The organism is Streptomyces sp. NRRL F-2580, from assembly GCF_000720115.1.
In the GTDB taxonomy this organism is placed as follows: Bacteria; Actinomycetota; Actinomycetes; order Streptomycetales; family Streptomycetaceae; genus Streptomyces.
Map to the genome: position 1 here is coordinate 1 of NZ_JOIR01000040.1, position 56,163 is coordinate 56,163.

48 protein-coding genes and 9 pseudogenes (1 of these 57 only partly in view) are annotated in these 56,163 nt (G+C 70.9%); 25 read left to right on the top strand and 32 right to left on the bottom strand.

From position 1 onward, the window contains the following. Positions 1–187: pseudogene (locus IF88_RS41175) on the top strand (PRC-barrel domain containing protein); the annotation flags it as partial. A 67-nt stretch (positions 188–254) separates the two neighbouring features. Here the strand turns inward: IF88_RS41175 and IF88_RS0132605 are convergent. The 4 genes and pseudogenes from IF88_RS0132605 to IF88_RS0132620 all read right to left on the bottom strand — a co-directional run bounded on the left by IF88_RS0132605 (position 255) and on the right by IF88_RS0132620 (position 5,771). Next, positions 255–1,535, bottom strand: a complete 1,281-nt coding sequence (locus IF88_RS0132605; RefSeq protein ID WP_030720760.1) for a peptide ligase PGM1-related protein — start codon at positions 1,533–1,535, stop codon at positions 255–257. A 661-nt stretch (positions 1,536–2,196) separates the two neighbouring features. Then, positions 2,197–3,243, bottom strand: a complete 1,047-nt coding sequence (locus IF88_RS0132610) for a fatty acid desaturase family protein (protein ID WP_030720769.1) — start codon at positions 3,241–3,243, stop codon at positions 2,197–2,199. Between the two features lie 939 nt (positions 3,244–4,182). Next, positions 4,183–5,310 (bottom strand): annotated as a pseudogene (gene tal, locus IF88_RS0132615) (transaldolase); the annotation flags it as partial. Between the two features lie 131 nt (positions 5,311–5,441). Beyond that, on the bottom strand, positions 5,442–5,771 hold the full coding sequence (locus IF88_RS0132620) for an STAS domain-containing protein (RefSeq protein WP_267884541.1): 330 nt from the start codon (positions 5,769–5,771) through the stop codon (positions 5,442–5,444). Positions 5,772–5,999: 228 nt separating this feature from the next. On the opposite strand from IF88_RS0132620, the gene IF88_RS0132625 reads away from it, so the two are divergent. Together IF88_RS0132625 and IF88_RS0132630 are read left to right on the top strand one after the other, a co-directional pair. Further along, the gene (locus IF88_RS0132625) at positions 6,000–6,521 is read left to right on the top strand and encodes an ATP-binding protein (protein ID WP_078893285.1); all 522 of its coding nucleotides are present in this window, start codon (positions 6,000–6,002) and stop codon (positions 6,519–6,521) included. A gap of 258 nt (positions 6,522–6,779) precedes the next feature. Continuing rightward, a complete protein-coding gene (locus IF88_RS0132630) occupies positions 6,780–8,027 on the top strand; it encodes a PP2C family protein-serine/threonine phosphatase (RefSeq protein WP_030720782.1) in 1,248 nt (415 codons plus the stop codon). A 227-nt stretch (positions 8,028–8,254) separates the two neighbouring features. On the opposite strand, the gene IF88_RS0132635 is transcribed toward IF88_RS0132630, so the two are convergent. From IF88_RS0132635 to IF88_RS0132645, 3 genes are all read right to left on the bottom strand, one after another. Continuing rightward, positions 8,255–8,923 (bottom strand): DUF3618 domain-containing protein, encoded by a 669-nt coding sequence (locus IF88_RS0132635; RefSeq protein ID WP_030720785.1) that lies wholly within the window; start codon positions 8,921–8,923, stop codon positions 8,255–8,257. Next, on the bottom strand, positions 8,899–9,282 hold the full coding sequence (locus IF88_RS0132640; RefSeq protein ID WP_030720788.1) for a phage holin family protein: 384 nt from the start codon (positions 9,280–9,282) through the stop codon (positions 8,899–8,901). The genes IF88_RS0132635 and IF88_RS0132640 overlap by 25 nt, the downstream gene beginning before the upstream one ends. A gap of 68 nt (positions 9,283–9,350) precedes the next feature. Continuing rightward, positions 9,351–10,112 carry a hypothetical protein gene (locus tag IF88_RS0132645; protein WP_063754866.1) on the bottom strand — a complete coding sequence of 254 codons (762 nt, stop codon included), beginning with the start codon at positions 10,110–10,112 and terminating at the stop codon, positions 9,351–9,353. Positions 10,113–10,664: 552 nt separating this feature from the next. Between IF88_RS0132645 and IF88_RS0132650 the strand changes: the two genes are divergently transcribed. Continuing rightward, positions 10,665–12,803, top strand: coding sequence for a catalase (locus tag IF88_RS0132650; RefSeq protein WP_030720794.1), 2,139 nt, complete (start codon positions 10,665–10,667; stop codon positions 12,801–12,803). A 293-nt stretch (positions 12,804–13,096) separates the two neighbouring features. Here IF88_RS0132650 and IF88_RS0132655 read toward each other — a convergent pair whose 3' ends face one another. Beyond that, on the bottom strand, positions 13,097–13,570 hold the full coding sequence (locus IF88_RS0132655; protein WP_030720797.1) for an SPW repeat protein: 474 nt from the start codon (positions 13,568–13,570) through the stop codon (positions 13,097–13,099). Between the two features lie 124 nt (positions 13,571–13,694). Continuing rightward, complete coding sequence (locus tag IF88_RS0132660; RefSeq protein WP_030720800.1) at positions 13,695–13,973, bottom strand: GlsB/YeaQ/YmgE family stress response membrane protein; 279 nt, start codon at positions 13,971–13,973, stop codon at positions 13,695–13,697. A 199-nt stretch (positions 13,974–14,172) separates the two neighbouring features. On the opposite strand from IF88_RS0132660, the pseudogene IF88_RS49695 reads away from it, so the two are divergent. Continuing rightward, positions 14,173–14,906: pseudogene (locus IF88_RS49695) on the top strand (IS630 family transposase); the annotation flags it as partial. 41 nt (positions 14,907–14,947) lie between these two features. On the opposite strand, the gene IF88_RS0132670 reads toward IF88_RS49695, so the two are convergent. Together IF88_RS0132670 and IF88_RS0132675 are read right to left on the bottom strand one after the other, a co-directional pair. Continuing rightward, positions 14,948–15,409: a DUF4279 domain-containing protein gene (locus tag IF88_RS0132670; protein WP_158754708.1), complete on the bottom strand. Its 462-nt coding sequence runs from the start codon at positions 15,407–15,409 to the stop codon at positions 14,948–14,950. Positions 15,410–15,633: 224 nt separating this feature from the next. Then, positions 15,634–17,250 (bottom strand): MFS transporter, encoded by a 1,617-nt coding sequence (locus IF88_RS0132675; RefSeq protein WP_030720807.1) that lies wholly within the window; start codon positions 17,248–17,250, stop codon positions 15,634–15,636. A 217-nt stretch (positions 17,251–17,467) separates the two neighbouring features. Between IF88_RS0132675 and IF88_RS0132680 the strand changes: the two genes are divergently transcribed. Beyond that, the gene (locus IF88_RS0132680; RefSeq protein WP_030720810.1) at positions 17,468–17,752 is read left to right on the top strand and encodes a hypothetical protein; all 285 of its coding nucleotides are present in this window, start codon (positions 17,468–17,470) and stop codon (positions 17,750–17,752) included. Between the two features lie 310 nt (positions 17,753–18,062). On the opposite strand, the gene araD is transcribed toward IF88_RS0132680, so the two are convergent. Then, the gene (gene araD, locus IF88_RS0132685) at positions 18,063–18,800 is read right to left on the bottom strand and encodes an L-ribulose-5-phosphate 4-epimerase AraD (protein WP_030720813.1); all 738 of its coding nucleotides are present in this window, start codon (positions 18,798–18,800) and stop codon (positions 18,063–18,065) included. Between the two features lie 320 nt (positions 18,801–19,120). Here araD and IF88_RS0132690 point away from each other — a divergent pair, with 320 nt between their 5' ends. Then, positions 19,121–20,197, top strand: a complete 1,077-nt coding sequence (locus IF88_RS0132690; protein ID WP_420711020.1) for a LacI family DNA-binding transcriptional regulator — start codon at positions 19,121–19,123, stop codon at positions 20,195–20,197. 73 nt (positions 20,198–20,270) lie between these two features. Here the strand turns inward: IF88_RS0132690 and IF88_RS0132695 are convergent, their stop codons facing one another. The 5 genes from IF88_RS0132695 to IF88_RS0132715 all read right to left on the bottom strand — a co-directional run bounded on the left by IF88_RS0132695 (position 20,271) and on the right by IF88_RS0132715 (position 26,436). Further along, positions 20,271–21,395, bottom strand: coding sequence for an aldose epimerase family protein (locus IF88_RS0132695; protein ID WP_078893287.1), 1,125 nt, complete (start codon positions 21,393–21,395; stop codon positions 20,271–20,273). A gap of 106 nt (positions 21,396–21,501) precedes the next feature. Next, entirely contained in the window at positions 21,502–22,524 is a 1,023-nt protein-coding gene (gene yjfF, locus IF88_RS0132700; RefSeq protein ID WP_030720823.1) for a galactofuranose ABC transporter, permease protein YjfF, read from the bottom strand. Next, positions 22,521–23,660 (bottom strand): ABC transporter permease, encoded by a 1,140-nt coding sequence (locus IF88_RS0132705; RefSeq protein WP_234323772.1) that lies wholly within the window; start codon positions 23,658–23,660, stop codon positions 22,521–22,523. Before IF88_RS0132705 ends, yjfF begins: the two co-directional genes overlap by 4 nt. Continuing rightward, a complete protein-coding gene (locus tag IF88_RS0132710) occupies positions 23,657–25,216 on the bottom strand; it encodes a sugar ABC transporter ATP-binding protein (RefSeq protein ID WP_030720829.1) in 1,560 nt (519 codons plus the stop codon). Before IF88_RS0132710 ends, IF88_RS0132705 begins: the two co-directional genes overlap by 4 nt. A 221-nt stretch (positions 25,217–25,437) precedes the next feature. Then, positions 25,438–26,436: an ABC transporter substrate-binding protein gene (locus IF88_RS0132715; RefSeq protein WP_030720831.1), complete on the bottom strand. Its 999-nt coding sequence runs from the start codon at positions 26,434–26,436 to the stop codon at positions 25,438–25,440. A gap of 503 nt (positions 26,437–26,939) precedes the next feature. Here IF88_RS0132715 and araB point away from each other — a divergent pair. Then, positions 26,940–28,634 (top strand): ribulokinase, encoded by a 1,695-nt coding sequence (gene araB / locus IF88_RS0132720; protein WP_030720834.1) that lies wholly within the window; start codon positions 26,940–26,942, stop codon positions 28,632–28,634. A 97-nt stretch (positions 28,635–28,731) separates the two neighbouring features. Next, entirely contained in the window at positions 28,732–30,243 is a 1,512-nt protein-coding gene (gene araA, locus IF88_RS0132725) for an L-arabinose isomerase (protein WP_030720837.1), read from the top strand. Positions 30,244–30,321: 78 nt separating this feature from the next. Here the strand turns inward: araA and IF88_RS49700 are convergent. Next, positions 30,322–30,489 (bottom strand): annotated as a pseudogene (locus tag IF88_RS49700) (alpha-L-fucosidase); the annotation flags it as partial. Positions 30,490–31,468: 979 nt separating this feature from the next. Between IF88_RS49700 and chvE the strand changes: the two are divergent. The 3 genes from chvE to mmsB all read left to right on the top strand — a co-directional run bounded on the left by chvE (position 31,469) and on the right by mmsB (position 35,452). After that, positions 31,469–32,563 (top strand): multiple monosaccharide ABC transporter substrate-binding protein, encoded by a 1,095-nt coding sequence (gene chvE / locus IF88_RS0132740; RefSeq protein ID WP_030720840.1) that lies wholly within the window; start codon positions 31,469–31,471, stop codon positions 32,561–32,563. Between the two features lie 102 nt (positions 32,564–32,665). Further along, positions 32,666–34,213 carry a multiple monosaccharide ABC transporter ATP-binding protein gene (gene mmsA / locus IF88_RS0132745; RefSeq protein ID WP_030720843.1) on the top strand — a complete coding sequence of 516 codons (1,548 nt, stop codon included), beginning with the start codon at positions 32,666–32,668 and terminating at the stop codon, positions 34,211–34,213. Between the two features lie 3 nt (positions 34,214–34,216). Next, complete coding sequence (gene mmsB, locus IF88_RS0132750; protein WP_030720845.1) at positions 34,217–35,452, top strand: multiple monosaccharide ABC transporter permease; 1,236 nt, start codon at positions 34,217–34,219, stop codon at positions 35,450–35,452. 53 nt (positions 35,453–35,505) lie between these two features. On the opposite strand, the pseudogene IF88_RS41185 reads toward mmsB, so the two are convergent. Both IF88_RS41185 and IF88_RS41190 read right to left on the bottom strand, forming a co-directional pair. Next, positions 35,506–35,802, bottom strand: a pseudogene (locus IF88_RS41185) (hypothetical protein). A gap of 45 nt (positions 35,803–35,847) precedes the next feature. After that, positions 35,848–36,589: pseudogene (locus tag IF88_RS41190) on the bottom strand (phytanoyl-CoA dioxygenase family protein). A 295-nt stretch (positions 36,590–36,884) separates the two neighbouring features. Between IF88_RS41190 and IF88_RS41195 the strand changes: the two are divergent. After that, the gene (locus IF88_RS41195; RefSeq protein ID WP_324617222.1) at positions 36,885–37,538 is read left to right on the top strand and encodes a helix-turn-helix transcriptional regulator; all 654 of its coding nucleotides are present in this window, start codon (positions 36,885–36,887) and stop codon (positions 37,536–37,538) included. A 61-nt stretch (positions 37,539–37,599) separates the two neighbouring features. On the opposite strand, the gene IF88_RS0132770 is transcribed toward IF88_RS41195, so the two are convergent. After that, the gene (locus IF88_RS0132770; protein WP_030720847.1) at positions 37,600–38,565 is read right to left on the bottom strand and encodes a pirin family protein; all 966 of its coding nucleotides are present in this window, start codon (positions 38,563–38,565) and stop codon (positions 37,600–37,602) included. A 105-nt stretch (positions 38,566–38,670) separates the two neighbouring features. Here IF88_RS0132770 and IF88_RS0132775 point away from each other — a divergent pair, with 105 nt between their 5' ends. The 6 genes from IF88_RS0132775 to IF88_RS0132800 all read left to right on the top strand — a co-directional run bounded on the left by IF88_RS0132775 (position 38,671) and on the right by IF88_RS0132800 (position 44,035). After that, positions 38,671–39,021, top strand: a complete 351-nt coding sequence (locus IF88_RS0132775; RefSeq protein ID WP_030720849.1) for a tetratricopeptide repeat protein — start codon at positions 38,671–38,673, stop codon at positions 39,019–39,021. Positions 39,022–40,129: 1,108 nt separating this feature from the next. Then, entirely contained in the window at positions 40,130–41,323 is a 1,194-nt protein-coding gene (locus tag IF88_RS0132780; protein ID WP_037807918.1) for a methyltransferase, read from the top strand. Between the two features lie 54 nt (positions 41,324–41,377). After that, on the top strand, positions 41,378–42,139 hold the full coding sequence (locus IF88_RS49180) for a MerR family transcriptional regulator (protein WP_267884542.1): 762 nt from the start codon (positions 41,378–41,380) through the stop codon (positions 42,137–42,139). A gap of 107 nt (positions 42,140–42,246) precedes the next feature. Further along, positions 42,247–42,888 carry a DUF6230 family protein gene (locus tag IF88_RS0132790; RefSeq protein ID WP_030720854.1) on the top strand — a complete coding sequence of 214 codons (642 nt, stop codon included), beginning with the start codon at positions 42,247–42,249 and terminating at the stop codon, positions 42,886–42,888. Then, positions 42,879–43,382: a DUF6114 domain-containing protein gene (locus IF88_RS0132795; RefSeq protein ID WP_051837939.1), complete on the top strand. Its 504-nt coding sequence runs from the start codon at positions 42,879–42,881 to the stop codon at positions 43,380–43,382. Before IF88_RS0132790 ends, IF88_RS0132795 begins: the two co-directional genes overlap by 10 nt. Continuing rightward, on the top strand, positions 43,379–44,035 hold the full coding sequence (locus IF88_RS0132800; RefSeq protein WP_030720856.1) for a hypothetical protein: 657 nt from the start codon (positions 43,379–43,381) through the stop codon (positions 44,033–44,035). Before IF88_RS0132795 ends, IF88_RS0132800 begins: the two co-directional genes overlap by 4 nt. A gap of 33 nt (positions 44,036–44,068) precedes the next feature. Here IF88_RS0132800 and IF88_RS0132805 read toward each other — a convergent pair whose 3' ends face one another. Continuing rightward, positions 44,069–44,929 carry a helix-turn-helix transcriptional regulator gene (locus IF88_RS0132805; RefSeq protein WP_030720858.1) on the bottom strand — a complete coding sequence of 287 codons (861 nt, stop codon included), beginning with the start codon at positions 44,927–44,929 and terminating at the stop codon, positions 44,069–44,071. Between the two features lie 199 nt (positions 44,930–45,128). Between IF88_RS0132805 and IF88_RS0132810 the strand changes: the two genes are divergently transcribed. The 3 genes from IF88_RS0132810 to IF88_RS0132820 are packed head-to-tail and all read left to right on the top strand — an operon-like array spanning position 45,129 to position 46,760. Then, positions 45,129–45,875 carry an SDR family oxidoreductase gene (locus IF88_RS0132810; RefSeq protein WP_107050681.1) on the top strand — a complete coding sequence of 249 codons (747 nt, stop codon included), beginning with the start codon at positions 45,129–45,131 and terminating at the stop codon, positions 45,873–45,875. Between the two features lie 26 nt (positions 45,876–45,901). Then, entirely contained in the window at positions 45,902–46,459 is a 558-nt protein-coding gene (locus tag IF88_RS0132815; RefSeq protein WP_051837957.1) for a nuclear transport factor 2 family protein, read from the top strand. Further along, positions 46,452–46,760, top strand: a complete 309-nt coding sequence (locus IF88_RS0132820) for a DUF2087 domain-containing protein (protein WP_030720866.1) — start codon at positions 46,452–46,454, stop codon at positions 46,758–46,760. The genes IF88_RS0132815 and IF88_RS0132820 overlap by 8 nt, the downstream gene beginning before the upstream one ends. On the opposite strand, the gene IF88_RS0132825 is transcribed toward IF88_RS0132820, so the two are convergent. From IF88_RS0132825 to IF88_RS49705, 4 genes and pseudogenes are all read right to left on the bottom strand, one after another. Further along, a complete protein-coding gene (locus IF88_RS0132825) occupies positions 46,733–47,500 on the bottom strand; it encodes a metallophosphoesterase (RefSeq protein WP_030720868.1) in 768 nt (255 codons plus the stop codon). The genes IF88_RS0132820 and IF88_RS0132825 overlap by 28 nt on opposite strands. A 72-nt stretch (positions 47,501–47,572) precedes the next feature. Further along, on the bottom strand, positions 47,573–48,337 hold the full coding sequence (locus tag IF88_RS46885; RefSeq protein ID WP_158754710.1) for a hypothetical protein: 765 nt from the start codon (positions 48,335–48,337) through the stop codon (positions 47,573–47,575). A gap of 43 nt (positions 48,338–48,380) precedes the next feature. Further along, positions 48,381–48,926 (bottom strand): hypothetical protein, encoded by a 546-nt coding sequence (locus tag IF88_RS42505; protein ID WP_051837943.1) that lies wholly within the window; start codon positions 48,924–48,926, stop codon positions 48,381–48,383. A 200-nt stretch (positions 48,927–49,126) separates the two neighbouring features. Further along, positions 49,127–49,576 (bottom strand): annotated as a pseudogene (locus tag IF88_RS49705) (hypothetical protein); the annotation flags it as partial. A gap of 141 nt (positions 49,577–49,717) precedes the next feature. On the opposite strand from IF88_RS49705, the gene IF88_RS0132840 reads away from it, so the two are divergent. Further along, positions 49,718–50,527: a class I SAM-dependent methyltransferase gene (locus tag IF88_RS0132840; RefSeq protein ID WP_051837945.1), complete on the top strand. Its 810-nt coding sequence runs from the start codon at positions 49,718–49,720 to the stop codon at positions 50,525–50,527. A 93-nt stretch (positions 50,528–50,620) separates the two neighbouring features. Here IF88_RS0132840 and IF88_RS41205 read toward each other — a convergent pair. Then, positions 50,621–50,988, bottom strand: a pseudogene (locus IF88_RS41205) (transposase); the annotation flags it as partial. A 293-nt stretch (positions 50,989–51,281) separates the two neighbouring features. On the opposite strand from IF88_RS41205, the gene IF88_RS0132850 reads away from it, so the two are divergent. Continuing rightward, positions 51,282–51,482: a DUF5988 family protein gene (locus IF88_RS0132850; RefSeq protein WP_030720875.1), complete on the top strand. Its 201-nt coding sequence runs from the start codon at positions 51,282–51,284 to the stop codon at positions 51,480–51,482. Positions 51,483–51,523: 41 nt separating this feature from the next. Here the strand turns inward: IF88_RS0132850 and IF88_RS0132855 are convergent, their stop codons facing one another. Together IF88_RS0132855 and IF88_RS47450 are read right to left on the bottom strand one after the other, a co-directional pair. Then, positions 51,524–52,951 (bottom strand): dihydrolipoyl dehydrogenase family protein, encoded by a 1,428-nt coding sequence (locus IF88_RS0132855; protein ID WP_030720877.1) that lies wholly within the window; start codon positions 52,949–52,951, stop codon positions 51,524–51,526. A 185-nt stretch (positions 52,952–53,136) separates the two neighbouring features. Next, positions 53,137–53,325 (bottom strand): annotated as a pseudogene (locus tag IF88_RS47450) (oxidoreductase); the annotation flags it as partial. A 15-nt stretch (positions 53,326–53,340) separates the two neighbouring features. On the opposite strand from IF88_RS47450, the gene IF88_RS41210 reads away from it, so the two are divergent. Further along, positions 53,341–53,598 (top strand): hypothetical protein, encoded by a 258-nt coding sequence (locus tag IF88_RS41210; RefSeq protein WP_324617220.1) that lies wholly within the window; start codon positions 53,341–53,343, stop codon positions 53,596–53,598. Between the two features lie 155 nt (positions 53,599–53,753). On the opposite strand, the gene IF88_RS0132870 is transcribed toward IF88_RS41210, so the two are convergent. The 3 genes from IF88_RS0132870 to IF88_RS0132880 form a co-directional block, all read right to left on the bottom strand. Then, a complete protein-coding gene (locus IF88_RS0132870) occupies positions 53,754–54,161 on the bottom strand; it encodes a thioredoxin family protein (RefSeq protein WP_037807893.1) in 408 nt (135 codons plus the stop codon). Positions 54,162–54,244: 83 nt separating this feature from the next. Further along, entirely contained in the window at positions 54,245–55,684 is a 1,440-nt protein-coding gene (locus IF88_RS0132875) for an aldehyde dehydrogenase family protein (protein ID WP_030720886.1), read from the bottom strand. A gap of 185 nt (positions 55,685–55,869) precedes the next feature. Continuing rightward, positions 55,870–56,163: the 3' end of a thiolase family protein gene (locus tag IF88_RS0132880; protein WP_030720889.1), read on the bottom strand. 906 nt of this gene lie beyond the right edge of the window; 294 of the gene's 1,200 nt are visible here — the last part of the coding sequence; its start codon lies beyond the right edge, outside the window — the gene reads right to left on this strand; the stop codon is at positions 55,870–55,872.

Genomic DNA, 56,163 nt, shown 5'->3' on the forward strand with positions numbered 1-56,163 from the left:
GCTCCCGGCCAGCACGGTCGTCAAGGTCGACCCGGACGACGAGAAGATCTTCGTCGACCGCACCAAGGAACAGATCAAGAACGCCCCCGAGTTCCACCGGGACAAGCACCTCGGCGACACCGGCTACCGCGAAGAGCTCGGCACCTACTACGGCACCGGCGCCCCCTTCGGCGGCCGCCCCGCCTGATCGCACCCCCGTACGACGACGCCGGTCCCGGCACCCCCTGGGTGCCGGGACCGGCGTCATGGTGGGGTCAGCCACCCTCGAATTCGAGGACCTCGGCCAAGGCGGTCTCCTGCTCCTCAACGTCCCCAGCACTCCTGGCAATCACCGCGTACCGCCAGGAGCGGCCGTCGGGCGGTGCGTCCGCGTAGAGGACCACGCCCTCGCCGCGATCCGGGTCGAAGGCGAGGCGGGAAGCGCGCAGCCGGGCGAGCACCTCGTCGAAGTCCATGGGAGTCCGTGTCCAGCCCTTCGACACCGACCATGCCGGGTGTGGGTTGGCAGAACCCTCAGTCAGCCGGGTGACCATGGCGTGGGGTGTGGTGGTGGCCGTACGGCGGATGTTGCTCTCACTCGCGTACGCGACGCCGTCCGTGTCCACCAGCGCGTCGAGCCCGAAGGGCCCGGCGTAGCCGTGGTCGGCCAGGTAGCGGCCCAGGGCCGTCCCCCACTCCTCCAGCTCGCCGGCCACGTGCACGCAGGACGGCGGCAGCGGAGAGGCGTATCCCGTGAAAGAGCCCTGAACCGTGCGCATCGCTCCGCTGAAGATCGCACGTGTCCCGGAGGCGGCCACCTCCACCTGCACACTGACCGACCCGGCCACGTCGAGGTGTTCCTCCACCACCCACAGGCCCTCGGGCCCACCGACCGTATCGAGCGGCACGCCCGCCCCACTCCTCAGGTCATCGCGGGACACGAAGCGCATCCCGTGTCCTCCGGCCGAACGGTCGGGCTTCACCACAACCCGCTCGTGGTCCCGCAGGAGATCGCGCACCACGCCTTCCACCTCCGGGCGCCGGCACATCCGCCCCGCAGGCAGCCGCATGCCCAGTTGCTCAGCCGTCTCGCGGAAGCCGGTCTTCGTGTTGAGCAGCATGGTCGTCGTCAGGGCGGCCTCTGCGGCTTCGACCGTGGGGTACGGGTGGACGTCGATGCCGATGTCCCGGGCGAATGCGATCGCCGACGCGTCCAGCGCCGTCGGCAACAGCGCCGCACCCCGGTCACCGGCGAGCGCCCGGACGTATTCGACGAGGCCGGCCTCGCGCACGGCCCGGGCCAGCGGAACGGCTCCGGCGGGCGGCACCTCGATCACCGCCACCGATTCCGGGGGCACCCCCGTCAGGTCGTACACGTACCGCAGGAACTCCCGGCTCAGCGGCACGGGAGTGACGAACACGTCCCCCGGCCGAAGCAGCCACGCCTTCCGCGGCGCCTGCTGGGCCCACGTCGTCAGGATCTGACCCTCGTCGAGATCCACCGCCAAGTCCGAGAGGAAGTTCGCGAACACAACGATCGGGCCCGTCTCAGTCACCGCTCTGCTCCTCCTGTCGCCGCACGGCCGTCCACGGTCAGGCTGCCTGGGATGACCCGCTCAACCCATTCCGGGCGCGGCCGGGCGCACAACGGGGAGCCGCAGGGCCCGGCGCGTCCGAGCAGACCAGGGAGGCAGGTCAGGGAAACCGTTCCCCCGCCTCGGGGCCGGCCCCCCGCCACTCCACAAAGTCAGGGTCGCGGCGAGAAAGGCTCGGACATCGGCTGAGCGGTGTGCCATGCCGATGGCAACGCCGTCATAGCGGACACGTCGCCGGCCCTGCTGGTCGGGCGGGTAGATGATCAGCTTGGCGGACATGGGCCCAGCCTCTGCCGCACCAAGCTCATTGGCACCCCTTCACGTCCAAACGGGTGACCTTCACCGGGCTGCTGTCGCCCTGGGCGCCGTGCACGGTCGGGGTCCACGCCAAACCGCCCGCTCGACGTCCTCGATCTCACCGCGCACGGGCGATTCGCCTTCCGCGGCGTCGAGTACGGACAGCGCCCAGTAGCGGTCGACGAGGCCGGGAAGACCTGTTCCACTTCCAGGCCGGTCATCTCGGTCTCGGCGATATCGACGGGGTGGCCGTTCAGCGGTCGCAGCCTGCCCGAGGCCGGGGTGGAACGGTGTCCCGCGTCCCGGTCGGGGTTCGTGGCGGCAGTCAGGTGGTCTCCGGCGCTCTGAGAGGGGCTCCGGCCGCATGGAGGCTGGCGAGGGTCTGCCGGTAGGAGTTGACCAGGCTGGTCTCCGAGTAGCTGACCCCGAGCTCCTGGCAGTACCCGCGGACGATGGTCTGGGCCCTGCGCAGGTGGGGGCTGGGCATGCTCGGGAAGAGGTGGTGCTCGATCTGGTAGTTGAGACCGCCGAGGACGATGTCGGTGAACCGGCCGCCTCGTACGTCTCGGGAGGTCAGGACCTGGCGTCTCAGGAAGTCGGGCCGCTCGTCACCCCGCAGGACCGGCATGCCTTTGTGGTTCGGGGCGAAGATCGAGCCGAGGTAGACGCCGAAGAGGCACTGGTGGACGAGGAGGAACACGACCGCTTTGCCGGGTGGCAGCACCAGGAACAGCGCGCCGAGGTAGGCGACGATGTGCACCGCGAGCAGAGCGCCCTCCCACATGCGGTGCTTGAGCGAGCGGTCGAACAGCGACCGCACCCCGGACACGTGCAGGTTGAACCCCTCCAGGGTGAGCAGCGGGAAGAAGAGGAACGCCTGCGAGCGGCCGAGCAGCCGCGGCAGTCCCCTGGCCGCGCGGGCTTGGTCCTGCGTCCAGACAAGGATGTCCGGGTCAAGGTCGGGATCGAGGTCCTCGTGGTTGGGGTTGGCGTGGTGCCGTGTGTGCTTGTCCTGCCACCAGCCGTATCCCATGCCGATGCCGAAGTTGCCGGCGATGCGCCCGGACACCTCGCTGGCCTTGCGCAGTCGGAACACCTGCCGGTGGGCCAGGTCGTGCGCGAGCAGGGCCACCTGCCCGAACACGAAGGCAAGGAACGCAGCCGCCGGCAGCGTCCACCAGCTGTCGCCGATCAGGAAGAAGGCCGTCCACCCGGCCGCGTACAGGGCCGTCACGGCCGCGACGCGCAGTGCGTAGTACCCGGGGCGCCGGGCCATGAGACCCGCCTCCTGGATCTTCCGGGAGAGTCGGGCGAAGTCGCTCCCCGAATCCGCCCGTACGGGAGGGGGGCGCACCGACTGGGAGGAATTCATGATCAAGAGTCGCTTTCCCTAGTCCGTCTCGGAGGAGCGGCCCCGGCACGCGCGGAACGCCCTGGGCCGGGGCCCACCCGGCTCGCGGGTGACGCTCCCCGTCGTACTGCGCATACCCGGGATATCGACATTGACGTACTCCCCGCCCCGCGCCTTCGTCCCGGCCTCGGGCGAGCGGACGCCGGCCCGGGACGCCGACCGGGCCGGCACGGTGACGCTACCGAGGCGGAGCCCCTGTCGGCAGTCCTCTGCCCGCTACTCGCACTCGTCCCGCGGGCTGCGCGGTACCGGTGCGGGCCCCGGTGTGATCCAGGGGCCTCAGAGACGGCGCAGCCCGGGCGCCGCGCCTACACGGAGGGGGCGTCCACCCGGCCTCGCATGGCAGAAGCGGCGGCTTCGGGGTTACCGCGTGCCGGAGGGTCGAGGGCGCAGTGCCTGAGTGATTGCCGCGGTGCGCAGCTCCTCCAACAGCACGAGTTGCTTCTCGGCGCGGTCCGCCAGGGCGTCCAGGTGCTTGGTGGAAATGCGTTCGTCGGTGTCGGCGAGGTTCCTCAGGGTCCGCCAGCAGGCCTTCTTGCCCTGGACGCCGAGGAGCATGGACTCTGCTTCCAGGACGTCGCTGAGGGGCGAGCGGGTAAGAAGGTGGCCATTGGTCTTGAGGCGGCCCGCCTTCTCCGCGAGCCAGCCCATGGCCGCCTTGGAGTGGCTGATCGGGACCTCCAGATCGGTCATGATCTGTGCCAGCGAGTCACGGTCCTCATCGGCCTGACGGGTCAGTTCGGTCAGTACCGTGTCCGCCTCTGCGCTCGTCTGCGCCTTTGCGGCGCGCCGGAAGAGTTCCAGGCCCCCGGTAGCGGCGGAGTAATGGTCGTTGAGGTAGATCGCGAGCAGCTGGGCGCTTTCGGACCCTCCATGCCGGCTCCCGTTGTCGTCGCAGGTGTCTACGGCTTCGGGGTTCATCTCTCGCTCCACCGAGGCGCCGAGCTCCTGCCAGCTGTCCTCGAACTTGGTGAGTCCTTCGCGTTCCAGGGTGTCGGTGACGTCGGTGATGTCGACGCCCGCCTGTCGCAGCGCCTTGAGGTGGGCGGCGGCGGCCGCGTAGTCGTTCGCCGTCGGCGGGTGGGCGGGGAGCGTGCCGTGGTCTGCGAACGCGGCCAGGGTGGCGCTCGGCATGGTGTTCACGGTGCCCGGGATGACGAGTTGGCTGACATACATCGTGTCGGGGTAGGACGGGTCCTTCACCCCGGTGGATGCCCACAAGGGTCGCTGGACTCGGGCCCCCGCCGCAGCGAGGCGCTGCCAACGCGGCTCCGCGGTCATCTGTTCGTACGCCTGATATGCCAGGCGGGCGTTGGCGACCGCAGCCTTGCCCTTGAGTGCCAGGGCCTCTGGGGTGCCGAGGGCGTTGAGGCGGCGGTCGACCTCGCTGTCGACGCGGGAGACGAAGAATGAGGCGACCGAGTGGATGTCCGACGGATCGCGTCCCGCTGCCTGAGCCTGTTCCAGACCGGCCTGGTAGGCGTCCATCACGTCGCGGTAGCGGTCCAGGGAGAAGATCAGCGTGACGTTGACGCTGATGCCCTCGGCGATGACGGCGGTGATCGCCTTGAGCCCCTTGCGCGTGGCCGGGATCTTGACGAGCAGATTCGGCCGGTCGACTGTTTGCCACAGCTTTCGGGCCTGGACGGTGGTGGCGTCGGCGTCCTGCGCCAGGCGCGGGTCGACCTCGATGGAGACCCGTCCGTCGATGCCGCCGGTGCGCTGATGGACGGGGGCGAGGACCTCGCAGCCGCTTCGTACGTCGTCGGTGGTCAGGGCGAAGACCGCGTCGTCGACGCTGGTTCCCGCGTCGCCGAGGCGGCGTAGCTGCTCGGTGTAGCGGTCGCCCTTGGACAGGGCGGAGGCGAAGATCGTGGGGTTGGTCGTGACCCCCACCACGTGCTTTTCCGCGATCAGCTCGATGAGCCCTCCACCGGCCAGGAGCTCGCGGGACAGGTCGTCGAGCCAGACCGCCACTCCGGCCGCGGACAGCGCTGCAAGGGGGGCGGTGCCGGCGGGAACAGACATGTGAGACCTCCAGATGGTGCGGCGCCGCTCGCGCTGAGTTGCTTCTCGCCCGACGGGCGGGCTTGCCGGCGGCACTCGACACCGTGGTTCCCTTCGCGCATGCCCGCCCTGCCCGGCTGCAAGCGCGAACGTCAGGGGGTGAGGCAGGGGCGCAGGGTGAAGAGGCTGCGGGTGCCGGTGAGGTCGAGGACGCGCAGTGCCTGGCACGGGACGCCGCACAAGTGCAGCACGCCGTGCTCGGCGCGGGCGCGGTTGCGCAGGGTGAGGAGCATGTTGAGGCCGCTGGAGTCCATGTGGGTCACGGCCGACAGGTCGAGGGCAAGGGTCTGACCCTTCAGGGCCAGGGCGTCGGTGGCTCGGGTGACGTAGGGGCAGGTGGTCATGTCGAGTTCGCCTGCCAGCGTCACGACCGTCACGTCGGGTTGCACACTGACATCGAGGTCAAGCCTGATGGGGAGCATCACTGGCCCGCCGTTCGGGGATCGAAGCCCATTACGGTCGGCTCCCGGCGTGCGCGGAGGAGGCCGTCAAGCGTGCGGCCGTCGGAAGGCCACTCACAGCCGAGCGAGACCACCCGTACCGCCGGTCACCTTCAGGCGTGCGGGGTCTCCCACCAGACCAGGCTGGTTCCCCCGAGCGTGTCATGCCGACGCCGGGAACACCAGACCGCCCCATCCGCCCGGCCGCGGATGCGCCCGGGACCGTGCCGCAGCCATCCTCTGTCGCATCTGTCTGCACTCGGCAGACTGTGTCGCGGTTTCCGTTCGCGTACCGGGGCATCCGCCAGACAGGCACACCGGGCGAAGGAGGAACAGGTGACCACAGCCGTCCTGGACCAGTCCCTGTCTCGTACTGGCTTGCCTGGAGCAGCAGCTCGTGAGGCCACCCGTGCCTTCCTTGCGCGCGCGGCCCGTCTACGGGCGCCCGTCAAGGACGGGAGCATGGACGACGTGCTCCTGGTGGTGGCCGAGCTCGTTGCCAATGCGATCCGGCACACCGACGGCCCCTCTTCCCTGCACCTGGAACTGCTCGATGACGCCGTCGATGTCTGCGTCTCCGACCCCAGCCCCCGGCCGCCCGAGCCCAGGACCCCTCGCACGGACGGGACCGGCGGGTGGGGATGGTTCATGATTCAGCGCCTCGCAACCCACGTCCGGATCAGACCAGCAGTCGGTGGCGGCAAGATCATCTGCGCGAAACTCCCCTGGTAGCGGTGTCGGAGCGGCCTGTAGCCGACCCTGGCCGAGCCGACTCCTGGACTTGTTGCCGCGCAGGCTGCGGGATCTCCGGTCTCCCGGGGGTCTCGTGGTGCAATGTGACGGGTCGACGCCGCCTTGGCGCGGGTCTTTCCCGATCCGGGACGAGTCCCGGCCGCCATCACGCGATAAGGGGTCGTTGTGACCGCAAGAGAGCCGGACGACGGGCAGGCCTCTCGTCACCCCGTGAGCGGGAGCCGACGGGGCCTGGCGATGACGTTGGCGGAGACGTTGGAGGCTGCGGAGGCCGCGGCGCCCGTGGAGTCGCTCGATGTGGTCGCGCGCATGCTCAAGGAGCACCTTGGGGCCGCTTCGGTATCCTTCTTGATCACTGACTTCACTGGCGGTTCGGTCGTACGGCTGGGGGCTGCGGGCAGCGTCGAGACAGATGAGCCGGCCCAGCGCATCCGGCTGCGGGGCACCCTGTACGACGATGTGATCCGCAGCCAGCGACCGCAGGTGGAGGACAGGGGCGACGGCGAGCTGGTGCGGGTCGTCGCCCCGGTGACCAACCGCGGGGATGCCATCGGGCTCCTGGAGCTGTTCCTGCCCGGCGCTCCGGGCGCGGAAGTGATGCGGGAGATCGGTGAGACCGCGCACGCGCTGGCGTACATCGTCATCGCGAACCGGTCCCATACCGATGTGTACCAATGGGGCCGGCGCACCAAGGCGCTGAGTCTGGCCGCGGAGATCCAGCACCGGCTGCTCCCGGCGTCGCTGGCGTGTGAGGCGGCCCAGTTCGCGGTCGCAGGTGCCCTGGAACCGGCCGACCACGTCGGGGGCGACACCTTCGACTACGTGATCGACCGGGATACGGTCCAGCTCTCCGTCACCGACGCCATGGGCCACGACGTCGACGCCGCGCTGCTGGCCACCCTCGTCGTGGGCGCCCTGCGGCGGGCGCGGCGGGCGGGCGTCGACCTCGGGGAGCAGGCCCGCCAGGCTGACCAGGCCATGCGCGATCACGGCCGCAGCGGTTACGTCACCGGTCAGCTCCTGCGCATCAGCCTGCTCGACGGCCGGACCGAGTTCGTCAACGCCAGGCATCCCTGGCCGCTTCGGATGCGCGACGGGCAGGTACAAGAGATCGTTCCCGAAATCGATCGACCGTTCGGCCTCAATGTCCATGGATCGTTGGCCGGCACCTACCGGGTGCAGACGCTGGACCTGCGGCCGGGTGACCGACTGGTGATGCTGACGGACGGCATGCTGGAGCGCAACGCCGCGAATCTCGACCTGCCGGACCTGATCCTGCGCACCCGCGCCCTGCATCCCCGCGAAGCCGCCCGAACCCTCATCGGGGCGATCGTGGACGCTGGTAACGGCCATCTGGACGACGATGCGACCGTCATGTGCCTGGACTGGCGCGGCGTCGGCAACTCCCAGCGTGACGCGGCTACCGGCGCCGACCTCGCCGATGCCTCACGACCGTCGACCGGACAGCTCTACCCGGGCGCGTAGGGGGCGGCAGGCTCATCGGGCGTTGGCTATCCCCGAATCTGTCTTGCGGCCACCGAGTACGCCCCTCGTTCGCCGTCAAATGCGGTGAACGGGCCTAAGACCGTGCGACGGGCAAGTCATTGCGTCCAGGCAGTCACGGCTGTCCTCGGGTGCCGGGATGCTCTGAGGGGCCACAGTGGAACGCCCCCGTGCCATCTACACGGGGGCGCCCTGTCTTGTCGGATGGCCTAGATCGGGGGCCGCTGACCGGCGGAGTTGCCGCGTGCCTCACCGGCTGCTTCCTGCCCGACGTGGCGGAGTTCGTCGGCGGTTTCCCGGCCGGCGTGCTGCGCGTGCTCGGTCGTGGTGGAGACCGCTTCCTGAGCGGTGCCCTTCACCGATTCGACGGCTTCGGCGACCGGCTCCTTCAGCTCGTCGCGGACCTCCTCGGCGGCGTGCATGGCGGTCTGCTTGACCGGTTCCAGCAGCTCATCGGAGTGCTCGCGCAGTTGCTGCCCCGCGCGCTCCTCGACCTCGGTGGTCGGCAGGAGGGCGGCTGCGAGCATGCCGGCGCCGAAGGCCATCAGCCCTGCGGCGAGCGGGCTGCCCTGCGTCTGGCGCTTGATCTGCGCCGGGGCCTGCTGAGCGCCCTCCTGCACGCTTCCTGCGATCTGCTGGGCCGTCTCCGTCACGCTGTCCGCCGCTTGGTGGATGCCTCCGGAGGTTCCGTGCGCAGCATCCTGTGCTGTGCCCATGACTCGCTCCTTCACTCCGCTCGCCCGATGGCGCATCGAGTCGACTTTGCGCTGGGCTACCTTGCTCGGGGTCATCCTGTCCGCCAGGAGGTCGACGTTGCGCGCGAGGTGCGCGCGCCGGTATTCCACATCGGTCCTCAGCTCGTCGGGTGTCGTGCCCATCGCGCGTCCTCCTTCAAGGTCTCCACGGTCTGTTCGGGCTTGAGGTTCACGGTGCGCAGGCGCTTGCGGCCCATCACGTAGAGCACCCCGCCCACGATGGCCCACAGCGCGGTGACGATCAGGGCCGCCCAGGCCGGGTCCATCAGATTGGCGAGGGCGAAGACGACGGTCAGGCTGGCGAAGAGGAGCACGACGTGTCCGGCGTAGCCCGCTCCGCCCAGCATGCCGACCGCCTTGCCCGCCTTGGCGGACTCCTGCTTGATCTCGGCCTTCGCCAGTTCGATCTCGGTGCGGACCAGTTGGGACACGTCCTGACCGATCTCGCCGATCAGATCACCGATCGAGGCATCGGACGGCATTGACGGCGGGGGCGGGGGCGGGGGTGGAGCCGGGGCCGTCGGTCGCTCGTGGGAGGAGAGGGCCATGCTCAGATCCCTCCCCCGGGCCGCTGCCCGCCGCCGGTGGGCGGCTCGCTCGCCGGCGGATAGGCCGGCGGGGCAGGGGTGACCTGTGGCCGCTGAGACTGCCCGTCGGGGTCGGGAGGATCCCCGATGCCGGCGGGTACACCGCTGCGGCCGGGGTGGGATCCCGCCACCGGTCCTGTGTCACCCGAAGAGGCGGGCAGCCGGGTGGTGGAAGAGGCGTTGGTACGGTCGGCGCGGGCTGCCGAGGGGGTGCCGGCAGACCCGGCCGCGCTGACGCTCTTCCCGGCCCGTGCAACGACGAAGCCCGCGAGGGCCGCGCCCGCCAGGAAGACTCCCGGGCGGCGGCGGGCGAAACTCTGCAAGTCGCCAACCAGCCCCTCGGGGCCTCGCTTCTCGACATGGGCGGCGATCTGCTGCCCGCCGTCGGCTATCTGCCGGGCGACGTCCGCCATGGTGGAGTCGGGCTTGCCATTCTCGCCGAGTTCCCGTAGCTCCTGGGACAGCCGGCGTACGTTCTCCGCCAGCCTTTGCGTCTGGGTCTGCGCCTGGTCCGTCAGTTGGGTGCGCAGTTCCCCCACGAGGTCCCGAGCCTGCGCGGTGGCCTCGCCGACGACATTGGCCGCCTGGTCCTTGGCCGTGCCGCCCACCTCGGCGGCCTTGTTGCCGACCAGCGAAGCGCTCTCGCTGGCCTTTTCCTGCACCGTGTGCGCTACGGCCGTCGTGTTGCTCTCGTCCTGACGGCGCGCATTCTGGAAGTCACTCAAGGCTCCTCCTCATGAATGGCGATCGTGCGTTCAGGAGGCGCCTGCCCGCCTTTCGAGGTCTCACCCCGATCGGCGCAGAGGATGCCATTTCGCTCAGCTGCTGGTCGGCGCGTGCGATACGAGCTGTGCGGTGGCCTGTCCCTGCCGGCCCGCATTGGCGTGGTACTCCTCGCGGGCTTCCACGGACGTGTGAAAGATCAGCCGTGCTCTTTCGTGCGCCGGCCGCAGTCCGTACGCCGAACGGTGTCGCGCAGGTCGAGGAAGCAGGAGGGGTCAGACGGAGTTTTCAGGGCGCGACCAGGGCTGAGCGCCTCGCACAGGGCACGGCACGGGCCAGGTAGGCGGCTGCTGCGTCGTCGGTGCAAGGTCCAGGAGAGCCGGGTCCCTCAGCACGGGCATGCCGGCGGTCAGCGGGCCGGTCTGGTCGGACGCCGGTCAGCGGGTCTCGCCGTCTTGGGCGTCGGTCACAGGTCCGGACAGGCTAGTCCCCGTTTCCGAACGCATGGTCTCGGGTCACAGGTGTAGGGCCTGTCCCCTGTGTCTGGAGATGTGATGTCCGAGAAGAATCCGGTCAAGGCAGTTACCGACAAGATCGCCGGCGCCTTGCACGGCGACGCCGCGCCGGCCGACGGACCGGAGGACGGCGTCCCCGGTAAGCCCGCTCCGGTCTCCCCGCAGCTGGTGGAGCCGACCGAGCCGGTGCATCCGCTGCCGCCGAAAGCGGATCAGAGCGGCCCGGAGACGGTCAGTCCGACCGGGCAGCCCACCGGCGCGGATCAGGCCCGGGCCGCGCAGAGCGGGGCATACCTGACGACCGCGCAGGGCGTACGTCTGCCCGACACGGACCACTCGCTGAAGGCCGGCCCCCGGGGGCCGGTGCTGCTGCAGGACCACCACCTGCGTGAAAAGATCATGCACTTCGACCACGAGCGGATCCCCGAGCGTGTGGTCCACGCCCGCGGCTCGGCCGCGCACGGCGTCTTCCAGTCCTACGGCACCGCGCAAGCGGTCACCAAGGCCGCGTTCCTCGCGCGGGACACCGAAACGCCGGTGTTCGTTCGGTTCTCCACGGTGCTCGGCTCGCGCGGCTCCGCCGACACCGTGCGCGACACCCGCGGCTTCGCCACGAAGTTCTACACCGAGGAAGGCGTCTTCGACCTGGTCGGAAACAACATTCCGGTCTTCTTCATCCAGGACGCGATCAAGTTCCCCGACATCATCCACGCCGGCAAGCCGCATCCGGACCGCGAGATCCCGCAGGCCCAGAGCGCGCACGACACGTTCTGGGACTTCGTCTCCCAGCTGGGCGTGCACTCCCTCGTCTGGGAGGAGGCGCAGATCCTCGCCGGGGTGGATCCCGACTTCCACCGCCGGGACCTCTTCGACGCCATCGAGTCCGGTGCGTTCCCGCAGTGGGAGCTGGGCATCCAGACCTTCCCCGACACCGCCGAGCAGATGTTCGAGGGCATCGATCTCCTCGACCCGACGAAGATCGTCCCGGAGGAGCTCGCGCCGGTGAAGCCGGTCGGGCTGCTGACGCTGAACGCGAATCCGTCGAACTTCTTCGCCGAGGTCGAGCAGGTCGCCTTCCACACCGGACACCTCGTCCCGGGCATCGACGCGACCGACGACCCGCTGCTGGCCGGACGGATGTTCTCCTACCTGGACACCCAGCTCACCCGGCTCGGCGGCCCCAACTTCCCGCAGATCCCGATCAACCGCACCCACGCACCGGTCAACGACATGCTCCGTGACGGCTTCCACCAGACCGCCGTGCACCGGGGCGTGGCCCCCTACAAGCCCAACAGCCTCGACGGCGGCTGCCCCTTCTACGCGGGCACCGACACGGGCACGTTCACCGGCGCGTTCATCGAGGTACCCGTCGAGGTACCGGCCGGACGCAAGGTCCGCGAAGCGCCCGCCTCGTTCGCCGACCACTTCTCCCAGGCGCGCCTGTTCTGGCTCAGCATGAGCCCGGTCGAGCGCGAGCACATCATCGCCGCCTATACGTTCGAACTGGCCAAGTGCTACGAGCAGGCCATCAAGGAACGCGCCCTCGGCGTACTCGCCAACATCGACCCCGAGCTGTGCGCCCAGGTCGCGGCCGGACTGGGCCTGCCCGCGCCGGCCGCCACCGAGCCGCTCGCCGACGCCCGCCCCAGCCCCGCCCTGTCCCAGGTTGGCCGCACCTGGCCGCTGGACGGACGCGTCATCGGCATCGTCACCGGGCAGGCCATGGACATGGTCGGCGTGAACGGGGTGCGCCAGGCCATTCTCGACGCCGGGATGGTGCCGCTGGTCGTGGCGGCGGCCGGCGGAGTGCTGGGCACCGGCGACGACACGGTGACGGTCCAGCGCACCTTCGCCACCGCCCGCTCGGTCGAATTCGACGCGCTGGTCTTCGCGGGCGTGCCCGGAGCGGGCGCCGACGCCTACGGGGCCCGCGACGCCAAGGCCGGAGCCCCCAGGCCGCCCGTCAGCGACCCCCGAGTCCTGGCTCTGCTCACCGAGGCCTACCAGCACGGCAAGGCCCTCATCGGCTTGGGCGGGGCCGAAGCCCTCTTCGAGGCCGCCGGGATCTCGGTCGGCGAGGCCGGCGTCGTCGTCAGCGACGGCGCCCAGGGAATGCGCCAGCTCATGGAACTGCTCGCAGCGCACCGTGTCTGGGAACGCTTCCCCGCCGCCGTGTGAGACCCCGTCCCCGCCGCGGACGCACCCTCTCGGGAGCGACCGCGGCGGGGAGATGCCTGAGTCGGAGGTACGGCCTGGAGCAGCTCGGCGTGGTTGCTCAGCGGTCGAGCACGTGCGCACCGTCCCGCCCGGAGGCGGGGGGTGCTGCCGACAGGGGCGGGAGGCGGCGCGTGTGACGGCTGCCGCTCTGCCCACAGTCGGCAGCGCTACGGGGCCAGGAGCAGCGAAACCCCAGCGCTCCTCCAAGCTCTGTCTTGCATACGCCTGGGCTCGCGACCCTGGGGATTGGGTTGTCAGCGCGTTCCGGGCATGGGACGACGCGTTCCGGGGTCGCGGCGGTTGGTGCCGTCGTCACGGGCCGCGGAGGCCGCGGCGAGGGCGAGGAGGGTGGCGATGACGCCGGTGATGAGGTTGCTGGTGATCGACCGGGTGTGGGCGACGTCGCCGGCGACGACCCAGGGGGCGACGCAGGTCCAGATGCCGATGGCGGCCGCGGCCCAGGCCATCGAGTGGGTTCGCTCGTAGGAGTTGCCGAGACCGCCGAGCAGGAGCATGTAGGCGATACCGGCGATGAGGTTGGTGACGGCCAGAGTGGTGAAGCCGTTGAAGCCGACTATCCAGGGGGATGCGGCGAGGTAGAGGCCCGTGAGCAGGGCAAGGGCTTCGACCATCTGGGCGCGGGGCGTGGCGGCCGCGCGGTCGTGCCGGGCACGCAGCTCCACCAGGTCGGGGTGCTCTTCGATGGGTGCGCGATGGGTTGACGCCATGATGACCTCCAGAGAAGGAGTGGTGACCCGCATCTACCCATAAATAGGACATAAACCCTGCGCTCAGCGGAACGGCTCCGCCCTCGGGGGGGGAGCCGTTCCGTCTGGGACAGAGCCGGGCCGCTCAGGCGCGACGGTGGTTTCGCTTGTTGCCCGTGACCAGTCGGTAGACGACGAGGAGAATCACGGAGCCGATGATGGCGGCGATCCAAGTGGAGAGATCGAAGAAGCCGTCGATGGAGTCGACGCCGAAGATGACCTTGCCCAGCCAGCCGCCGAGCAGGCCGCCCGCGATGCCGATCAGCATGGTGATGATGATCCCGCCCGGGTCCTTGCCGGGCATCAGCGCCTTGGCGATGAGGCCCGCGAGCAATCCGATCAAGATCCAAGCGATGATGCCCATGCGCTCCTCCTACCTCGATGAATAAAGTCGGTGTTAACGCTCGTCTTCACCGCTCCGAGACTTCCAAACGCCGGGACCTCTTGATCATTCGCCAGCGGCCAGGACGGCTCGTCGACTCGTCGACTGGTTGCCACGCACCTCGATCCCGGCATCGTTCCCGTTGGTCCGCGCTGAAGCGGACACCGCCGCCGTTGCCCGCGGTCGCCTGTTCCACGTCTCCTACACGGTCGAGGACACCTGGCAGCTGCTGAAGCGGCACGGCTGGTCGTGGCAGCAGCCCACCCGGCGGGCTATCGAGCGTGACGACGAGGCAGTTGAGGTCTGGAGGAAGGAGGCCTGGCCGCGGGTAAGAGCACCGCGGCGGAGGGCGGAGCCCGGATCGTCTTCGAGGACGAGGCCGGGCAGTCGATGACTCCGCCGCGTGCCAGAACCTGGGGCCGGATCGGCCAAACCCCCGTCGTTCGAGTGCGGGGCCGGGGCTCCGGACGGGTGTCGATGGCGGGCATGACCTGATACAAACCCGGCCAGCGGTCCCGGCTGATCTATTCGAGCCGCGAGTACCGGGGCCGCAAGGACGAACCGAAGGGCTTCGGATGGCGGGACTTCCGTGACCTGATCGTCCGCGCCCGTATCCAGCTCGGTGGCCCGATCGTGCGGGTCTGGGACAACGTCCGGCTCCACCTGACGGCGGGCATGCGGGAGTTCATCGACGCGAACGCCGAGTGGCTCACCGCGTTCCAGCTGCCCACCTATGCTCCCGATCTGAACCCGCAGAAGGGCATCTGGTCGCTGGTCAAGCGCGACCTCGGCAACCTCGCCGCGGCGGACCTGGGCCAGATCGCCTGGACCGTGAAGCACCGGCTCAAACGGATTCAGTACCGCCCGGACCTGGTCGACGGCTGCCTCACCGGAACCGGCCTCACCCTCGTGTGAAAGCCGAGACCGCATCGGATCAGCGCGACCGGAGCCGGTCGTCATCCCGGAGTAGCCGTTGCCGCTGACTCGGGCGGATAGAGGTCGAGCACGATGTCAAGCCCCAGCGCGCCGACCTCCGCCAACAGGCCGGCCGGCAGGACACAGCATCCCTGGCCGCTCTCGCTGCCAAAGCCAAGAAGCAGCTCCAGGTCACAGTCGGCGGACAGGTGCACCAGCTCCTCGCGACACCTGTCGACGAGTCCGACCAGCGCTCGGACGTGATCCGCAAGCTCGCTGTCGTTGCACAGTCCGCTCCGTCGGATCCAGACACTGCTCTGCCGTCGAGCACTGGACGGATTGCGAGGACTCATCAGGCTGCCCCGCTCGAACTGCTCGTCGGCTGTGATCCCCAGGCGAACCGAGATCCCGCTGGCGCTGACCGCGCGGCTCGTGATCCGGATCGATCCGGCCGACCACTTCGTGACCGGCGCAACCGGCTGCATCGTCAAGTCCTCTGGCACGTACTCACGATCGCAGGCCGGCCCGCAGCACGCGAACGTATTCCTCGGGCTCCCACATGCGCGGTCCACAAGAGCGACATCACGAGTTCGAGTTCAGTAGCCGGACTGCGAGGTTTTCGACCTGCCACGCCGTCCAGGTCGTCTCTTTCGGATCTTGTCGGCCGAGCCCGCGGTGTCTGGTGCCGTGCATGGCAAGGCGAAGGGGCGTGCCGCGTACTGGACACCTAGGGCTGTGTCGAGCGGGGCTGGGTCGTCGGGATGCGGTGGGTGAAGAACATCGCGAGCAGGGCAGCGAGGGCGAGGATGGCGAGCGCGGCCTGGAGGCCGTCGAGTCGTGCCGCGGCGTTCGCGTCCAGCGCGCCCTGGGCCACCTCGCTGCTGGTGCCGGCTTCGTCGAGGGCCGTCTTGAGCTGCGCGTCCGACAGGAACTGTGCGCCGCTTTGGATCTTGACGGTCGCCTGGCTCTTGACGCTGTCCGGGATCCCCGGATTCTGCTCGACGGTGGTCAGGAAGGAGGAGGCGAGCGCGGCGATCATGACCGATCCGGCGAGTGCCGTACCGATCGAGGCACCCAGGTTGGTGACGGCGTTCTGGACGCCGCCGACCTCCGCGCTCTTCTCTTCCGGCACCGCGGACACGGTGACCGACCCCAGCTGGGACGCCAGCGCGCCCATCCCGAGCCCGATCAGCAGGAGCGGGACGGTGACGACCTCCGCACCGGCGCCGGCATCGAGCGCGGCCATCAGTACGACCGCGCCCGCGAGCAGCGCGAGGACCCCCAGCCGTACCACCCGCCGCGGAGAGACGTCCGGGAGGAAGCGGGGGATCAGGACCGCGGCCGCCAGCAGTGTCACCGACAGCGGCAGCAGACGGGCACCGGTCTGCAGTGCGGACAGGCCGAGGGCGACCGACAGGTAGAGCGGTACGACGAAGAACACGCCCATCTGCACCAGGTACTGGAAGAAGAACATGGTCAGCCCGCCGGTGAGCTGCTTGTTCTGCAGCAGCGCCGGGTCGATGAGCGGGTCCCTGCCCCGTTCCGCGAGACGGGCCTCCCAGCGCAGGAAGACCCAGATCAGCAGCAGACCTGCCAGCATCAGCCACACGACCAGGGAGATCCCGAGCCACGAGGGCGCGTCGGGCTTCGGCTGGAACCACCCCCATTCGTCGGAGCGGAGCACCCCGTAGACGAAGAGTCCGAGCCCGAGCGCGGACAGCACGGCGCCGACGAGATCGATGCGCTTGCGTTCGCCGACCGGGGCGTCGGCGATGCGGCGGGCCAGCACGAGGATGCCGAGCACCACCAGCACCTCACCGGCGAAGACCCACCGCCAGGAGAAGTACGTCGTCGCCACACCGCCGATGAGCGGCCCGACCGCGATCGCCACCGCTCCTGCCGCCGCGACGAGTCCGTAGGCGGCGGGGCGGCGTTCAGGGACGAAGTTGCCGGCCACCAGCGCCACGATCGCGGGCAGGATGAGCGCCGCCCCGAGGCCTTCAAGGAGCGCCCAGCCGAGCAGGAGTACCGGCAGGTTCGGTGCGAGGGCCGTGGTGAGGGAGCCGGCCCCGTAGATGCAGCAGCCGATCAGGAACGCGCGTTTGCGGCCGATCAGCGCCCCGACCTTGCCGCCGGGAATCATGAACATCGCCATCACGAGGGTGTAGGCGGTGATCGCGCCCTGGATGCCCGACACCGTCGTGCCCACGTCCTCGGCCACCGTCGCGATCGAGACGTTCATGACCGAGCTGTCGAGAGCCATCAGGAACTGGCCGGCCGAGAGCGTCAGCAAGACGACCCGCGCTTTCGCCGAACTCTCGACAGAGCCTGTCCTTGATGCCATGGGCGCGATCGTCCCAGCAAACCCGGCGGACAAACCCGCGACCCGCCACAGACCAACCGATTGGCGGACTGTCATGGTTCATGCAGAACAACCCCGACGTTCTCCTCCCGAGCACGTGCGGGAACCGTCGTGTCGGTACTGGGGCGAACCATCCAAACTGTCAGCGTCGGCATCCGAGGAGTCCCAGGCGCATGGCGTCCAAGACGCTCGCCCGAGGATGGGCACCTTCTCCAAGGACTGCGAGCACCCCGCGTCCCGGTGGGCGAAGTGCCCGCACTTCTACACGGTCCGGAACAGAGGCCCCGGCGGGAATCAGGTCGAAGACTCGGGCTTCCTGGACCAGGACAAGGCCGTCGCGCGACTGACCAGTGCCTACGACGCGAAGGCGGCCCCGGCGAGCCAGGCGAAGAGCAAGCGCATCGAGAAGTACGGTCAGTTGCGGTTCCGGGAGTACACCGCCGAGTGGGGCGCGGTGCCGGGGACGACGTGTTCCGACTCGTAGTGGAATTGATGAGCGGCTGCGGCCTACCGATGAATGTCCGGGCGCCGGTGGGGGAAGTCGAGCGCGGCCGGACCATACCGACCGTCTGAGGCCTCCCTCCCCCGCTGGCGCTGCGGGCGCCCGGTGGCCTGCCGCAGGGCACGGCCGCTGGAGCGCCTGGCCGTCTGCGGCGACCTGCGGCATTCCTCCTCGCCGACCCCATCAAGCAAGTGAGCCGCGTCGCCGGATGCGCAAGAGATCCCGCTGTCTTCCGAGCCGCGACAGTCGGACGGTCTGGCCGGATCATGCGCCGCCGAGGCGGTGCGCGGCCTCAGTTGCCCGGGGCGGGAGGGGTGTTGCCGTAGTAGGCGTCCGGTCCGTGCTTACGGGTGAAGTGCCGCTCCAGCAGATGCCTCGGTGGTTCGGAGGCGTCCCCGAGGCGGGACCCCAGCGCCAGCGTGTGCAGCGCCATCTCCGCCACGGCCTCGCAGACGATGGCGTTCTCCAGCGCGGCCTTCGCGGTGGGGCCCCAGGTGAAGGGGCCGTGCCGTGAGACGAGTGCTCCGGGGACCTCTTCGGCCCGGCGGGGATCGCCGTCGAGCCGGGCGACGATCACCTGTCCGGTGTTGTACTCGTAGTCCTTCGCGCACTGCTCGGCGGTGAGGTCCGCCGTCACGGGAACGGGCCCGTTGAAGGTGTCGGCGTGCGTCGTCCCGAGCACGGGGATCGGGCAGCGTGCCTGGGCGAAGGCGACGGCGTGCGTCGAGTGTGTGTGGGTCACGCCGCCGATGGAGGGGAAGGCCCGGTACAGGCACCGATGGGTTTCGGTGTCGGTGGACGGCCTGAGGTGTCCGTCGACGACCCGCCCGTCCTCCAGCGCCACCGCCACCAGATCCTCCTCGGTGAGGTCGGCGTAGGAGACCCCGGACGGCTTGATGACGAATATTCCGGCGTCTCGGTCCACTCCGCTGACGTTTCCCCAGGTGAGGGTGGCCAGGCCGGCCTGCGGGATGCGCAGGTTGGCCGCGAGGACCTCGCGCCGGAGGTCCTTGAGGAGGGTCACGCTCACTACGCTCTCACCGTCTCTCCGACATGCGCGGCGGTTTCTCCGGAGCCGGCGTCCGGCAGGCCCCGCGGTCGCGCATGGGTGGGCTGGACTGATCGGGGGCCGCACCAGGCATCGCGGCCGCGCCACTGCGACTACTCCGACAAATTGTGAGCGCTAACAAGCAACATTCTCAAGAGGTTACGAGAAGATTTCTCCCCACAACATGCCTTCAGCGCTGCATAATGTGAACGCCAACATCGATGGCTAGGCAACAATCTCCCGATCGGTCCGAGATGTGTGCGGGCCGCGGCCGGTTCGGTACCTTGAGGGAAGGCCGCTCGATGAGGAAAGGAAGAGAGTTGACCCAGCTCCCAGACGTCTCGCGGGCGCCCACGATGACGGACGTCGCACGCGTCGCCGGCGTGTCCCACCAGACCGTTTCACGGGTGCTCAGCGACCACCCGAACGTCAGCGCCAAGACCCGGGCCGCGGTGACGCAGGTCATCGAGCAGCTGGGGTACCGCCGTAACTCGGCAGCCCGGGCCCTGGCCACTCGCCGGACCCACACGCTGGGCGTCATCGCGGTGAACACCACGCTGCACGGGCCCGCCAGCACCGTGGCGGGAGTGCAGGAGGCGGCTCGGGACCGCGGGTATCTGACGTCCGCCGTCACATTGCGGACCGCCACGCAGACAGCCCTCGCCGAAGCCATGCAGCACCTCGCGGGCTGGGGCGTGGAGGGGATCGTCGCCGTCACTCCCCAGCGCGACGCGGTGAGGGCCCTGGCGGCCTTGGAGGCACCGTGCCCGGTGGTCACCGTGGAAGGCGGCCACACGCTGGACCTGCCAGGGGTGTCGCTGGACCAGAACCTCGGCGCTCGCATGATCACGGAACACCTTCTCGCGTCGGGCCACGCCACCGTGTGGCATGTCGCGGGCCCTCCCGACTGGCTCGAGAGCGAGGCCCGCACGCAGGGGTGGGAGGACGCGCTCCGAGAGGCCGGCGCGGAGGTGCCGCCCCCGCTGCGCGGCGACTGGAGTCCACTGTCGGGATACCAGGCCGGCCAGCAGCTCGCGGGCCGGGTCCGGGCGTCGCGGGGGCGGGGAGCGGGCCTCACCGCGGTGTTCGTCGCCAACGACCAGATGGCCCTCGGTGTCCTGCGGGCCCTGCGGGAAGCGGGTCTGCGCACGCCGGAGGACGTGGCGGTCGCCGGCTTCGACGACATCCCCGAGGCGGAGTTCTTCCCACCCCCGCTGACGACGATCCGTCAGGACTTCGCCTCGATCGGCCGCGACAGCATCGGGCTGCTCCTGGACCACATCGAAGGCCGCACTGCTGAATCGACGCACCTGGTGGTGGCGCCCGAGCTCATCGTGCGCGCCAGTACGGCCCGCAGGATCGCTCCCCCCGGCGCATGACCCCCACCGCCCGGGGATTTCGCCCTCCCCGGGGGTAGCGTTGCCCGGACGGTGGATACGGCCGCCGCCCCTCTCAGGCGGTGGCCGTGGTGAAGCTGTGGATCGTGGTGGACCGGTACAGCTCACCCGGGCGCAGGAGGACCGTCGGGTAGTCGGGGCGGTTCGGGGAGTCCGGGAAGTGCTGGGTTTCCAGCGCGACCCCCGCGTAGGCACGGTACGGCTCACCTCCCTTGCCCGTGATGTCACCGGTCAGGCCTTGGGCGGTATAGACCTGGATGCCCGGCTCCGTGGTGCGCACCTCCATACGGCGCCCGGATGCGGGGGCGTACAGCACGGCGGCCTTCCGAGGACTGGCTCGCCGGGCGCCGTCGAGGACCCAGTTGTGATCGAAGCCGCCGCCGGCGAGAGCCAGTTGCGCATCCGTATGGGTCAGGACGTCGGAGAGCCGCCGGGGCCGGCGGAGGTCGAACGGCGTGCCGCTGACCGAGCGGTGATGGCCGTCGGGGATCAGCTCGGCGTCTACGGGGGTGTAGAGGGGGGCCGCTACCTGGAGGTGGTGGGACAGGACGTCTCCGCGCCCCTCCCCTTCGAGGTTCCAGTAGGCGTGGTTGGTGAGGTTGACGATCGTCGGCGCGTCGGCGAGCGCCTGGTACGACAGGGTCAGGTTGTCGTCCCGGTCCAGCGTGTAGGTGACGCGGACGTTGAGGGCACCGGGGAATCCCTGGTCGCCGTCGGGGCTGTGCAGGAAGAGGCGGACACCGGTGCGGTGCGTGGAGTGGAAGGGTTCGCACCGCCACACGCGCTGGTCGAACCCGTCGGGACCGCCGTGCAGCGTGTGCCCGGTCTCCTGGGTGGCGAGCCGGTGGGTGACGCCGTCGACGACGAGCCGGCCGCCCGCGATGCGGTTGGCGTAACGGCCCACCGTGGCACCGAAGTAGCGTGCGGAGCCCTCGACGGCGGCGGGGTCGCGGGCGGCGAGCACCACATCGGCCGTGTGGCCCCAGCGGTCCGGCAGGATCAGAGAACGGAGGCGGGCGCCGCGCGTGTGGACCTCCGCGCGGGCCCGGCCGGGGAAGCCGAAACGCCACCTCTCCCCCGTCCCTTCATCGGCCAGGCGCAGGGGACGGCCCGCCTGCGGACAGGCGGCGGTCTGCCCGGGCTCAGCGGCCTGGTGGGTGGATTCACGTGCGTGTTCCATGGCGGTGTTCCTGGAAGTCGGTCCGTCGGAGGGCGTGCCGGGAAGCACGAGGTGATCGCGGCACGCGAACGCGGTGGCACGGGCTGATGGGCAGCGGAGCCGGGAGTCAGTCGGCGGCGGGGCGGCGTCCGCTCATCAGGCGTTGCAGCACGATGAACACGAGCAGCAGGGCGCCGATGACGATGCGGGTCCACCAGGAGCTGAGGGTGCCCTGGAAGTTGACGACCGTCTGGATCATGCCGAGGACGAGCACGCCGAGGGCGGTGCCCAGGACGAAGCCGGAGCCGCCCGTCAGCAGCGTGCCGCCGATCACGGTGGCGGCGATCGCGTCGAGTTCCATGCCCATGGCGTGGAGGGCGTAGCCGGAGAGCATGTAGAAGGTGAGCAGCAGGCCGCCGAGTGCGGAGCACAGACCACTGACGGCGTACACGGCGATCTTGGTCGAGCCGACCGGGAGACCCATCAGGCGTGCGGAGGACTCGTTGCCGCCGAGCGCGTACACGTTGCGGCCGAAGCGCGTGTGGTGCAGTACGACGAAGGCGATCACCAGCACGGCCAGGGCGATGACCACCGGGACCGAGACGAACAGTCCTCCGGGGCCGTACAGCCGGGTCTGCGCGATGCCAGCCGTGGTGGGGTCGCTGATCGTGATGGATTCGGTGCTGATCGTGTAGCAGAGCCCGCGGGCGAGGAACATGCCGGCCAGGGTGACGATGAACGGCTGGATCTCGAAGGTGTGGATGATCCAGCCCATGAGCGTCCCGCTCGCGGCGCCGACCAGCAGCACCAGGGGAATGACGGTGGCCAGGGGCCAGCCGTGCGACTCGACCAGCCAGGCGGTGAGCATGGTCGACAGGGCCACCATGGAGCCGACGGACAGATCGATGCCGCCGGTGAGGATGACGAAGGTCGCCCCGACCGCGACGACCAGGAGGAATCCGTTGTCGATCAGCAGGTTGAGCACGACCTGCGCGGAGAGGAAGCCCTCGTAGCGCACCGATCCGACGCTGAACATGACGGCCAGCAGGACGGCCGTGACGATCAGTGGGATACGGGTGCGGGTGCGCGGGGACACGGTCGCGAAGGGGCGGGTGAGGGCCGCGGCGGCGCCCGCGATGCCGGTACTCATGCGGGTACCTCCTGCTGCGGGGCGGCGCCCGCCGTGGTGTGGGATCGGTCGGTGGTCGCCGCGCGGCGGCGCAGCACCTTGGCCCGGAAGACCGGGGACTGCACGAGGCAGACGACGATGACGACGACGGCCTTGAAGACGAGGGTGGTCTCGGGTGGGACGCCGAGGGTGTAGACGGTGGTGGACAGGGTCTGGATGATCAGGGCCCCCAGGACGGTGCCGCCGAAGGAGAAGCGACCTCCGGTCAGGGCGGTGCCGCCGACGACGACGGCGAGGATCGCGTCGAGCTCGATCCACAGGCCGGCGTTGTTGCCGTCGGCGCTGGAGACGTTGGAGCTGATCATCAGCCCGGCGACGGCGGCGAACAGCGCGCTGAAGACGTAGACCAGGACGAGCAGACCGCCGGCGCGGATGCCGACCAGGCGGCTGGCGGCGGGGTTGCCGCCCACGGACTCGATGAGCATGCCCAGTGCGCTGCGACGCGTGACGAAGGCGGTGAGCGCGACGAGGGCGGTCGCCAGGAGGACGGCGAACGGGAAGGTCAGCCAGTAGCCGCCGCCGATCATCTTGTAGGGGGCGCTGGTCACGGTGATGATCTGGCCGTCGGTGATCAGCTGGGCGACGCCGCGGCCCGCGACCATCAGGATCAGGGTGGCCACGATGGGCTGCACTCCCAGCCCGGACACCAGGAAGCCGTTGGCGAGGCCCAGCATGAGGGCGACGCCGAGCGCGAGGGCGACGGCGGTGAGCATGGTGGCGACGCTGCCGGGATGTGCGGCGGTGGAGATGTGCCCGCAGGCGAGGGCTCCGGCGATGGCGACGGTGGAACCCACCGAGAGGTCGATGCCGCGGGTGGCGATGACGAGGGTCATGCCGAGCGCCACCAGGGTGAGGGGCGCGCCGAACTGGAGGATGTCGATGAGGCTGCCGTAGAGGTGGCCGTCGCGTACGCGGACGGAGAAGAAGTCGTGGTGGAACGCGAGGTTGCCGAGGAGCAGGGCCAGCAGGATGAGCGTGGGCCACAGGAGGCGGTGGCCGGCCAGTCGTCTCCCGATTCCGCCGGCCGCCCCGGAGCTGGACGTAGAGCGGTGCTTGGAGGTGGACGTGGGCGTGGACGTGTCAGGTTGGGGAGTCATGAGTCCGCTCCGGTGGCGATGGCCGTGAGGATGCGTTCGGGCGTGACGCTGTCGTTGTTCGTGAGGGTGGCCACCACTCGGTGGTCGCGGAGCACGGCGATGTGGTGGCTCAGGCGCAGCACCTCTTCGAGTTCCGCCGAGATGAACAGCACGGCGGTGCCTTCGCTCGCCAGGCGGGCCACGAGTTTCTGGACCTCCGCCTTGGCCCCGATGTCGATGCCCCGGGTGGGTTCGTCGAGGATCAGGAGCCGGGGTGCGGTCAGCAGCCAACGCGCGAGGAGGACCTTCTGCTGATTGCCTCCGCTGAGGTGGCGTACCTGCGCTTCGGGGTCGGCGGGGCGGATGTCCAGGGCTTCGATCCAGTGCCGTGCCAGTTCGTCCTGCTTCGCACGGGCCAGCGGCCTGGTCCAGCCGCGGGCGGCCTGCAGAGCCAGGACGATGTTCTCGCGGACAGTAAGCTCGCCCACCAGCCCCTCCGACTTGCGGTTCTCGGAGCAGAACGCGATGCCGCGGGCGATGGCGTGCCGGGGGGTGCGCAGGAGTACCTTCTCGCCCTCGATGCTCACTTCTCCGCCGTCCGCGCTGTCCGCGCCGAACAGGAGGCGCGCCGCCTCGGTGCGGCCCGATCCCAGGAGGCCTGCCAGTCCGATGACCTCGCCGGCATGGACGTCGAGGTCGTACGGCTCGATCGAGCCCGTGCGGGTCAGTTGTCGGGCCCGGAGGAACGGCTCGCTGGTCGCCCGCCCGGCCGCTTCCTCGCGGGCACGGCCGGACAGCTGGTCCAGGGTGGCCAGTTCTCCGCCGATCATGCGCTGGACCAGGGTGATCGGAGTGAGTTCCCCGATGGGGTACTCACCTTCCAGACGGCCGTTGCGCAGGATGGTGACGCGGTCGCAGAGGTCGAACACCTGGTCGAGGAAGTGCGTGACGAACAGGATGGCCACACCGCGGTCCCGCAGACGCCGCACCAGGGCGAAGAGCTGGGCGACTTCCTCGCGGTCCAGGCTGGAGGTGGGTTCGTCCAGCACGAGCACCTTCGCCGAGACGTCCACCGCCCGGACGATGGCGACCAGCTGCTGCACCGCCAGGGAGTGCGATCCGAGCAGACTGGCGACGTCCAGGTGGAGGTCCAGTTCCGTCAGCAGCTCCGCCGCCCGCTGCCGCATCGCGGACCAGTGGATGAGGCCGAGCCGGCGCGGTTCGCGCCCGATGAGGATGTTCTCGGCGACCGAGATGTTCGGGCAGAGGTTGACCTCCTGGTAGACGGTGCTGATTCCGGCCCGCTGGGCCTGGAGGGGGCCTGCGAACGCATGGGGCCGGCCGTCGACGAGGATGGCGCCGCCGTCGGCGGGGTGGACACCGGTGAGCACCTTGATCAAGGTGGACTTCCCGGCGCCGTTCTCGCCCATCAGGGCGTGCACCTCGCCGGGGAAGAGCCGCAGGGCGACTCCGTCGAGGGCGAGCACGCCCGGGAACTGCTTGCGGATGTCCTGGGCTTCCAGGACCGGCCGCGGGCCTCCGGCGTCCGTGGGCCGCGGGGTGGAAGGGGATGCCATCCGCCCTCCTCTCATGGGTGGGGTGGTGGAACGGGCTCCGGACGGGGTGAAGGAGGCACCTGGCGCTGCGGCCGGACGGTTAGGGGGCATCTGGTGGATCAGGCCGGGCTCGCGGGGACACCTCCCGGCAGTGGCCGGGAGAGCGGGAGCGGGAAGGGACGGCCTGCTCCGGGCCTCCTCCGGGTTATCGGGGTCTCCTCCCCGCCCCGGAACGCGCCTCGTCAGTAGTTCCGGGACGGCAGCGCGGCCGCGGCCTTGTCCTGCGGGAAGACGCCCTCCTCGGTCTCGACGCGCGTCGGGACCTCCTGCCCTGCCGCGACCTTCTTGGTCAGCTCCATCAGCTGGTCACCGAGCAGCGGGTTGCACTCCACCACGACGTTGATCTTTCCCTCGGTCATCGCGACGAAAGCGTCCTTGATTCCGTCCACCGAGATCACCTTGATGTCCGTCCCGGGCTTCTTGCCGGACTCCTCGATGGCCTGGATGGCGCCGAGGGCCATGTCGTCGTTGTGGGCGTAGAGGACGTCGATGTCCTTCTGGGACTTCAGGAACGCCTGCATGACCTCCTTGCCCTTGGCGCGGGTGAAGTCGCCCGACTGCGAGGCAACGATCTTGAACTTGCCGTCGGCGCGGATGACGTCGGCGAAGCCGGACTTGCGGTCGTTGGCGGGTGCGGATCCCGTGGTGCCCTGGAGCTCGACGATGTTGATCGGGCCCTGCTCGTTCGCGTAGGCGCCGGTCAGCCACTCGCCCGCGGACTTGCCCTCCTTGACGAAGTCCGAGCCCAGGAAGGTCTTGTAGAGGGAGGTGTCCTTGGTGTCCACGGCGCGGTCGGTGAGGATCACCGGGATGCCCGCGTCCTTGGCCTCCTTCAGCACCGTGTCCCAGCCGGACTCCACGACCGGCGAGAAGGCGATCACGTCGACCTTCTGCTGGATGAAGGTGCGGATCGCCTTGATCTGGTTCTCCTGCTTCTGCTGCGCGTCGGAGAACTTGAGGGTGATGCCGGCCTTCTTTGCCGCCTCCTGGACGGACTTGGTGTTGGCGGTACGCCAACCGCTCTCGGCGCCGACCTGGGCGAAGCCGAGGGTGATCGTGCCGCCGGAGCCCGCCTTCGCTCCCGAGGAGGAGTCGGAGGCGGGCTTCTCGGTCGAGCAGGCGGTCAACGCCGAGGAGGCGAGGAGGGCGGCGGTGAGGACGATAGCTGCTCTGCGAGCCATGTCGTGTGTCCTTTCACGGTGTACGGAAGAGGCGCCGCACGGCCGGGGGGGCCGGCCTCGACGTCGACGCGGCAAGGGGGAATCGGAGTCGAAGTCGAAGTCGGAACGGCAGGAGGGGGATTTCCTGAGGGCGGCGGCGCTGTCGCATTGTGAGCGCTAACAAGCCACGTTCTCAACCCCCTTGCGTGCGTTACCTGTCCGTTACCGCGCCGGGTGCGGCACCGAGGCGGACCCATCCTTCGCGACCCCGTCGGCCCGGCCGACCACCCGCGGGAAGCGCGGACCCCCCGCATCTGGACGGCGGATCGACTCGGGCACCCGACCCATCCGGGCGGCCACCGCGAGGCTGGAGCTCACATGCCACCCACGCCAACCTCTTGCCTATCGACATTGTTAGCGCTCACACTTCGGGGGAACCACCGTCCGACCGCCAGGTCCGCAGGGCGGCACCTGCGCCTGCCGGCTGCCCGGCCGACCCCACGGCTCCTTCGAAAGGCACTCTGTTGACGTCACCCCACCCCCTCGCCCCCGCCCCGCACTCCGAGGAATCGGAGCAGTACACGGTCGGCGTCGACTTCGGCACGCTGTCGGGCCGCGCCGTCGTGGTGCGGGTGCGCGACGGTCAGGAGCTGGCCGCGGCGGTCCACCCCTACCGGCACGGCGTCGTCGACCGCCACCTGCCGAACGGCGGTGCCGGGCTGCCCCCGGACTGGGCCCTGCAACACCCCCAGGACTGGCGGGACGTACTGCGTCGCGCCGTCCCGGAGGCCGTGGCGGCGGCCGGGGTCGATCCCGCTGCGGTGATCGGCATCGCCACCGACTTCACCGCGTGCACCGTCCTGCCCACGCTGGCCGACGGGACTCCCCTCGCCGAGACGGATCTCGCCGGACGGCCGCACGCGTGGCCCAAGCTCTGGAAACACCACGCGGCCCAGTCGCACGCCGACCGCATCAACGAACTCGCCCACGCCCGTGGCGAGAAGTGGATCGCCCGCTACGGCGGCCGGATCTCCGCCGAGTGGCAGTTCGCGAAGGCCCTCCAGGTCCTGGAGGAGGATCCGCTGGTCTACGAAACGTGCGCGCGGTGGATCGAGGCCGCCGACTGGATCGTGTGGCAGCTCACCGGAAGCGAGTCCCGCAACGCCTGCACGGCCGGATACAAGGGCATCCACCAGGACGGCGCCTACCCGAGCGAGGAGTACCTGGCCGCGCTGAACCCCCGGTTCGCCGACTTCGCACACACCCGCCTCGCATTCCCCCTCTCCGCGCTGGGCTCACGAGTGGGCTCGCTCAGTACCGAGGCAGCGGCCTGGACGGGTCTGCGCCCCGGCATCGCCGTGGCCGCGGGCAACGTCGACGCCCATGTCACCGCGGCGGCGGCCCAGGCCGTCGAGGACGGTCAACTGCTCGCCATCATGGGCACCTCCACCTGCCACGTCGTGAACGCTCCCGTCCTCGCCGATGTCCCCGGCATCTGCGGTGTCGTCCACGGTGGGATCGTCGAGGGAACCTACGGTTACGAGGCCGGCCAGAGCGCGGTCGGCGACATCTTCGCCTGGGTACTGGACCAAGGAGTCCCGTCGGACTACCTCGCCGAGGCCGCCGACCGCGGCGAGGACCTGCACACCCTGCTGACCCGCAAAGCCGCCGGCCAGCCGGTCGGCGGCCACGGACTGGTCGCCCTCGACTGGCTGAACGGCAACCGTTCGGTCCTCGTCGACCACCACCTCTCCGGAGTCGTCGTGGGCCTCACCCTCGCGACCCGCCCCGAGGACGTCTACCGCGCGCTGCTCGAAGCCACCGCGTTCGGCACCCGCGTCATCGTGGAAGCCCTGGAGACGGGCGGCGTACCGGTGCACGAGTTCATCGTCGCCGGCGGGCTGGCCAAGAACGAATTGCTGATGCAGATCTACGCCGACGTGCTGCGCCGCCCCGTGTCCCTCGTCGCGTCCGACCAGGGCCCCGCCCTGGGGTCGGCCATCCACGCCGCCGTAGCCGCCGGTGCGCACGCCGACGTACGGACGGCCACCGCCGCCATGGGCCGCCGACGGCCCGCCGTGTACACGCCCGACGCCTGTCGGGCCGACGCCTACGACGCCCTGTTCGCCGAGTACCGGCTCCTGCACGACCACTTCGCCGTCGGCGGCCTGCTGCACCGCCTGAGAAGGATCCGCGACACGGCCCGGACCGCGGGCTGACCCGGCCCACTGTTCGTTTCCGCCACCCCATCCGCCCGCCACCCCATCCGCCCGCCGCCCCCACCACCGTTGCGGGACGTCACTTTCAGGAGTCCATGTGCCCAGCCGAACATCCCCCGCCCAGGAAATCTGGTTCCTCACCGGCAGCCAAGGCCTGTACGGGGAGGAGACGCTGCGGCAGGTCGCCGACCAGTCGCAGCAGATCGCCACCGCGTTGGCCGACGCCTCCGGCATTCCCGCGCACGTGGTGTGGAAGCCGGTGCTGACGGACGCCGGGGCCATCCGCCGGGTGTGCCTCGACGCGAACACCGACGACCGGTGCATCGGGCTCATCGCATGGATGCACACCTTCTCGCCGGCCAAGATGTGGATCGCCGGACTGGACGCGCTGCGCAAGCCGTTGCTGCACCTCCACACCCAGTCGAACGTGGCCCTGCCCTGGGACACCATCGACATGGACTTCATGAACCTCAACCAAGCAGCCCACGGGGACCGCGAGTTCGGGCACATCCAGGCCCGGCTGGGCGTACCCCGCAAAACGGTGGCCGGCCACGTCACCGATCCGGTGACGACCGCACGCGTCGCGATCTGGGCGCGGGCGGCCGCCGCACGTTCGGAACTGGCCACCCTCAAGGTCGCCCGATTCGGCGACAACATGCGCGACGTGGCCGTCACCGAGGGCGACAAGGTCGAGGCCCAGCTGCGCTTCGGCGTCTCCGTCAACACCTATGGCGTCAACGACCTGGTGGAGGTCGTCGACAGCGCGGACGAGACCGAGGTGACCTCCCTCGTCAAGGAGTACGAGGACCTGTACCACCTGACGCCGGAACTGCGACCGGGAGGCGAACGGCACGACGCGCTGCGCTACGCGGCCCGCATCGAGGCCGGCCTGCGCACCTTCCTCGAAACGGGCGGCTTCGGGGCCTTCACCACCAACTTCGAGGACCTGGGCGGACTGCGCCAGCTGCCCGGCCTCGCGGTGCAGCGGCTCATGGCCCGGGGGTACGGCTTCGGAGGAGAGGGCGACTGGAAGACCGCCGTCCTGCTGCGGGCCCTCAAGGTGGCCGCCACCGGCCTCCCGGGCGGCACCTCCTTCATGGAGGACTACACCTACGACATGACCCCCGGCAACGAGCTCATCCTCGGCGCACACATGCTGGAGGTCTGCCCCACCATCGCGACCGCCAGGCCCAGTTGCGAGATCCACCCCCTCGGCATCGGCGGGCGGGAGGACCCGGTCCGCCTGGTGTTCGACGCCGCACCCGGCCCGGCCGTGGTGGTCGGCCTCGCCGACCTCGGCGACCGCTTCCGCCTGATCGCCAACGACATCGACGTGGTGGCACCCCCTCACCCACTGCCCGCCCTGCCTGTCGCCCGCGCGGTCTGGCAGCCCCACCCCGACCTGCGGACCTCCACCGAATCCTGGCTGACGGCCGGAGGGCCGCACCACACCGTCCTCAGCACCGCCCTCACCTCCGACCACCTCGACGACCTGGCGGAAATGCTCCGCCTGGAGCTCGTCCTCATCGACGAGACCACCACCGCGAAGCAGTTCCGGCGCGATCTCCGCTGGAACGACGCCTACTACCGGCTGGCCCGGGGACTGTGAACCGGTGGTGACCGGAGCGGCCCGCGCACCGTCGACGTGTCGAAGCGCTTGGATGCCGGGGGCGCGGCCGACGGCGTGTGTGCCGTCGGGCATCGGCGCGATGTTCAGCAGCACGTTGCCGTTCTTGCTGACCCGGTCGATGAAGGAGTGCAGCACCTGCTGGATGCTGTAGTAGCCGACGCCCTGCGGCGGCGGCGCGGACCGCGAGGTCCGTGAAAGGGTTGACGGGCTCGCCGCAGGGCCCCCTGCGCTCGCCACGAAGCGCGCGGGGCCCGGCTCGTGGCGTACTCGGGCCCCGTGTCGGTGTGGCCGGGGCGGGGGCCGGGGCGGGGTGCCCGCCGGACCGGGCGTACGCCACCGGTCAGTCGAGCGGGAAGTTCCGGGGAGGGGCCTGAACCACGTCGGCCTCGTGGGTGACCAGCCGAAAGCCGTCGCCAATGGCGAGTGGGTCTGCACCACTCCCCCGGTCCGCGTGCGCGACGGCCGCGAGCTCCTGTCCCGCCACGCACGCGTACCACCCCGGCACGACCGGAGAGGGTGCCGAAGTCGATGCGACGACGCACCTGCCCGAGCCCCGAACGGCAGGGATCTGACGGTCACTTCCTCATCCTTCGCAGGGGAACCGGCATGCGATCCTGCGGAGTTGAGGGGGGCACCTTTTTCGACGGGTCGACGGACCATAGTGTTAGCGCTCACAACTCCCACCAGGAACCCGTGGAGCCCTCGACACACGCGACCGGCGCGGCGCAGAGGCCGGGCCGACGCGGCGGCCAGCCCCGGGTCCGATGACGCCGGCCCAAGGGCGGCCGACCGGGCTGGCCGGGACGGCCAGGTGGGGCACGGTGCGGTGGCCAAATCGATCAGGTACCTGGCCGCCGCCTCGACACCGGACCCTTGCCACGCTGACGAAATGTCCCGCACTGCGCGCCGCCCGCTCCATACCCTCCACATCGAGGCGGGACCGTACAGGGCCGGACGAGCCCGATCTGGAGGCACGCCCCGCCGAGGCTGTTGAGCGCCCGCACCGTTCTTGGTCAACGGCGATCCGAACAGACTCTTGACGACACTCTTGTGAGCGTTAACACTCAGGTATCGCCAGGCCGGAGCCACTGCAACCCCGACTTCGTCCAGCGCGAGGAAACGACTCCCGGCCGGCCCCGCTCGACCGCTTCCGGTCACCCACCGGGTCGCACCGTGCCGGTCGCGGAACATCACTGGAGGAACTGTGCGGAAGCTTTCAGCGGGTCTTGTCACCGTGGGTCTGACGCTGTCGCTGGCAGCCTGTGGCCAGAGCGCCAACGGGGCGGGCGACAGCGGGGCCGGCGGGGACGCCAAGGGGGGACTCATCGGCATCGCGATGCCGACCAAGTCGTCGGAGCGCTGGATCAACGACGGCAACAACATGGTCAAGGAGTTCCAGGCCAAGGGGTACAAGACCGATCTCCAGTACGGCAACAACGTCGTGGAGAACCAGGTCTCCCAGGTGGAGAACATGATCACCAAGGGGGCCAAGCTTCTGGTGATCGCCGCCATCGACGGTTCCTCGCTCACCAACGTGCTGCAGAAGGCCGCCGACGCCCACGTCCCCGTCATCTCCTACGACCGGCTGATCCGCGGCACCGGGAACGTCGACTACTACGCGACCTTCGACAACTACAAGGTCGGCGTCCTCCAAGGCAGCTACATCGTCGACAAGCTCGGTCTCAAGGACGGCAAGGGCCCGTTCAACATCGAGCTGTTCGCCGGCTCCCCGGACGACAACAACGCCACGTTCTTCTTCAACGGTGCGATGAGCGTCCTCAAGCCGTACGTCGACGAGAAGAAGCTGGTCGTGCAGAGCGGCCAGACCTCCTTCAACCAGAGCGCCACACTGCGCTGGGACGGTGGTCTCGCCCAGTCCCGGATGGACAACCTGCTGAGCAAGTCGTACACCGCCGCCCGCGTCGACGCCGTGCTCTCCCCGTACGACGGCATCTCGATCGGCATCATCTCGTCGCTCAAGGGCGTCGGCTACGGCGCCGGCCAGCCACTGCCCGTCGTCACCGGCCAGGACGCCGAGCTGGCCTCGGTGAAGTCGATCATCGCGGGCGAGCAGACCCAGACCGTGTACAAGGACACCCGCCAGCTGGCCAAGGCCGCGGTCCAGATGGGCGACGCACTGCTGACCGGCGGCAAGCCCGAGGTCAACGACACCGGTCAGTACGACAACGGTGTCAAGACCGTCCCGGCGCAGCTGCTCCAGCCGGTCAGCGTCGACAAGGAGAACTACCAGAAGATCCTGGTGGACAGCGGCCAGTACACCGCGGACCAGCTCAAGTAGCCCACGAGGCCGAACCGACGGGTCCGGCGACGCCGAACCGGCGGTGCGGTGCCCGGGAGACCGCCCGGCACCGCACCGCCCCGAAGATACGGATGCACAACCATGGCCCGACCCGTTCTCGAGATGCGGTCGATCAGCAAGACGTTCCCCGGTGTCAAGGCCCTCTCCGAGGTCAACCTGACCGTCGCCGCAGGTGAGGTACACGCCGTCTGCGGTGAGAACGGCGCCGGCAAGTCCACCCTGATGAAGGTGCTCAGCGGGGTCCACCCCCATGGCAGCTACCAGGGCGACATCTACTTCGAGGCCGATCTCTGCCGGTTCCGGGACATCCGGGCCAGCGAGCAGCGCGGCATCGTGATCATCCACCAGGAACTCGCGCTGGTGCCCTACCTGTCCATCGCCGAGAACATCTTCCTCGGCAACGAACACGCCTCGCGCGGCGTCATCAGCTGGCACCGGACGCTGACCCACGCCGCCGCACTGATCCGGCAGGTCGGACTCGACGAGAGCCCGCACACGAGGATCGCGGATCTCGGCGTGGGAAAACAGCAGTTGGTCGAGATCGCCAAGGCACTCGCCAAGAAGGTCAAGCTGCTCATCCTGGACGAGCCGACGGCCGCCCTGAACGACGAGGACAGCCGCAATCTGCTCGACCTGATCCTCGAACTCAAGGCGCAGGGCATCTCCTGCATCCTCATCTCGCACAAGCTGAACGAGATCGCCCGCGTCGCCGACGCCGTCACCATCCTGCGCGACGGGCGGACCATCGAGACCATCGCGATCGGTTCCGGGGGCATCTCCGAGGAGCGGATCATCCGTGGCATGGTCGGCCGCGACCTGGAACACCGCTACCCCGAGCGTGCCCCGAAGATCGGCGAGGTCGCCTTCGAGATCGAGGACTGGAGCGTCCGGCACCCGATCGACCACCGGCGCAAGGTGGTCGACGGCGCTTCGCTGAACGCGCGTCGAGGCGAGATCGTCGGCATCGCCGGCCTCATGGGCGCCGGTCGTACCGAACTGGCCATGAGCGTCTTCGGCCGTTCGTACGGACGGTGGACCGGCGGCCGCGTGCGGCTACACGGCCGGGAGATCCGCACCCGGACAGTACCTGAGGCGATCGGGCACGGCATCGCGTACGTGACCGAGGACCGCAAGCAGCTCGGCCTCGACCTCAACGACGACATCAGCCGGAACATCTCGCTGAGCTCCATCGGCAAGGTCGCCCGGCGAGGCTGGGTCAACCGGCACGAGGAGGCGCGGATCGCCGAATCGTTTCGGCGGACCATGAACATCAAGGCCCCCTCGGTGTTCGCACAGACCGGCAAGCTCAGCGGCGGCAACCAGCAGAAGGTCGTCCTCAGCAAGTGGATCTTCGCCGAGCCGGAGGTGCTGATCCTCGACGAACCCACGCGGGGCATCGACATCGGCGCCAAGGCGGAGATCTACACCGTCATCGCCGATCTCGCCGCCCAGGGCAAGACGGTCCTCGTCATCTCTTCCGAACTCCCCGAACTCCTGGGCCTGTGCGACCGGATCTACACCATGGCCGAAGGCCGGATCACCGGTGAGGTGCACCGTGCCGACGCCACCCAGGAATCCCTCATGCGGCTCATGACCATGAGCCCCGCATACCCCGACAAGCAGGTGTGAGGCATGGCCCAGACCCAGACCACCCCAGAGACCACGCCCGGCACACGGCCCACCGGTCCGCGACCGTCGGCCGGTGCCGTACTCGCCGGAGCGCTGCGCGGCAATCTGCGCCAGTACGGGATGCTGGTCGCGCTGGCGCTGATCGTGCTGCTGTTCCAGTTCTGGACGGACGGCATCCTGCTTCAGCCGCTCAACATCACCAATCTGATCCAGCAGAACGGCTACATCCTCATCCTGGCCATCGGCATGATGATCGTCATCATTGCCGGGCACATCGACCTGTCGGTGGGGTCGCTCGCCGCGTTCGTCGGGGCGGCCGCGGCGGTGATGATGGTCAAGCACCATGTGCCGTGGCCCGTGGCGCTGGTGGCCGCGCTGCTGATCGGCGCTGTCGCCGGAGCCTGGCAGGGGTTCTGGATCGCCTACCTCGGGATCCCCTCGTTCATCGTCACGCTGGCCGGCATGCTGCTGTTCCGCGGCGGGACCCAGATCCTCCTCCAGGGCCAGTCGGTGGCGCCGTTCCCCAAGTCCTTCCAGAACATCAGCAGCGGCTTCCTGCCCGCGGTCGGTCCCCACACCGACTACCACAACCTCACCCTGCTGCTGGGCCTCGTGGTGTGGGCCGTCGCGATCCTGCAGGAGGTGCGCGGACGGCGCCGGGCCGTCTCGTACGGGCTGGAACCGCTCCCGGCCGGACTGTTCCTGATGAAGCTCGGCGCGATCACGGCGGCCGTGGTGGCCTTCACGCTGCTGCTGGCCAGCTACCACGGCGTACCGGTCGTGCTGCTGATCCTCGGCGTCCTGCTGGTCGGCTTCGGCTACGTGATGCGCAACTCGATCCTCGGCCGGCACACCTACGCCATCGGCGGCAATGAACCTGCGGCGAGGCTGTCCGGGGTGAAGAGCAAGCGGGTCGTCTTCCTGGCCTTCGTGAACATGGGCGTCCTCGCGGCCCTCGCCGGGCTGGTCTTCGCGGCGCGCCTCAACGCCGGTACGCCGCAGGCCGGCATCAACTTCGAGCTGGAGGCGATCGCCGCCGCCTTCATCGGCGGCGCCTCCGCGAGCGGCGGTGTGGGAACCGTCATCGGTGCACTCATCGGCGGTCTGGTGCTCGGCGTGCTGAACAACGGCATGTCGCTGGTCGGCGTGGGTACCGACTACCAGCAGGTGATCAAGGGCCTGGTCCTGCTGGCGGCCGTCGGCTTCGACGTCTACAACAAGCGCAAGGCCGGAGGCTGACCTCGCCCCCTCCTCGGCTGGGCGGCACGGCCCGCACGAGGAGGGTGCCTCGCCTACCGGTGGCCCGCCTCGTGCGGCTCCGCTCGCGCGTCCACGATCCGCTCGAAGAAGAACTCGTGCTTGAGGAAGGAGACGTCGTACTCGTGACCCGGGTACGGCGGGATCAGCTGAGCGGCCTGGATCAGCCGCCAGCCCGCCCGGAGCGCCGCCACCCCCGACTCCTACGGCGGCTCGTCGCTGTCGCCCGTGGTGGGCGAGGTGCGGCCCGTGCCGTCGTACAGCGACCAGCCGACGACATGGGAGTCCGGCGCCGAAGTGGCCAAGTACAGGACCAGCACCTGCTGCCGCAGCACCGGCGCGGCGTTCCGCCCGCTCGGGGAGGATCGCTCCGGTCGTCATGCCTGTGCCTCCTTGGGGCGATTGGAGACCCTGGTCACCCAGTGGTCGAGGTCGAAGTCGTCATCCCCGGTCAGCACCCGCCACAGCAGGATGCGGTTGTACCGCTCCAGCTGGCGGGTCGCCATCTCGTACCACGGGAACAGCGCGTCCAGCTCCGCGGCCACCTGCGGGTCGTCAAGATCCGAGGTGTCCCACAGGCGCCGTTGACGCACCCTGGGATTGAAGCGGATCTTGAACATGTGGCGCATCGCGTCGCTGTCGTTGCGCCGGCCCCCGTGCCAGAGGCGTGGTGCAGGAACACCACCGTCCCGGCCGGGCAGACCAGCCGGTCCTGGCCGAGCGTTCTGGTAGCGGCCGGTGTCGGACTCGTTGATCCGCCGGAGGTGGCTGCCCGGCACGCTGAGCGTGCCGCCCAGGCGTCCGCGTGCAGCGGCTGCGCGTGGCCGCTGTGGGGCTCGCGGGTGTGCACGAAGTGGTGGTCCACCCACGGCTCCGTGCCCACGAGGCTGTGCAAGGCACCTGCAACCTGCGGAATCTCCAGCAGCCGACGGAAGAAGGAGCCCGCCGCATAGGCCCGGACAGCGGCGTCCCGTACCGCACCGGCGGTACCCCGTCAGCCAGTACCGCCAAGCCCTCGGTGTTCATTTCCGCCGGGACCACCGCGTCCAGTCGTAGCGATCCTCGCGCCACGAACCGCGCCATCCGCACCGAATCGAGTAGCTCTTGCCTGTTCTCCATGGCGGCCACGCTAGGCTCGGCGGCCGCGTGCCGCGTGGGCCACGTTCACCCTCGACTGGTCGATTCTCACCACGGCGCCCGCCACGCAGGGTTGAGGGGCGCGGCCCTGGAGCGGGCTTGCGGGCACCGGGCTACACGTGACCATGCACACGGTCCTCGCCCACCTTGACGAGCCTCCGGCCGTCGCCGTCGCCGCCGTCGGCGTCGGCGTGCACGGGCCTGCCGGCCGAGTGGACGTGTTTTCGCTGCCGGATCTTGGCAGTTCCATCTGTACGGCTACGAGGCCGACTTGACGGTGAACGGCACGGAGTACATCATCCGCCCCGGCCGGGTCAGCCTCGTGCCGCCCGGCGCCGAGGTCCGATATCGCTACCGAGGCCGCTCCTCACACCTCTACGTCCATCTCCGCCTGGGCTCAGGTGGAACCCCCCGCAGCATTCCCGGGGTCCAGCACGCCGGGCCCGATCTCGCCTTGCTCACCACGCCGTTGCAGCAGGCGCTGGCCGCCTGGCCGAACGCCCCGGTACGGGCCGCCGCCGAGGTGTGGGCCGCCCTGTGGCGGGTCTCCCGGCTCGCCCCTCCGAGGGAGCGGAACGCGCAGGCCGCTCATCCGGCGGTCGCAGCCGCTGTGGCCCTCATCGAGGCGCCGCTGGGTCAACCTCTGACGGTACCGGACATCGCGGCGGCGGCCGGTGTCTCCCACAACCACCTGACGCGGCTCTTCCGCGCCGCGACGGGGGAGACGGTCGTCGGCTACATCCGCGCCCGGCGAATGGAACGGGCCCGCCACTTCCTGCAAGCCACCACGCTCTCCGTCCCCGCCGTCGCCGCATCGGTCGGCATCCCGGACCTACAGGCGTTCAACAAGGCCTGTCGCCGCGTACTCGGAGCGTCTCCGCGCGGCATCCGTGCCGCCCAGCCCATGTCGCCCCCGTCCCCAGCCCAGTGAGCGGGCCGCCACGGGACCGACGCGGCTGCCCGCAGGGCCACCACTTTCCAGTTACCGCAGGTCAGCGCAGTCGGCCGCGTGGTTTGAGGTGGGCCGGGGGCAGGTCAGGAGCCGGAAGCGGAGGGCCGTCATACCCCTTCACTTCGCCGAATCTGGTCCCATTCATCCAGTCCTCGCGGGCCTGTGCGATGTCCTCATGCGAGCGGCCGATCCAGTTCCAGAACATGACGATCTCCTCCTCGAACGGTTCGCCGCCCAGGAGCATCAGGCTGGCGTCCGAGGATGCGCGCAGGGGGAGGTCCGTGCGGCCGCAGCCCAGGTAGAGCATCGAGCCCGGGAGGACCGGGACGTCGTCGACGTGGGCTTCGCCCGACATCGACAGGACCGCGTACTCGAAGTCCGGGTCGAGCGGGAGGCGGGTCTCGGTGCCTGCCGCGAGGGTCAGGTCCGCGCCGACGATCGGGGTGTACGCCGTGCCGGGCGAGGTCGCCGTGTCCAGGGTGCCCAGGATGACCGTCGCCGTCAGGCCCGGGGCCGTGACGTGCGGGAGTTCCGCGTGGTGCTGGAAGTGCGGGTCCACGTTGCGATGGGCGTCCGGCAGGGCCACCCACAGTTGGGCGCCGTGCAGGAAGCGGGCGTGCGGGCGCGGGCTCTCCTCGGAGTGGCTGATGCCGCGGCCCGAGGTCATCAGGCCCAGCTCGCGCGGGCGGATCGTGGCGAGGCTGCCCTCGCTGTCGCGGTGGAGCACCTCCCCCTCGTGGAGCCAGCTCACGGTCTGCAGACCCGAGTGGGGATGGGGCGCAACCTGCATGCCGGGCTCGTCGGCGATGTCGTCCGGGCCGTAATGGTCCACGAAGCACCAGGCGCCCACCATGCGGCGCCCCAGGTTCGGCAGGAGTCGGCGGACCTCGGTGGACTCTCCGAGCTTGACCGTGCGCGGGCTGAGGAGCTCGCGCACCGGCTCGGCCACGACGAAGCCGCGGCCGCCGCAGGCGGAAAGAGCGGGCTGGCGATCGAGATTGCTCATGCGGACAACCTAGCCCCGCGATGGCGGCTCCGGCGGGTGGAATGTTCCACCGCCCAGGCGTGTTGGTGGCACCGGACGGACCACCCGAACGGCGGAAGGGACCCGATGAACGCGCCGGGGACGTACTTCGAGCACGGCACGGCGGCCGAGCGCTGGGCGCGCGCCCAGCTCTTCTTCGACGCGAAGGAGTACGCGACGGCCGCACGCATCCTGGACGGGCTGGCGGCCGAGGTGCCCGAGCAGCTGGCGCCCCGGCTGCTGCTGGCCCGCGCCTACTACCACTCCGCCCAGCTGTCCCGCGCCGAGCAGGAGCTGCGCGCCATCCTGGAGCGCTGGCCGGTGGAGGACTACGCGCAGCTGATGCTCGGCCGCACCCTGGAGCGCCAGGGCCGCGCCGCCGAGGCCCGCCCGTACCTGCGGGTGGCCGCGGCGATGGCCGGCGACTTCCCCGAGTAGCGGACAAGCCCGTCGCTGCGCAGGCGCCGCCGCCCGGCACCGGCGTACGTGAGCGGCCGCCCGCGCGCACGAGGCGGGCCGGGCCGCGCCGCGCGTGCGGCTGCCTGCCTCGCGCCGGGGGCGGGCCGGGCCCGGTCCTACGGACGGTCGGATCCGCGCGCAGCCGCACAAGGTGGTCCGCGCCCACGCGCATGAGGCCGCCCGGACCGCGTCGGCGGGCGCCCCCGCCCGTACAGGCGAGCCGCCAGCCTCTACGTGGCTCCACGTGTGCGCGCGCCCGACCTCGCTCACGACGTCGCCGAACCCGCGCAGACCGGAGTTCGGACTCGTCGTGTTCGAAGCTTCGCCCCCGCGCATGGGCCCCATCGCACATGAGGCTGCCCGGGACCCGCAGGGCCCGCCCGCCGTAGGCAGGCCGCCCGACCCGGCGCGTACGGGCCCGCCACGCTCCGCGTATGCGAAGGTGCGCCCCCGGCTGAGGCGGCTCGACTCCGCGCAGGCAGACGCCATGACCGCGCCTGCGGGCGGCTCGCCCCGGGCAGCGGGCGCCGCCGAGCTCTGCGCGTAGTGGGCCGCCGGGCTCCGCCTCCGGCCGCCGCCAGACTCGGCATGTGCGGCCCTGCCGCGCTCCGCGTGCGGCGGCCGCCGGGCTGGGCAAGTGCGGAGCCGCCGGGCACGGCGAGTGCGGAGCCCGCCAGACTCGGCGAGTACGGAGCCCGCCAGGCCCGGCAAGTACCGAGCCCGCCAGGCCCGGCGAGTGCGGAGCCCGCCAGGCCCGGCGAGTGCGGACCCGCCAGGCTCAGCAAGTACCGAGCCCGCCAGGCCCGGCGAGTGCGGAGCCGCCGGGCTTCCGCGGGTGCGCGCCCGGCCCCGCCGGTAGCGGCCAGCCGGCTCCGGCTGTCGAATGCCCTGCCTCACGGGCAGGCGAGCAGGGCCCGCTGATGCCGAGGCACGAGCTCGCCCCCGTACTGCGCAGGCCCCGTACGCCCCCGCGGCCCGTCGGACCGGCGCGCCGTGGCAGGTCGGGGGCGGTGCGTTCGGGTGTTCGGCCCCGGTGCGTGTGGGGTCCGGTGGTCGGCTCGGATAGCCTGGGGCTCATATGAACCGCCTGACCACACCCTTCGGCTCCTACGAGCTCACCCGCTTCCCCGAGGACCCGCGCGACCGGCTCCGTGCGTGGGACGCCGCCGACGAGTACCTGCTGCGCCACCTCGACTCCGGCACCGGGGAGCGCGGGCCGGTGGACCTGGCCTCCGCCGGCCAGATCACGGTGCTCGGGGACCGCTGGGGGACGCTGACGACGGCGCTCGCCGCGTACCACCCGACGCAGATCACCGACTCCGCCCTCACCCGCTCCGCCACCGCGGCCAACCTGGACCGCAACGGGATCGGGACGGCCAAGGCCACGGTGACCCTGCTGACCACGCAGGATCCGCCGCCCGGGAAGATCGACGTCCTGCTGGTGCGCGTGCCCAAGAGCCTGGCCCTGCTGGAGGACCAGCTGTACCGGCTGGCCCCGCACGTGCACGCGGGCACCGTCGTGGTCGGCGCCGGCATGGTCAAGGAGATCCACACCTCGACGCTGCGGCTCTTCGAGAAGATCCTCGGCCCCACGAAGACCTCGCTCGCGGAGAAGAAGGCCCGGCTGATCTTCTGTACGCCGGGCACCCCCGGGGCGACCCGCCCCACGACCCCCGGCCCGTGGCCGCTGACGTACACGGTGGACGAGGACGCGGGCTCGGGCTCCGGCCTGACCGTCGTCAACCACGCCGGGATCTTCTGCGCCGACCGGCTCGACGTCGGCACCCGCTTCTTCCTGCAGAACCTGCCGACCAACACCGACGGGGCCCGGGTCGTCGACCTGGGCTGCGGCAACGGCGTCGTCGGCACGGCGGTCCAGGTCCACGACCCGGACGCCGAGGTCGTCTTCACCGACGAGTCGTACCAGGCGGTCGCCTCCGCGCAGGCCACGTACCGGGCGAACGTCCGCGAGGGCCGGCGTACGGCGGAGTTCTTCGTCGGCGACGGAGTGGCGATGCTGCCGCCCGCGTCCGTGGACCTGGTGCTGAGCAATCCGCCCTTCCACTCCCACCAGGCCACCACGGACGCGACGGCGCTGCGGATGTTCGCGCAGTCGCGCAAGGTGCTGCGGCCCGGCGGCGAGCTGTGGATCGTCGCGAACCGGCACATGGGCTACCACACCCATCTGCGGCGGCTCTTCGGCAACAGCGAAGTCGTCGCGAGCGAGCCGAAGTTCGTGGTCCTGCGGGCGGTCAAGCAGGATCGTCCGCGGCCCGCGTGACCTGCCCGTGTGACCCGCCGATGTGACCTGTCGGTAGCTCCTACACTCTGGCCCGTGAGCAGCCAGGTGGAGGACGGGAGCGGTGGCGGGCGCTACCGCCGGGAGGACGTGGCCCGGGCGGCCGGCGTCAAGGTGCGCAACCTGCGCTACTACCAGGAGCGCGGGCTGCTGCCGCCGCCGCGCCGGGAGGGCCGGATCGCCTGGTACTCCGACGACCACCTGACCCGGCTGCGCCTGATCAGCGATCTGCTGGGGCGCGGCTACACGGTCAACGGGATCGCGGAGCTGCTCCAGGCCTGGGAGGAGGGCGGCGGCCTGTCCCGACTGCTGGGCCTGGAACGGGAGATGACCCGGGACTGGGTGCAGGAGGAGCCGGTGACGATGACCCGGGCCGAGCTGCGGGAGGTGTTCGGCCCGACGGCGACCGCGGCGGACACCCGGCGGGCGGCGGAGCTGGGTTACGTGACGGTGGACGGGGACCGGGTCACGCACCCGAGCCGGCGGCTGCTGGACGCGACGCTGACGCTGGTGCGGCTGGGGGTGCCGCTGGCGGAGATCCTGGACGTCGGGGAGTTCGTGCAGACGCAGGCGGCGACGGTCGCGGACCGGTTCGTCGGGCTGTTCCGGCGGCACGTGATCGGTGCGGAGGGGGCGGAGGGTCTGGAGCGACTTTCGGCCACGCAGCTCCAGCACATCACGGCGGCGGTGGCGGCGTTGCGGCCGGTGGCCGGGGAGGTCGTGGCCACGGAGTTCGCCCGGGCGATGGCGCGGCGGGTGGACGCGGAGGTCGCCGAACTGCTGCGTACGGAGCAGTAGGAGTCGGCTCAAAGGGTGCGCTCGCACAACCTTGCCAACCTCCATTGGCACTCTTACATTCAACTCGTCGGTAACAACGGTGCACAGCCGAAATAAGGGACGATCTCATGACCGGTTCCCCCCATTTATCCGACCCTTCGTCCGACGAGCGCAGTGGGTCCGGCCGCGTTCGCTGGCGGCGGTTCGCCGCCCTGACCGTCCCCGCCGTCGCCGTGACCGCCGGCCTCGGCATCGCCCTCGCGCAGGGCGCGCTGGCCGCTTCGTTCGCCGTCTCGGGCCAGCAGTTCAAGGTCTCGGCGAGCAGCCTGGAGGGCGAGGGCTTCGCCCAGTACGGCAGCGTCGACGTCAACGCCCGCGAGGAGCTCATCCCGGTGGCCGTCACCGCCATCCGGGAGGCCAAGCTCCACGACCTCTGCCAGTCCGTGGTCACCACGCTCCCGGTGGTCGGTGACATCTCGCTCAATCTCACCGCCGGCCGCAAGACCCCGGTGGAGGCGAGCAACCTGTTCGTCGACGCGACCCAGCTCGCCGGCGACGCCGTCTTCAGCAACATCGAGATCGGGCGGGACGCCTCGACCCTCGACAAGGGGCCGGCCGAAGCGCAGGGCATGCAGGACCTCTTCGCCCAGCAGGCCGACACGGTCCGCATCAGCGATCTCCAGCAGACGGCGTGGGCGACCAACGCCGGCACCTTCAAGCTCTCCGGGCTCAGCATGAACATCAGCAAGGGCAAGAAGGAATGCTTCTGAGCCGTCGGCGGCGGTGGCAACGGTGGCGGCGCAGCAGGCCCTTCTGGGGCGGGCTGCTCGCGATCCTCGCCGGGGCGTGGATCTGCGTCCTGCCGCTGGCGCCGCTGAAGATCATGCTCCAGCAGGGGGTGGCGGGGATCCCGTCCGTCCTGATGGGCATCGTGATGATCGTGCTCGGCCTCACCACCTGGTTCGCTCCCGCCCAGCGCATGCTCGCGGGCGTCCTCACCACCCTGATCGCCACGGCCGCGCTGGTCCTGTCGAACCTGGGCGGTTTCCTGATCGGCACCCTGCTCGGCATCCTCGGCGGCGGCCTGATGTTCGCGTGGCAGCCGTACGCCGCCCCGCGCGCGGCCCCGCGCGCCGGGGATCCGGAGTCCGCAGCGAAGTCCACTTCTGGCACCGGGAACGCGGAGTCCGCCGTGGGCGCCTCGGCGGCCGCCGCGCCCCCTCCCCCCACCTCGCACCACGATCCCCAAGGAGCACAGCCATGAGCCGTTCGCGCACCGCGCTCACCCTCGGGGCGGCCGCCGCCGGAGCCCTCGCGCTCGGCGCGGTCACCGCCCCCGTCACCGCCGCGCCGTTACCCGCGGCCGGGTCGACCACCGTCACCCCGGCCGGGCACGCCTTCCAGGCCACCCTCACCGGCAAGGCCACCCTCAAAGCCGGTTCGGTCACGGTGACTTGTACGGTCTCCGTCGCCACCGGCACGGTGCCGGCCGCCCCCGGCAACAGCAACCCGGCCGGGCCGGTGTCCTCGCCGATCTCCGCGCCGACGTACAGCTCCTGCACCTCCAGCCTTCCGGGCGTGACCCCCACGGTCACGACCTCCGGCGCCTGGACCGTGTCGATGCAGGACGGTTCCCCGATCACCGCCACCATGGGCCTGCCGGTGGGCGGCCTCGTGGTCAAGACGACCGGGCTCGCCTCCTGTACGGTCACCGCCGCCCCCACGGCCCCGGCGAACGTCGGCGGCACCTGGGCCAACGGCGCCCCGTCCACGCTGGCCTTCACCAACGCCTCCGTACCGGTCAAGGTCACCGGCGGGTTCGGCTGCCCCACCAGCGCGACCTCGTCCACCTTCACCGCGGTCTACCGGGTCGCCGACGCCACCGATCCGGCGCAGCAGATCACTGTCGGCCCCTGACCCCGACCGCCCCCGCCCTCCGCTCGCGCACGCTCAGGCCCCGGCCCGTCCGTCCCGGTGAACTCCGGTGCCGGTCGGGCCGGTTGCGTTCAGGCTGCCGAGCAGGGAGAGCGCGTGGGAGCTGGGGCTGCCCGGTTCGGCGTGGTAGATGACCACCTGCTGGCCGGGGGCTCCCCGCACGTCGAAGGACTGGTAGGTGAGGGACAGGGCCCCCACGTCCGGGTGGACCAGCGCCTTGGCGTCGAGGGTCTTCCCGTAGACGGTGTGCGCGGACCAGAGCGCGGCGAACTCCTCGCTCGTCCCGGTGAGCAGGCGCACCAGTTCGCGCAGGCGCGGGTAGTGCGGCACGAGGCCGGTGGACTGGCGCAGGGCGGCGACGACCGCCTCGGCCGCCCGGCGCCACTGGGCGTAGAAGACCCGGCCCGCGGGGTCGAGGAAGGTCATGCGGGCGAGGTTGTCCGCCTTCTCGAACGGTGAGAAGAGCGCGTCCGCCAGGCTGTTGGCCGCGAGCAGGTCCAGCGCCGGGTTGAGGACGAACGCCGGGGTGTTCGCGTACCCGTCCAGCAACTGGCGCAGCACCGGGCTGACCGTCTCCCTCGGCCGGGTGTGCTGCCCGTCCGGCAGGGTGCCCGCCAGCCGGAACAGGTGGTCGCGCGCCTCGTGGTCCATGCGCAGGGCAGTGCTGATCGCTTCGAGGATCTGTGGCGAGGGGCTCTGCTCGCGGCCTTGTTCCAGGCGGGCGTAGTAGTCGGAGTTCATGCCGGCGAGGACGGCGACCTCCTCCCGCCGCAGTCCGGCCACCCGGCGCGGGCCGTAGGAGGCCAGTCCGACGTCGTCGGGCTGCAGCCGTGCACGGTGCGCGCGAAGGAAGCCCCCGAGGGCGTTGCCGGTCATCACGCCAGGCTAGACCGGTCCGCCGGCGCGTGCCCGGGTGCGCCGTACCCAGGCACAGCCCGTCCTGGTCCCTCCTTCCGCCGCCGCCCAGACTCCGGAGGACGAGGCGGCCGAAAGCCGTCCCCGAGAAGGCCGTCCGCGAGAAGGCCGTCCGCGAGAAGGCCGTCCACAAGAAGGCCGTCCACAAGAAGGAACAGACATGAAGCAGACCGCCATGACCAGGACGAGGACCGTCGCCGTCACCGGTGCGAGCAGCGGCATCGGGGAGGCCACGGCACGCCGTCTGGCGGCGGACGGGCACCGGGTCCTGCTCGGCGCGCGCCGCACCGACAGGCTGGAGCGACTGGTCGAGGAGATCACCGCGGCGGGCGGCACCGCCGCCTTCCGGACGCTGGACGTCACCGACGCCGCGGACACGCGCGCGTTCGTCGACGCGACGGTCCACGAGTACGGCCGGATCGACGCCCTCGTGAACAACGCGGGCGTGATGCCCCTGTCGCCGCTGGCCGCGCTCAGGACCGACGAGTGGGACCGCATGATCGACGTGAACGTGCGCGGCGTCCTGCACGGGATCGCCGCCGCCCTGCCCGTGATGCGCGCACAGGGCGGCGGGCACTTCGTCAACGTCGCCTCCATCGGCGCCTACGAGGTCTCCCCCACCGCCGCCGTCTACTGCGCCACCAAGTACGCCGTCCGCGCGATCTCCGAAGGCCTGCGGCAGGAGTCCGCCGGTGACGTCCGGGTGACCCTCGTCTCCCCCGGCGTGACCGAGTCCGAGCTCGCGGACGGCATTTCCGATCCGCAGGCGAGGGAGGCGATGAAGGCCTACCGCGCCGTGGCGCTGCCGGCCTCGGCCATCGCGGACGCGATCGCCTACGCCGTTGCCCAGCCGCCGCAGGTCGACGTGAACGAGATCGTCGTCCGCCCGGTCGCGAGCGCCCGGTGACCGCCGCCGGGAGGGAGGGCGCCGAGGTGAAGCCCACCGGGAGGGAAGGCGCCGAGGCGGCGCCCACGGCCTCCGCGTACGACGGCCTGGTCCGGAGACTGCGGAACCTGGAGGACAAGGAGGCTCTGCGCACCCTTCTGGTCCGCGGCTGGCGGGCACTGGACCGCAAGGACTGGCAGACCTGGATCGACTGCTGGGCCGAGGAGGCGGTGCTGGAGTTCGGGCCGTGGGGCGAGACGCACGGGAAGGAGGCGATCCGGGCGAAGGTGGAGAAGGCGGAAGCGCCCTACCCGGGCATGCAACACCACATCCTGAACGCGCAGTTCGAGGTGGAGGGGGACCGGGCGAGCGGCATCGGCTACATGTGGTTCGTCGCCGTCACCGCACCCGGGACGACCTCAGCGACCTACTCCATGGGCGGCGCGTACGCATGGGACTTCCGGCGCGGCCCGGACGGCTGGCTCCTGGTCCGCCAACAGCTCGACGTCCGGTGGACGGGCGGCGAGGACTCCCTGAAGGCCTTCGAACCCGAAATTCCGTTGCCCGCCGGGGAGCCGGGCGGTCAAGCTCGCCCTCATGTCTGAGAGCACCGAACACCAGCACCAGACCGCCCCGCGCAAGGAGCGACGGGACGTCGGGGACCTCTTCTCGGGCGGACGGCTCCTCGCGATCCCGCGCAGGGCCGCCCGGCGCGAGCAGTTGCTCGTCCACCTCGCGGAGACCCTCTTCACGGTGGACCGTGAGTACACGGAGCCCGAGGTGAACGACGCGCTGCGCACCGTGCATGAGGACTGCTCGGCGCTGCGGCGCTATCTGATCACCTCGGGCCTGCTGACGCGGACCCGTGACGGGAGCAGCTACCGGCGGTCCGCGACCACCCGGTAGTGGGTCGTCAGCCGCCCGTCGTCGCCGATCAAGTGGAAGGCGACGGCGGGTGGTTCGTCGAGGTGCACGTGCTCGGAGGCGGCCGAGGGGTGCTCCCACGGGAGCCGCAGGGTGGAGACCACGCCCGGCGCCACCAGCACGGGCCGCCCCGCGAAGGTGGTGGCGGCCGCGGTGTGCGCGTGCCCGCACAGGAACGCGGTGAGGTGCGGGTGCCGTTCGGCCAGGACGGCGAGCCGCTCCTCCCCGAACTGGCGGATCTCATCGACGTACGGGGTGTGCAGCGGGACGGGCGGGTGGTGGAAGGCGACGAGGACCGGGGTCTCCCGCGGAGTGTCGGTCAGTACGCCGTTCAGCCAGGCCAAGGTGGACTCCTCCAGGAGACCGTGGTCGGCGCCGGGAACGGAGGAGTCGCACACGGCGAGCACGAAGCCGGGGCCGCGCAGCACCTGGTCGACCGGCGCCGAGGACGACGGGGCCGGCTCACCCAACAGGCCCTGCCGGAAGGCGGTCCGGTCGTCGTGGTTGCCGGGGCAGACCACCAGCGGGTGCCGCGAGCGCAGCAGCTTGGCGGCCTCCTCGTACTCGGCCGGGGCGGCGTGGTCGGCTATGTCCCCGCTCACCAGCACCGCGTCCAAGTCGTACGGCAGACCGTCGAGGTAGTCCATGACGGCGCGGGTGCGGTCGGCCGCCCGCGGGCCGCCGTCGAGATGGATGTCGCTGAGGTGGGCGATCACGATCACGAGCGGTGTCTCCTTCGTCTCTGGTCGAGAGATGCGTTCGACACCCATTCAACAGGGGGCCCACGGCGGTGCTCAGGCGTTCCTCCGCGGACGCGTGCGGTGCGCCAGCACCCGGCCGCCCGCCGTGAGGACGATCGCAACCGCGGCGAGGGAGGCCACCGTGGATCCGGTGGAGGCGAGCGCACCGCCGATGGGGGCTGCGCCCGTACCGCCCACCGAGGCGCCCGAGGCGCCCGCGCCGCCTGAGCCACTGGCCGAGCCGCCGGCGCTGTCGGCCGCGCCTCCGCCCGAGCCGCCGCCCGAGCCGCCTGCCGTGCCCCCCGCCGCGCTCCCGGACGTGCCTGAGCCGTCGCCCGTCCCTCCAGTGGACGGGCCGCCACCGGTCGTGGTGTCCGCGGCCGTGACGGTGAGCGTGGCCGCCTCGGTGCGGGCGGCTCCGGCGTCGATCGTGAACTCCTCTGGTACCGGCTGCCGTTGCGGGAGGCCGCCGCCGTGAAGGTGTGGGTCGGCGAGGTCGCGCCGGGCACGGCCCGCCAGGTTCCGGCCCGCGTCCGTACTGACCTGCCAGGCGACGGTGGGCCGCGGGGCCCCCTCGGCCTGCGCGGTCAGCGAGACCTCCGCGCCGCGGTGACGGACCGGTCCGCCGGACTGCGGGTGACCTTCGGGGAGGTGGACCGTTCCAGCCGGGTGACCTTCGCCCCGGCCGGGTCCGATACGAAGACGACCGCGCCGCCGGGCTCGACGGCCATGGCCGCGCTGGCCAACTGCCTGTGGTTTCCGGGCAGTACGACGGAAGGTGTCCAGCCCGACCCACACCGCGCCGGTCTCGGGGTCCACCCGTGAACCCGCCGAATCCCTTTCCCGCCGGGAGGTCGACGGTCTAACCGACCTGGAAGGTGGCCGTGTCGACGCGGTACATGCGGCGGTTGCCGATGTCGGTGAACCAGACCGCGCCGCGAGCGCCGCGTCGACCGCGAACTCCTCGCCTCCCGCCAGCGTCACCGAACGCTTCACGGTCGCGCTGGCTATGCGACCTCCGAGCGTACGGAGCCCTGCGCGACCAGCACCTTCGAGGGGGTGAGCCCGGGGGCGGCGTCGGACGGCCGCCCCCGGCAGCCACGCGCCCGCGGCCGCGGCGTCGCCGTCCTTGGCGGTTCCGATGCCGCGGCGGATAGACGAAGACCGCGCCGTCGCCGGGCAGCGGGGCGATGAGCCGGTGCACGGCCCGCCGGCCGAGCGTGCCGGTGGGACCAGGGGCCTGGCCGACGCTGCTGCGCGGTCTGCCGTCGGCGGGGCCCGGGACGTGCAGGCCGCCCTCGTTGACCTCGGCGGTCTCGGGCAGGTCGTCCGAACCGACGTACAGCTTCTTCAAGTCGGGGTGCAGCAGCAGGTCGCGCGGCTTGCCGCCCGTGGTGAACAGCGCCACCGGCCGGTACGCGACGGCGCCCTGCGGTACGTCGGCCCCCTCACCCCCCGGCGGCCGAGGCGAGCACGAGCGCGAGCACAGCGGAGGCGGTGCCCGTGCGGCGGCCGGGGGTGAGGGGGTGTCGGGGTGCCATGACTTCCTCGTCGACGGGTCGGTCGGGTGACCGGCCGCAAGCAAGTTCCGCTAGAGACCGCCCATTTGAAGGTCACCGGGCCGTGGACGTCGTACGTGCGGTTGGCGGAGTTGGAGTGGTTGGCGCGCGTGATGATGGCGCACTGGACCGTCTCGCCGGAGATCTGACCGCCGCCCAGGTCGGCCTTGACGTGGATGGTGACGCTGAAGGTGCCGCCCGGACCGTACGGGGAGGTGTTGGTCAGGGCCCCGCCGAAGGTGTCGGTGGTGCCGGACTGGTCGGAGCCGCCCAGACAGGGGGTGGGGTTGTTCGCACCATGCGCCGTTGACCGCGCAGTGGCCGACGTATGTGCCCTTGGCGGTGTTGAAGCCACTGCCGGTGACCGCCACGTTCTGACGGGCCGGGAGGCCGTGACGCCGAGGTTGAAGGTGGCCGCGCCGTCGGTGACCGTACGCGTCGAGGTGGCGGCCGAGGCGGAGCCGGCCGGGCGCCGTCGGCGCGCGGATGTCGAGTGCACCTCCGGGGTGGTACGCCGACCACGCCTCCCTCCGGTTCCGGACCGGGTCAGTACCTGTTCCTGATCCGCGCATGACGGATGTGCCCGCGTGTAGCTTGGGGCCAGGGTCTGTCCAGCGGATCATGTGACTAGGCTGCGACGATGGAACACTTAACCGACGTGCCCGAGAGTTTCGACCAGCCGGCAGACCTGGCCCAGGCGAATGACTATGACAGCTTCGCCGAGGCGTACTCGTCGGAGAACGAGAACAGCCTGGTGAACGCGTACTACGAGCGGCCCGCGATGTTGGCCCTCGCTGGCGACGTGGCTGGTCGTCAGATCTTGGACGCCGGTTGCGGCTCGGGCCCTCTGACCGCTGCATTACGCGATCGCGGTGCAGTCGTCAGCGGCATCGACGCCAGCGCGGAGATGGTGGCGTTGGCCAGGCGGCGGCTCGGTGACGACGCGGACCTGCACGTGGTCGACCTGAGGGACCGCCTGCCGTTCGCCGACGGTGCGTTCGACGATGTGGTCGCGTCGCTGGTGCTGCACTACCTGGAGGACTGGGGGCCGACGCTGGCCGAGTTGCGGCGAGTGTTGAAGCCTGGCGGCCGGCTGATCGCGTCGGTGGATCACCCTTTCGTGGCCTACACGATCCAGGATCCTCGGCCCGACTATTTTGCGACCACCAGCTATGCCTTCGACTGGACGTTCGGCGGGCAGTCCATCCCGATGAGATTCTGGCGCAGGTCATTACAGGCGATGACCGATGCCTTCACCACCGCCGGCTTCCGCCTTTCCGTCATCAGCGAGCCGCAGCCCGACCCGGCCGCCCGTGAACTGTTCCCCGACGACTTCCATAACCTTTCGACCAAAACCTGCTTCCTGTTCTTCGTCGTCGAGGTACCGCCGTCGGCTACCGGCTCGGATGAGATGCTGACGGGCCGTTCAGGTCCATGCGGGGATGCATGAGTCGGAAGGTGGGGCTGGCGGTCGCGGCGGTGACTGTGGTCAGTCCCGCTGGGCTTGGCGGGAGGCGGGCTGGCCGTTCCGGCGGGAGGTGCGGCGGGTGATTCGCCTGGTCATCAGCGTAATCGCGGCCCAGGTGATGAGCGACTCGGAGTGCTGGATCAGCCGTTCGTAGACCCGGGCGTGCCTACGGGCGTGCATGACCAGGCGATCGACCGTTCGACAACCCAGCGGCGGGGCAGGACAACGAATCCCTTTGCGTCTTTCGGCCGGCTCACCGTCTTGACCGTGAGGTTCAGGTACTTCTTCGCCCAGGTCACGAGCTGTCCGGCGTAGGCGGAATCGGCCCAGACGATTGTGATCTCCGGGTGCATCAGCCGCAGCCTGAACAGGACTTATTTCGCCGCGTCGCGGTCGGTGATGTCGGCCGGGTTGACCATCACGAACAGCGGCAGGCCCTCGGTGTACGCCCCGTTCAACTCCGCCATCACCCGGCGCCGTAACCGACGATGCCGCCGCCATGACCTGGCACGACACGCCGTCGAGCAGAACACCCCGCGTCCGGCCGCGCGGCCGGCCTCAACCGGTCACCGCAGCCCCCACACACCCGCACTCCGGGCCGCCCGGAACCCTCGGACACCACTACAGGCTACGGCCCCGAACACCTCGAAATCAGGGATATAGATCAGGCACTCAGGCGGACCGGGTCGAGCGGCCTCGTGATGCGCACGGCCCCCTGCGTGGGAACACTGGGGCCATGACGAACAAGGCAGCCTTGGAGGGCGGCCCGGACGATCTCCCGGTCCGGATCGTCCCGATCGCCTCGCCCGGAGAAGACCTGAAGGTCCCGCACCGCGGCGGATACGAGCACTTCAAGCCCACCTCACGGCAGCAGGACGGCCCGCAGGAGCGGCTCACCGTCTACGAGTGGTGGGAACGCACCGAGATCGCCGAATGAACGCCGGATGACCGGCCGAGGGGCGCGCCGCGCCCCCGGCCTCACCCCCGGTAGGTCTCCAGCAGCCGCAGCCAGATCTCGCTGATGGTCGGGAAGGCCGGAACCGCGTGCCACAGCCGCTCGATCGGCACCTCCCCCGCGACCGCGATGGTGGCCGCGTGGACCAGCTCGGCCGCGCCCGGGCCGACGAAGGTGGCACCGAGGAGGACCTCGCGGTCGAGGTCGACGACCATCCGGGCGCGGCCGCGGTAGCCGTCGGCGTACAGCCCGGCGCCGGAGACCTTGGACAGGTCGTAGTCGACGGCGCGCGCCCGGTGGCCGGCCCGTTCGGCCTCGGCCAGGGTCAGGCCGACCGCGGCAGCCTCCGGGTCGGTGAAGACGGCCTGCGGGAGGGCGCGGGTGTCGGCGGTGGCCGTGTGCGCGCCCCAGGGGCCGGTGTCCAGCGGGGCGCCGGCCGCGCGGGCGGCGATCGCGGCGCCCGCGATCCGCGCTTGGTACTTGCCCTGGTGGGTGAGGAGCGCCCGGTGGTTGACGTCCCCGACGGCGTACAGCCAGTCGTGGCCGGGCACCCGGCAGCTGTCGTCCACGTCGATCCACGTCCCGACGGGCAGGCCCACGGTCTCCAGCCCGATGTCGTCGGTCCGCGGCGCCCGGCCCGTCGCCATCAGCAGTTCGTCGCCCTCCAGGCTCTCGCCGCCCTCCAGCACCACCCGGACGGGCCCGGTCGAGCCGTCCCGTACGACCGCCTCGACGACCACGTCCGTACGGATCACCGCCCCGGCCTCGCGCAGCGCGTCCGCGACCAGCTCCCCCGCGAAGTCCTCCATGCGCGGCAGCAGCCCGGAGCCGCGCACCAGCATGGTGACCTGCGCTCCGAGGCCCTGCCAGGCGGTGGCCATCTCGGCGGCCACCACCGAGCCGCCGACGATCAGCAGCCGGCCGGGGACCGCCTGCGCCGAGGTCGCCTCGCGGCTGGTCCACGGGCGGGCGCCGGCGATGCCGGGCAGGTCCGGGACGACGGCCCGGGTGCCGGTGGCGACGACCACGGCGTGCCGGGCCGACAGCACGTGGTGCTCGCCCTCGGGGCTGGTGACGGCGACCTTGCGGACCCCGTAGAGGCGGCCGTGGCCCCGGTAGACGTGGGCGCCGATGGAGTCGAGCCAGTCGATCTGGCCCTGGTCCTTCCAGTCACCGGTCCAGTAGTCGCGGTGCGCGAGCACCGCCGCCGTGTCCAGAGGGCCCTCGGCGGCCGCCGCCAGCCCCGGCACCCGGCGCGCGTCGGCGCGGGCCAGGACCGGGCGCAGCAGCGCCTTGCTGGGCACGCAGGCCCAGTACGAGCACTCGCCGCCGACCAGTTCGCTCTCGACGAGAGCCGTGCTAAGCCCGGCGGCGCAGGTCCGGTCGACGATGTTCTCGCCGGCCGGTCCCCCGCCGAGCACCACGACGTCGTACTCCACGGCTTCCGACATAGACACCTTCCAAGGGTTCCAGAGGGTCCGCCAGGACCCACAGGAATCCCGGTCAGGGGCTCATAGCCCGCCACTGTACGTGTGCTCCGCGGGACATGCCCGAGATGCCGCGCAGCCACGGCGTGGTGCGGCAACGGCCCGTCGAGACCCGGTTCGAGGACCCCGCGGCGGCTCGGGCGGCGGCGTCAGGCCTGCGCGGTGGGCCGGACGACGATCTCGCTGACGTCGACGCCGTCGGGCGGCTCGATCGCGTAGCCGATGGCGGACGCGACGGCGGAGGGCGGCATGGCGATCTCGTCGCGCTGCCGGGTCATCGCGGCCGCGACCTCGGGACTGGCCCCCTTGCCCACGCCCTCGGTATGGGTGAATCCGGGCTCACCGCTGTGCGCGTGTTCACGACGCAGGGGCTGGACGCGCAGATGGAGCGCATCGCCAAGGAGGCGGGCGCGGGCCGTGCGATGCTGCGCGCCATCGCCTCACTCATGGACGCGTGCGTGGCCGCCGGGGCGATCCGTGCCGACATCAGGCCCACCGACGTCGCCGCCGTCCTCGAGGGCATCGCCCCCACCTCGGCGGGCGCCGAACACCGACAGCAGGCCGAGCACCTGCTCGACCTGACCCTGGACGGACCCACGGTCCGCCGGTGAGGACACCCCGCCCGAGCGCGCCGCCGCAAGGCCTCACCCGCACCACCGGGGTCGGAGGCGATGCCTCCGACCCCGGTGTGCGACGTGTGGGATGTGCGGGCCGTCCGCCGTCCGCCGCCCGGCGGCGCCGCGGACAGCTCCTGCTCCCCCGGGCCTCAGGCCTCCGACGTGCCGGGGCCCTCGGTGCCGGGGGCCTGCGCGCTGCCCTGCTCCGCGGCGATCTTGGCGCGCACCTCGTCCATGTCCAGCGCTCGGGCCTGCCCGATGAGGTCGGTCAGCGCCGCCTCCGGCAGGGCGCCGGGCTGGGCGAAGATGGCCACCTGGTCCCTGACGATCATCAGGGTCGGGATCGAGGTGATCTGGAAGGCACCCGCCAGCTCCTGCTGCGCCTCGGTGTCCACCTTGGCGAAGAGCAGATCGGGATGGGCCTCCGAAGCCCGCTCGTAGACCGGCGCGAACTGCAGGCACGGCCGGCACCAGCCCGCCCAGAAGTCGATCAGCACGAACGGGTTCTCGCTGACCGTCTGGTCGAAGTTTTCCTTGGTGAGCTCGACTGTAGCCACGGTGTCCAGACCTCCTGATTGAGCCGACTGCTCCTTGAACGAACGATCCGCCCCGAGCATTCCGCCCCGCCCCCGGACAGGGTCTAGAAGGGGTGGGCGGCCGGGGTGCTGCGGGCCGTGGTCCAGCGCAGTTCCGTGAAGGCGTCCAGGTTCGCCTCGCCGCCGAAGCGGGCCCCGGTACCGGAGGCACCGACCCCACCGAACGGCGCGACGGCCTCGTCGTTGACCGTCTGGTCGTTGACGTGCGCGATCCCGGTGGGGATCCGTTCGGCCAGGTCGAGCCCGCGCGCCGCGTCCCGGGTCACGATCCCGAGGGAGAGGCCGTACGGGCCCGCCGACGCCAGGGCCACCGCCTCGTCCTCCGTCGCGAAGGAGCGTACGGGCGCCACCGGGCCGAAAACCTCCTCGGTGTAGGCGGGGGTGTCCTCGCCGACGCCCGCCAGTACGGTCGGCCGGTAGAAGAGGTCCCGGTGGGTACCGCCGGCGACGAGTTTGGCCCCGGCCTCGGTGCTTGCCTCCACGAGGGCGTGTACGCGTTCCACCTGGGCGCGGTCGATCAGCGGCCCCAGGTGGACCTGCTCGCGGTACGGGTCCCCCACGGCCAGTTCCTCGGCGCGCGCGGCGAGCCGCTCGACGTACTCGTCGTAGAGCGAGGCGTGTACGAGGTGGCGCCCGGCGGTCATGCAGATCTGGCCCTGGTGGAAGAAGGAGCCCCAGGTGGCCTGGGCGACGGCGGCCTCGACGTCGGCGTCGCGGAGCACGACCAGGGCCGAGTTGCCGCCCAACTCCAGGTGCGCGCGCTTGAGGTGACGGCCCGCCAGCTCACCGACGGCGCGGCCGGCCGTCGTCGATCCGGTGAAGGACACCACCCGCACCCGCGGGTCGGCGACCACCGCGGCGCCCGTCTCGGCGCCCCCGGGCAGGACGTGCAGCAGCCCGGCCGGCAGCCCGGCGGCGGCGAACACGGCGGCGAGGGCGAGGCCACCGCAGACGGCGGTCCGCCGGTCCGGCTTGAGCAGCACCGCGTTGCCGAGCGCCAGGGCCGGCGCGACCGAGCGGATCGCCAGGATCAGCGGTGCGTTGAACGGGGCCACCACCCCGACCACCCCGGCCGGGACCCGCCGGGTGAAGGACAGCCGCGGTGCCTCGCTCGGCAGCACCTGCCCGACCGGCCGCGAGGCCAGCGCGGCGGCCTCGTAGCACTCCTGCGCGGCGACGTGCAGCTCGAAGCCGGCCTTGCCGGGTATCGAGCCCGATTCGCGGACCAGCCACTCCCGCAGCTCGTCCGCGTGGGCGGCGAACAGGTCTCCGGCGCGGCGCAGCACGGCGGCCCGCTCCGGGTGGGTGGTGCGCGCCCAGTCCTGCTGCGCGGCGCGGGCCCGTACGGCGGCCTCCGCCACGTCGGCGGGCGCGGCGAGGTCGAGGGTGGCGAGGGTGCGGCCGGTGGCGGGTTCGACGACCGGGGCGGCGCCGCCGGTGAGGGTGGGTCCGTCCTGCCAGAGCGTCGGGTCGAGGAGCGGCATGGCGCGGGGCCTCCGGGTGGGGATGGGCGGGGTGCCGGGCGAGGGGGGGCGGCAGCACGCGTCATCGTGCCAGACGGGAGGCTCCACTTCTGTTCAGTTATTGGGCAGTTGACGGCGGGCGCTGACCGGAAATGGTCGACGCCCTGGTGGGGCGGGTGCCCCACCAGAGCGGTGCCGGAGCGGGCTCAGCGCTCCAGGACGAGCGCGATGCCCTGCCCGACGCCGATGCACAGCGCCGCCATGCCGGTGCCGGAGCCCGCCGCCGCCAGCTGGTGGGCGACCGAACCGGCCAGGCGGGCGCCCGAGGCGCCGAGCGGGTGGCCGATCGCGATGGCGCCGCCGCGCGGGTTGACCACGGCCGGGTCCAGCTCCGGCCAGGCCGCCAGGCAGCCCAACGCCTGCGCCGCGAAAGCCTCGTTGAGTTCGAGGACGCCGAGGTCGGACAGCCCGCGTCCGGCCTTGCCCAGGGCCCGCTGCAC

Excerpts from the sequence above, each read along its gene's own strand:
- IF88_RS0132875 (WP_030720886.1), bottom strand. The coding sequence starts at position 55,684 with ATGCCGCTCCTCGACCCGACGCTCTGGCAGGACGGACCCACCCTCACC.
- IF88_RS0132710 (WP_030720829.1), bottom strand. The coding sequence starts at position 25,216 with ATGGCATCCCCTTCCACCCCGCGGCCCACGGACGCCGGAGGCCCGCGG.
- IF88_RS0132795 (WP_051837939.1), top strand. The coding sequence starts at position 42,879 with ATGCTTCTGAGCCGTCGGCGGCGGTGGCAACGGTGGCGGCGCAGCAGG.
- IF88_RS0132790 (WP_030720854.1), top strand. The coding sequence starts at position 42,247 with ATGACCGGTTCCCCCCATTTATCCGACCCTTCGTCCGACGAGCGCAGT.
- IF88_RS0132840 (WP_051837945.1), top strand. The coding sequence starts at position 49,718 with ATGGAACACTTAACCGACGTGCCCGAGAGTTTCGACCAGCCGGCAGAC.
- IF88_RS0132625 (WP_078893285.1), top strand. The coding sequence starts at position 6,000 with ATGCGCCCGGGACCGTGCCGCAGCCATCCTCTGTCGCATCTGTCTGCA.
- IF88_RS0132810 (WP_107050681.1), top strand. The coding sequence starts at position 45,129 with ATGAAGCAGACCGCCATGACCAGGACGAGGACCGTCGCCGTCACCGGT.
- IF88_RS0132805 (WP_030720858.1), bottom strand. The coding sequence starts at position 44,929 with ATGACCGGCAACGCCCTCGGGGGCTTCCTTCGCGCGCACCGTGCACGG.
- IF88_RS0132695 (WP_078893287.1), bottom strand. The coding sequence starts at position 21,395 with ATGGAACACGCACGTGAATCCACCCACCAGGCCGCTGAGCCCGGGCAG.
- IF88_RS0132690 (WP_420711020.1), top strand. The coding sequence starts at position 19,121 with ATGAGGAAAGGAAGAGAGTTGACCCAGCTCCCAGACGTCTCGCGGGCG.
- IF88_RS0132640 (WP_030720788.1), bottom strand. The coding sequence starts at position 9,282 with ATGCCGTCCGATGCCTCGATCGGTGATCTGATCGGCGAGATCGGTCAG.
- IF88_RS0132630 (WP_030720782.1), top strand. The coding sequence starts at position 6,780 with ATGACGTTGGCGGAGACGTTGGAGGCTGCGGAGGCCGCGGCGCCCGTG.
- IF88_RS0132775 (WP_030720849.1), top strand. The coding sequence starts at position 38,671 with ATGAACGCGCCGGGGACGTACTTCGAGCACGGCACGGCGGCCGAGCGC.
- IF88_RS0132715 (WP_030720831.1), bottom strand. The coding sequence starts at position 26,436 with ATGGCTCGCAGAGCAGCTATCGTCCTCACCGCCGCCCTCCTCGCCTCC.
- IF88_RS0132660 (WP_030720800.1), bottom strand. The coding sequence starts at position 13,973 with ATGGGCATCATCGCTTGGATCTTGATCGGATTGCTCGCGGGCCTCATC.
- IF88_RS0132850 (WP_030720875.1), top strand. The coding sequence starts at position 51,282 with ATGACGAACAAGGCAGCCTTGGAGGGCGGCCCGGACGATCTCCCGGTC.
- IF88_RS0132675 (WP_030720807.1), bottom strand. The coding sequence starts at position 17,250 with ATGGCATCAAGGACAGGCTCTGTCGAGAGTTCGGCGAAAGCGCGGGTC.
- IF88_RS0132800 (WP_030720856.1), top strand. The coding sequence starts at position 43,379 with ATGAGCCGTTCGCGCACCGCGCTCACCCTCGGGGCGGCCGCCGCCGGA.
- IF88_RS0132610 (WP_030720769.1), bottom strand. The coding sequence starts at position 3,243 with ATGAATTCCTCCCAGTCGGTGCGCCCCCCTCCCGTACGGGCGGATTCG.
- mmsA (WP_030720843.1), top strand. The coding sequence starts at position 32,666 with ATGGCCCGACCCGTTCTCGAGATGCGGTCGATCAGCAAGACGTTCCCC.
- IF88_RS0132650 (WP_030720794.1), top strand. The coding sequence starts at position 10,665 with ATGTCCGAGAAGAATCCGGTCAAGGCAGTTACCGACAAGATCGCCGGC.
- IF88_RS0132680 (WP_030720810.1), top strand. The coding sequence starts at position 17,468 with ATGGGCACCTTCTCCAAGGACTGCGAGCACCCCGCGTCCCGGTGGGCG.
- IF88_RS0132655 (WP_030720797.1), bottom strand. The coding sequence starts at position 13,570 with ATGGCGTCAACCCATCGCGCACCCATCGAAGAGCACCCCGACCTGGTG.
- IF88_RS0132855 (WP_030720877.1), bottom strand. The coding sequence starts at position 52,951 with ATGTCGGAAGCCGTGGAGTACGACGTCGTGGTGCTCGGCGGGGGACCG.
- mmsB (WP_030720845.1), top strand. The coding sequence starts at position 34,217 with ATGGCCCAGACCCAGACCACCCCAGAGACCACGCCCGGCACACGGCCC.
- IF88_RS0132620 (WP_267884541.1), bottom strand. The coding sequence starts at position 5,771 with ATGCTCCCCATCAGGCTTGACCTCGATGTCAGTGTGCAACCCGACGTG.
- IF88_RS0132770 (WP_030720847.1), bottom strand. The coding sequence starts at position 38,565 with ATGAGCAATCTCGATCGCCAGCCCGCTCTTTCCGCCTGCGGCGGCCGC.
- IF88_RS0132635 (WP_030720785.1), bottom strand. The coding sequence starts at position 8,923 with ATGGGCACGACACCCGACGAGCTGAGGACCGATGTGGAATACCGGCGC.
- yjfF (WP_030720823.1), bottom strand. The coding sequence starts at position 22,524 with ATGAGTACCGGCATCGCGGGCGCCGCCGCGGCCCTCACCCGCCCCTTC.
- IF88_RS0132705 (WP_234323772.1), bottom strand. The coding sequence starts at position 23,660 with ATGACTCCCCAACCTGACACGTCCACGCCCACGTCCACCTCCAAGCAC.
- IF88_RS0132820 (WP_030720866.1), top strand. The coding sequence starts at position 46,452 with ATGTCTGAGAGCACCGAACACCAGCACCAGACCGCCCCGCGCAAGGAG.